The 57671-nt window shown below is 34.5% G+C and carries 43 protein-coding genes, 2 tRNA genes and 1 other RNA gene (2 of these 46 running past the window's edge); 19 read left to right on the forward strand and 27 right to left on the reverse strand.

Annotated features, from left to right (window positions below; all coding sequences use genetic code 11):
• Positions 1-275: the start of a serine/threonine transporter SstT gene (gene sstT / locus ACFQ02_RS03470; RefSeq protein ID WP_380819387.1), read on the reverse strand. 970 nt of this gene lie to the left of the window's left edge; 275 of the gene's 1245 nt are visible here — the first part of the coding sequence; the start codon lies at positions 273-275; the stop codon falls past the left edge of the window.
• Positions 276-556: 281 nt separating this feature from the next.
• On the opposite strand from sstT, the gene ACFQ02_RS03475 reads away from it, so the two are divergent.
• The gene (locus ACFQ02_RS03475) at positions 557-1009 is read left to right on the forward strand and encodes a LexA family protein (protein ID WP_380819390.1); all 453 of its coding nucleotides are present in this window, start codon (positions 557-559) and stop codon (positions 1007-1009) included.
• 100 nt (positions 1010-1109) lie between these two features.
• Here ACFQ02_RS03475 and ACFQ02_RS03480 read toward each other — a convergent pair whose 3' ends face one another.
• Positions 1110-2036 carry a LysR family transcriptional regulator gene (locus ACFQ02_RS03480; protein WP_380819392.1) on the reverse strand — a complete coding sequence of 309 codons (927 nt, stop codon included), beginning with the start codon at positions 2034-2036 and terminating at the stop codon, positions 1110-1112.
• 254 nt (positions 2037-2290) lie between these two features.
• Here ACFQ02_RS03480 and metE point away from each other — a divergent pair, with 254 nt between their 5' ends.
• Together metE and ACFQ02_RS03490 are read left to right on the forward strand one after the other, a co-directional pair.
• Complete coding sequence (gene metE, locus ACFQ02_RS03485; protein ID WP_380819395.1) at positions 2291-4564, forward strand: 5-methyltetrahydropteroyltriglutamate--homocysteine S-methyltransferase; 2274 nt, start codon at positions 2291-2293, stop codon at positions 4562-4564.
• A gap of 151 nt (positions 4565-4715) precedes the next feature.
• Positions 4716-7286: a TonB-dependent receptor domain-containing protein gene (locus tag ACFQ02_RS03490; RefSeq protein ID WP_380819398.1), complete on the forward strand. Its 2571-nt coding sequence runs from the start codon at positions 4716-4718 to the stop codon at positions 7284-7286.
• Between the two features lie 160 nt (positions 7287-7446).
• Here ACFQ02_RS03490 and ACFQ02_RS03495 read toward each other — a convergent pair whose 3' ends face one another.
• Together ACFQ02_RS03495 and pyk are read right to left on the reverse strand one after the other, a co-directional pair.
• Entirely contained in the window at positions 7447-7749 is a 303-nt protein-coding gene (locus ACFQ02_RS03495; protein WP_380819401.1) for a DUF4298 domain-containing protein, read from the reverse strand.
• A 97-nt stretch (positions 7750-7846) separates the two neighbouring features.
• A complete protein-coding gene (gene pyk, locus ACFQ02_RS03500; RefSeq protein ID WP_380819403.1) occupies positions 7847-9286 on the reverse strand; it encodes a pyruvate kinase in 1440 nt (479 codons plus the stop codon).
• A 242-nt stretch (positions 9287-9528) separates the two neighbouring features.
• On the opposite strand from pyk, the gene ACFQ02_RS03505 reads away from it, so the two are divergent.
• Positions 9529-9605 (forward strand) — tRNA-Val (locus ACFQ02_RS03505).
• 45 nt (positions 9606-9650) lie between these two features.
• Here the strand turns inward: ACFQ02_RS03505 and uvrB are convergent.
• On the reverse strand, positions 9651-11681 hold the full coding sequence (gene uvrB / locus ACFQ02_RS03510; protein WP_380819406.1) for an excinuclease ABC subunit UvrB: 2031 nt from the start codon (positions 11679-11681) through the stop codon (positions 9651-9653).
• Positions 11682-12086: 405 nt separating this feature from the next.
• Between uvrB and ACFQ02_RS03515 the strand changes: the two genes are divergently transcribed.
• A tRNA-Asn gene (locus tag ACFQ02_RS03515) sits at positions 12087-12162 on the forward strand.
• Positions 12163-12308: 146 nt separating this feature from the next.
• Here the strand turns inward: ACFQ02_RS03515 and zevB are convergent.
• The 6 genes from zevB to ACFQ02_RS03545 all read right to left on the reverse strand — a co-directional run bounded on the left by zevB (position 12309) and on the right by ACFQ02_RS03545 (position 17607).
• Entirely contained in the window at positions 12309-13319 is a 1011-nt protein-coding gene (gene zevB / locus ACFQ02_RS03520) for a zinc transporter permease subunit ZevB (protein WP_380819408.1), read from the reverse strand.
• A complete protein-coding gene (locus ACFQ02_RS03525) occupies positions 13310-13972 on the reverse strand; it encodes a DUF1007 family protein (protein WP_380819410.1) in 663 nt (220 codons plus the stop codon). Before ACFQ02_RS03525 ends, zevB begins: the two co-directional genes overlap by 10 nt.
• 294 nt (positions 13973-14266) lie before the next feature.
• Positions 14267-14632, reverse strand: a transfer-messenger RNA (tmRNA) gene (gene ssrA / locus ACFQ02_RS03530).
• Between the two features lie 128 nt (positions 14633-14760).
• Entirely contained in the window at positions 14761-15354 is a 594-nt protein-coding gene (locus ACFQ02_RS03535; protein ID WP_380819413.1) for a hypothetical protein, read from the reverse strand.
• Between the two features lie 227 nt (positions 15355-15581).
• Positions 15582-16298 carry a dethiobiotin synthase gene (gene bioD, locus ACFQ02_RS03540; RefSeq protein ID WP_380819415.1) on the reverse strand — a complete coding sequence of 239 codons (717 nt, stop codon included), beginning with the start codon at positions 16296-16298 and terminating at the stop codon, positions 15582-15584.
• A gap of 97 nt (positions 16299-16395) precedes the next feature.
• Positions 16396-17607, reverse strand: coding sequence for an ROK family protein (locus ACFQ02_RS03545; protein ID WP_380819417.1), 1212 nt, complete (start codon positions 17605-17607; stop codon positions 16396-16398).
• A gap of 207 nt (positions 17608-17814) precedes the next feature.
• On the opposite strand from ACFQ02_RS03545, the gene asnS reads away from it, so the two are divergent.
• Positions 17815-19218, forward strand: a complete 1404-nt coding sequence (gene asnS / locus ACFQ02_RS03550) for an asparagine--tRNA ligase (RefSeq protein WP_380819419.1) — start codon at positions 17815-17817, stop codon at positions 19216-19218.
• Positions 19219-19297: 79 nt separating this feature from the next.
• Here the strand turns inward: asnS and putP are convergent, their stop codons facing one another.
• The 7 genes from putP to rpmE form a co-directional block, all read right to left on the reverse strand.
• Entirely contained in the window at positions 19298-20797 is a 1500-nt protein-coding gene (gene putP / locus ACFQ02_RS03555) for a sodium/proline symporter PutP (RefSeq protein WP_380819421.1), read from the reverse strand.
• Between the two features lie 15 nt (positions 20798-20812).
• On the reverse strand, positions 20813-24268 hold the full coding sequence (gene putA / locus ACFQ02_RS03560) for a bifunctional proline dehydrogenase/L-glutamate gamma-semialdehyde dehydrogenase PutA (RefSeq protein ID WP_380819424.1): 3456 nt from the start codon (positions 24266-24268) through the stop codon (positions 20813-20815).
• Positions 24269-24533: 265 nt separating this feature from the next.
• A complete protein-coding gene (asnB, locus tag ACFQ02_RS03565; RefSeq protein ID WP_380819427.1) occupies positions 24534-26114 on the reverse strand; it encodes an asparagine synthase B in 1581 nt (526 codons plus the stop codon).
• Between the two features lie 188 nt (positions 26115-26302).
• Positions 26303-32653 carry a YadA-like family protein gene (locus ACFQ02_RS03570; protein ID WP_380819429.1) on the reverse strand — a complete coding sequence of 2117 codons (6351 nt, stop codon included), beginning with the start codon at positions 32651-32653 and terminating at the stop codon, positions 26303-26305.
• Positions 32654-33354: 701 nt separating this feature from the next.
• Positions 33355-34179: a bis(5'-nucleosyl)-tetraphosphatase (symmetrical) ApaH gene (apaH, locus tag ACFQ02_RS03575; RefSeq protein ID WP_380819432.1), complete on the reverse strand. Its 825-nt coding sequence runs from the start codon at positions 34177-34179 to the stop codon at positions 33355-33357.
• Between the two features lies 1 nt (position 34180).
• Positions 34181-35020 (reverse strand): 16S rRNA (adenine(1518)-N(6)/adenine(1519)-N(6))-dimethyltransferase RsmA, encoded by an 840-nt coding sequence (rsmA, locus tag ACFQ02_RS03580; RefSeq protein WP_380819434.1) that lies wholly within the window; start codon positions 35018-35020, stop codon positions 34181-34183.
• Between the two features lie 177 nt (positions 35021-35197).
• Positions 35198-35410 carry a 50S ribosomal protein L31 gene (gene rpmE, locus ACFQ02_RS03585; RefSeq protein WP_380819436.1) on the reverse strand — a complete coding sequence of 71 codons (213 nt, stop codon included), beginning with the start codon at positions 35408-35410 and terminating at the stop codon, positions 35198-35200.
• Positions 35411-35593: 183 nt separating this feature from the next.
• Here rpmE and priA point away from each other — a divergent pair, with 183 nt between their 5' ends.
• From priA to acrB, 7 genes are all read left to right on the forward strand, one after another.
• Entirely contained in the window at positions 35594-37822 is a 2229-nt protein-coding gene (priA, locus tag ACFQ02_RS03590; protein ID WP_380819438.1) for a primosomal protein N', read from the forward strand.
• An 80-nt stretch (positions 37823-37902) separates the two neighbouring features.
• Positions 37903-38652 (forward strand): cell division protein FtsN, encoded by a 750-nt coding sequence (gene ftsN, locus ACFQ02_RS03595; protein WP_380819440.1) that lies wholly within the window; start codon positions 37903-37905, stop codon positions 38650-38652.
• Positions 38653-38675: 23 nt separating this feature from the next.
• Positions 38676-39470 carry a hypothetical protein gene (locus ACFQ02_RS03600; protein WP_380819443.1) on the forward strand — a complete coding sequence of 265 codons (795 nt, stop codon included), beginning with the start codon at positions 38676-38678 and terminating at the stop codon, positions 39468-39470.
• The gene (locus tag ACFQ02_RS03605; protein ID WP_380819588.1) at positions 39437-40297 is read left to right on the forward strand and encodes a sulfatase-like hydrolase/transferase; all 861 of its coding nucleotides are present in this window, start codon (positions 39437-39439) and stop codon (positions 40295-40297) included. Before ACFQ02_RS03600 ends, ACFQ02_RS03605 begins: the two co-directional genes overlap by 34 nt.
• 158 nt (positions 40298-40455) lie before the next feature.
• On the forward strand, positions 40456-41031 hold the full coding sequence (locus ACFQ02_RS03610) for a TetR/AcrR family transcriptional regulator (RefSeq protein WP_380819445.1): 576 nt from the start codon (positions 40456-40458) through the stop codon (positions 41029-41031).
• Positions 41032-41069: 38 nt separating this feature from the next.
• A complete protein-coding gene (locus ACFQ02_RS03615) occupies positions 41070-42287 on the forward strand; it encodes an efflux RND transporter periplasmic adaptor subunit (protein ID WP_380819448.1) in 1218 nt (405 codons plus the stop codon).
• A gap of 21 nt (positions 42288-42308) precedes the next feature.
• Entirely contained in the window at positions 42309-45380 is a 3072-nt protein-coding gene (acrB, locus tag ACFQ02_RS03620; RefSeq protein ID WP_380819450.1) for a multidrug efflux RND transporter permease subunit AcrB, read from the forward strand.
• A gap of 131 nt (positions 45381-45511) precedes the next feature.
• On the opposite strand, the gene ACFQ02_RS03625 is transcribed toward acrB, so the two are convergent.
• From ACFQ02_RS03625 to mlaF, 8 genes are all read right to left on the reverse strand, one after another.
• Positions 45512-46891 carry an L-serine ammonia-lyase gene (locus tag ACFQ02_RS03625; RefSeq protein ID WP_380819453.1) on the reverse strand — a complete coding sequence of 460 codons (1380 nt, stop codon included), beginning with the start codon at positions 46889-46891 and terminating at the stop codon, positions 45512-45514.
• A gap of 352 nt (positions 46892-47243) precedes the next feature.
• A complete protein-coding gene (gene murA, locus ACFQ02_RS03630) occupies positions 47244-48527 on the reverse strand; it encodes a UDP-N-acetylglucosamine 1-carboxyvinyltransferase (RefSeq protein ID WP_380819455.1) in 1284 nt (427 codons plus the stop codon).
• 25 nt (positions 48528-48552) lie between these two features.
• Positions 48553-48804, reverse strand: coding sequence for a BolA family protein (locus ACFQ02_RS03635; RefSeq protein WP_380819457.1), 252 nt, complete (start codon positions 48802-48804; stop codon positions 48553-48555).
• Positions 48804-49160 (reverse strand): STAS domain-containing protein, encoded by a 357-nt coding sequence (locus tag ACFQ02_RS03640; protein WP_380819461.1) that lies wholly within the window; start codon positions 49158-49160, stop codon positions 48804-48806. Before ACFQ02_RS03640 ends, ACFQ02_RS03635 begins: the two co-directional genes overlap by 1 nt.
• Positions 49161-49163: 3 nt before the next feature.
• Positions 49164-49811 carry a phospholipid-binding protein MlaC gene (mlaC, locus tag ACFQ02_RS03645; RefSeq protein ID WP_380819463.1) on the reverse strand — a complete coding sequence of 216 codons (648 nt, stop codon included), beginning with the start codon at positions 49809-49811 and terminating at the stop codon, positions 49164-49166.
• Between the two features lie 41 nt (positions 49812-49852).
• Positions 49853-50350 carry an outer membrane lipid asymmetry maintenance protein MlaD gene (gene mlaD, locus ACFQ02_RS03650; RefSeq protein ID WP_380819465.1) on the reverse strand — a complete coding sequence of 166 codons (498 nt, stop codon included), beginning with the start codon at positions 50348-50350 and terminating at the stop codon, positions 49853-49855.
• A 35-nt stretch (positions 50351-50385) separates the two neighbouring features.
• Positions 50386-51171, reverse strand: a complete 786-nt coding sequence (gene mlaE, locus ACFQ02_RS03655; protein WP_380819467.1) for a lipid asymmetry maintenance ABC transporter permease subunit MlaE — start codon at positions 51169-51171, stop codon at positions 50386-50388.
• Entirely contained in the window at positions 51168-51962 is a 795-nt protein-coding gene (mlaF, locus tag ACFQ02_RS03660) for a phospholipid ABC transporter ATP-binding protein MlaF (RefSeq protein WP_380819469.1), read from the reverse strand. The genes mlaE and mlaF overlap by 4 nt, the downstream gene beginning before the upstream one ends.
• A 275-nt stretch (positions 51963-52237) precedes the next feature.
• Here mlaF and lptC point away from each other — a divergent pair, with 275 nt between their 5' ends.
• The 5 genes from lptC to rapZ all read left to right on the forward strand — a co-directional run bounded on the left by lptC (position 52238) and on the right by rapZ (position 55582).
• Positions 52238-52810, forward strand: a complete 573-nt coding sequence (lptC, locus tag ACFQ02_RS03665; RefSeq protein WP_380819472.1) for an LPS export ABC transporter periplasmic protein LptC — start codon at positions 52238-52240, stop codon at positions 52808-52810.
• Complete coding sequence (gene lptA, locus ACFQ02_RS03670) at positions 52797-53327, forward strand: lipopolysaccharide transport periplasmic protein LptA (RefSeq protein ID WP_380819474.1); 531 nt, start codon at positions 52797-52799, stop codon at positions 53325-53327. The genes lptC and lptA overlap by 14 nt, the downstream gene beginning before the upstream one ends.
• Before the next feature lie 12 nt (positions 53328-53339).
• Positions 53340-54065, forward strand: a complete 726-nt coding sequence (gene lptB, locus ACFQ02_RS03675; RefSeq protein ID WP_380819476.1) for an LPS export ABC transporter ATP-binding protein — start codon at positions 53340-53342, stop codon at positions 54063-54065.
• A gap of 15 nt (positions 54066-54080) precedes the next feature.
• Positions 54081-54641 carry a PTS IIA-like nitrogen regulatory protein PtsN gene (gene ptsN / locus ACFQ02_RS03680; RefSeq protein WP_380819478.1) on the forward strand — a complete coding sequence of 187 codons (561 nt, stop codon included), beginning with the start codon at positions 54081-54083 and terminating at the stop codon, positions 54639-54641.
• A gap of 83 nt (positions 54642-54724) precedes the next feature.
• Positions 54725-55582 (forward strand): RNase adapter RapZ, encoded by an 858-nt coding sequence (gene rapZ / locus ACFQ02_RS03685; protein WP_380819480.1) that lies wholly within the window; start codon positions 54725-54727, stop codon positions 55580-55582.
• A gap of 121 nt (positions 55583-55703) precedes the next feature.
• Here the strand turns inward: rapZ and ubiD are convergent, their stop codons facing one another.
• Positions 55704-57173 (reverse strand): 4-hydroxy-3-polyprenylbenzoate decarboxylase, encoded by a 1470-nt coding sequence (gene ubiD / locus ACFQ02_RS03690; protein WP_380819482.1) that lies wholly within the window; start codon positions 57171-57173, stop codon positions 55704-55706.
• 151 nt (positions 57174-57324) lie between these two features.
• Here ubiD and smpB point away from each other — a divergent pair, with 151 nt between their 5' ends.
• Positions 57325-57671, forward strand: partial view of an SsrA-binding protein SmpB gene (gene smpB / locus ACFQ02_RS03695; protein WP_380819484.1) — the 5' portion only. The gene runs 133 nt beyond the window's last position; only the first 347 of its 480 coding nucleotides appear in the window; its start codon is at positions 57325-57327; its stop codon lies off the right edge, out of view.

A 57671-nucleotide genomic window follows, 5' to 3' on the forward strand; every position in this document is an offset into this window, starting at 1 on the left:
AAAACAATAATGGATTTCATATTGCTTTTTGAACCAATTTGCTTATTGGCAATAGCAGCGATCACTAATAAAAATACCAAAATTGGAGCGACAGCACGTAATGAACGAACAAAAATAGTTCCTAGAAAACCTGCTTTTTCTGCAATATTGAAACCTAGTACTCCCTCAAAAAGTGGAGATATTAACGCTAGCACGACACCTAGAACCAAACCCATAGCAATACGCTTAACTAAATTGCCATGAAAAAATAACGAATATAAACGAGAAGAATTCATAATAATTATACAATGTTGTGTTAATCACTAGATCAAGAGATGACCCACCTAAATTAAGGTTATAAAGATAGCTTAATTTTTTATTAAAGAAAATAGAAAATATAATTTTTTTGTTTTTTACTAAATAAATTTTAAAATTTATTCATATCTTTAAAAATAATTATATTAATAAAAAAGTACTAATATTTTGTTGACTGCTGTATATAAAAACAGTATCATTTTTAACTGTATAAATAACCAGCTTAAGTTTAATCAATTTAAAAATTATAAAAGAGGATTTTATGATGAAACCAATAGCAAATATAGCAATGCAAAAAAAGCTACCCTTTTCTTATTGTCCAATCCCTTTTTATTCTGATAACGAACAGATAGCTAGTCCTTTTAGTAAAAAATTGGATTTAAATCTTTACTGTATTAAACATCCAACTAAAACTTGCTTCATTCAAGTAAAAAAACCTAATATGATCGCATGGGGAATTGAAGAGGGAGATATACTTATTGTTGAACAAAATGAACGATTATCAACTGGCGATTTAGTTGTAATAGCATCAAAACAAGGTTTTTCTGTCTACGAATTAATTAGTGATAAAGAAAGCGAGTTTATTTTCCTTCCACTTAATGCAAAAATGAATTCCATAAGGATCTCTGATAGTTCTCAATTACCGATTATAGGCGTTATTACTAATATTATTCATCAAATTAAATCTAATAAATTAATGAGATTAGTTGCATAGTTCTAATTATAATAGATAACACTATGATTAAATTAAAAACAATACTTATCTATTATTATATTGTAGGGTAAATAACTATAAGACAAAATCAAAAGCTTCGTTACGACAATACGGACAAACCAGGTAAAGTAGAAAAACTTTGTGACTTTACAGTTTCATAAAAATCTTCAACGAAGGCGGTATTTTGATCTGTTTCTCGAATTGCTGCATATAAATTACTATACAATTTTCGTTCTGTAATTCTTTTTGCTACTACATAACCACGCTCTAAATAAGGTTTAACTGCCCAAAAAGGTAATGCAGCAACACCCCGCTTACTAGCCACTAACTGAATAATCGCAATAGTCAATTCACTAGTACGTCGATTAGGATTAATCCCTTTTGGTTGCAACACTTTACGTAATAAATCCAACATGTCATCTGGTACAGGATAAGTAATTAAAGTTTGATCAATAAAATCTTCTGCACACCAAATGTCTTTTGTTGCTAAAGGATGATCTTTTGCACAAATACCAACCATTTCATAAGAAAACAGTGGTTTGTAAATTATCCCCTCTGTTTCCTCTATCTCTGATAGTATTGCCCAATCCGCTCTGTGTGATAGTAACAATCCAACTGCATCTGTATGAAATCCAGATACAATGTCTAATTCAACTAAAGGCCAGTGTTGGCGAAAGCTATCCATTGCAGGCATTAGCCAATCAAAACAAGTATGACATTCTACAGCAATACGTAACTCTCCAGCTTCGCCCTGCTTAACACGAGATAAATCTCGTTCTGCCTCAGCAACTTTCGGTAAAATCTCATTTGCTAAGTTAATCAAACGTTCGCCTGCCACTGTGAAATGTAACGGTTGAGTTTTACGTTCAAATAAAGGCAAACCAAATTGATCTTCCAATAATTTTATCTGATGTGATAATGCAGACTGAGTAAGATGTATTCGTTTTGCAGCCATCGACACACTTCCCGTCTCCTTCAGTGCTAACAGAGTTTTTAGGTGGCGTAGCTCAAGAAAAGTCATATTCATTAAATATATTCATAATTAAAGTGGAACTCCGCAAATTATAACGTAAAAAATACTACTCTTTCACTGTAAATCATCAAAAGTGCGGTTATTTTTTATCTTATTTTTTAATTTAATCAATATATATTAATTTTATTCATATAATTTGTGAAAATTATGATATTGCATGATGATCTTTATTTGGGCATTATAATTTCAATAAGACGTTTAGACGTCTATTTTATTCAAAATTTAATATAAATAATAAGGAGCTTAGCATGACAACATTTCATTTATCTGGTTTCCCACGTGTAGGAGCAAAACGTGAGCTTAAATTTGCACAAGAACGTTATTGGCGTGGAGATATCACTGAACAAGATTTACAAGATATTGCAAAGAGTTTACGCGAAATTAACTGGAGACACCAAGCAAATGCTAATGCTGATTATGTTTCTGTAGCTGATTTTACATTATATGATCATATCTTAGATTTACAAGTAGCAACAGGAGCAATTCCTACACGTTTTGGTTTCGATAGTCAGAAATTAAGTTTAGATCAATATTTTCAACTAGCTCGCGGAAATAAGGATCAATTCGCTATTGAAATGACTAAATGGTTTGATACAAACTATCATTATTTAGTGCCAGAATTTCAACTCAATACTGAATTTAAAGCAAACCCTACTCATTATATAAACCAAATCCGTGAAGCAAAAGCCTTGGGTTTTACAGTTAAACCTACTATTGTTGGTCCATTAACATTCCTTTTCTTGGGCAAAGAAAAAGGGCAATCTTTCAATCGCTTTGATTTATTAGATAAATTATTACCAGTTTATGTGGAAATTTTGAATGCTCTCAGTGCAGAAGGTGTTGAATGGATACAAATTGATGAACCAGCATTAGCGGTAGATCTACCATCACAATGGCTTGAAGCTTATAAAACAGTTTATCAATTACTCTCAGAAAAAGTACAAGCTAAATTATTACTCGCAACTTATTTCGGTTCAGTAGCAGAACATGCAGATTTATTAAAAAGTTTACCTGTAGAGGGATTACATATTGATTTAATACGTAGCCCAGAACAATTATCTGCTTTTACAGATTATAATAAAGTTTTATCTGTAGGAATAATTGATGGACGTAATATTTGGCGAGCAGATCTAAACGCTATATTGGATTTTGTTGAACCGCTCAAAGCAAAATTTGGTGATCGTTTATGGATTGCACCGAGTTGTTCATTATTGCATACACCTTATGATTTATCGGTAGAAACACAACTCCAAGCCAACAAGCCTGAATTGTACAATTGGTTAGCTTTTACTCTACAAAAAGTACAAGAATTATCTGTTATTAAAACCGCACTTGAGCAAGGTCGTGATGCAGTAAAAGCTGAGTTAATTGCGAGTCAAAATGCAGCTGAAACTAGAAAAAATAGTTCAGAAATTCATCGCACAGAAGTAGCACAGCGTTTAGCTAATCTTCCTGTAGGTGCTGATCGTCGAAAATCACCTTTCGCACAACGCATCGAAAAACAAAATGCATGGCTAAAATTACCGCTATTGCCAACTACAAATATTGGTTCTTTCCCACAAACTAGTGAAATTCGCCAAGCTCGAGCTGCTTTCAAGAAAGGAGCTTTAAGTGAGGCAGATTATGAAGCAGCGATGAAAAGAGAAATTGAATATGTAGTGCGTCGTCAAGAAGAACTTGATTTAGACGTTTTAGTTCACGGTGAAGCTGAACGCAATGATATGGTGGAATATTTTGGCGAGTTATTAGATGGTTTTGCTTTCACTAAATTCGGTTGGGTACAAAGTTATGGTTCACGTTGCGTTAAACCGCCTGTAATTTATGGTGATGTAGCTCGTCCTGAAGCGATGACTGTTCGCTGGTCAACCTATGCACAAAGCCTAACTCAGAAAGTAATGAAAGGCATGCTAACAGGACCTGTCACAATTTTACAGTGGTCTTTTGTTCGTAACGATATTCCTCGTTCTGTTGTTTGTAAACAAATTGGCGTTGCTCTCTCTGATGAAGTATTGGATCTAGAGAAAGCAGGAATTAAAGTAATTCAAATTGACGAGCCTGCAATTCGTGAAGGTCTACCGCTGAAACGTACAGATTGGGATGACTATTTACAGTGGGCAGGAGAAGCTTTCCGTTTGAGTTATATGGGAGTGCAAGATGACACTCAAATCCACACTCATATGTGTTATTCTGAATTTAACGATATTTTACCTGCAATTGCAGGATTGGACGCAGATGTAATTACTATTGAAACTTCTCGCTCAGATATGGAATTATTAACGGCGTTTGCTGATTTTAAATATCCAAATGATATTGGTCCTGGCGTTTACGATATTCACAGTCCACGTGTACCTAAACCAGAAGAAATTGAACATTTGCTACGTAAAGCATTAAAAGTTGTACCAAAAGAGCGTCTATGGGTAAATCCAGACTGCGGTCTTAAAACTCGTGGCTGGATAGAAACGATCGAGCAATTAAAAGTAATGGTTGAAGTTACTAAAAAATTGCGTGCTGAACTAGCCTAATTCATATTATAATTTCTTTGTAAAACTGACCGCTCTTTAAGATAAAGAGCGGTCTTTTTTTTACATTGAAACAAATAATTTGATGATCTTATAGTATTGAGTTGATATAATTCTCAACTAATTGTTTAATTTATAACCAAAGGTAAATAAAATGTCCAAACATTTAACTAGCATTAGTTTATTATTTTTAGCAAATGCTGCTTTTAGCATATCTTATGCTCAATCATCAACTCCATATAAATTAGATGAAATTATTGTTCGTTCATCAAATACTGTTTATGATGAGCATAATCTTAAAAGTTATGTAAAATCAGGATCTTATTCCTACTTAGATCAATCAGATATCAATAAATTTAGAGGTTCTTCTGTTGGAGATTTTTTAACTGGAGTACCTGGAGTAATTGCTGGTAATAAACGTAACAGCGGTGCATTATCTGTCAATATTCGAGGTATTGCTAACGAAGGACGCGTACCTGTTATTGTTGATAATGCTATGCAATCAGTACCATCTTGGCAAGGTTATGCTGGTTCATCAAGCCGTACTTATTTAGATCCCGATCTAATTAGCAATGTAGAAATTGAGAAAGGAGCTTCAATGGAAGCTGATGCTACAGGTGCGATAGGTGGTGTTATTCGAATGAAAACGATTGATTGGAAAGATATTATTCCTACAGATAAAGATTGGGGTATTCGTCTTCGATTAGGTACAATGGATAATACTGTTTCACCACCTGCTTATTATACAAAAGGTGGTTATCAAACTCGTTATATCGCAGATTGCGGCAAAAACGCTGCGGGTTTATGTGAAACTCAAACTTATTCACCTAATGCAAATTATTCGTCAAAGTCACCGCACTTTAACTCTTACAATTTCAGTGTTGCTTTTGCAAAAAAATGGGAACATGGTGACGTAGTATTAGCTTATGCAAAACGCAAGCAAGGGAATTATTTTGTTGGACGGCATGGTCAACTACCTGAAATCAAAGAACATCAGAAGACATCTGAAGATGAAAGTTTTAATTATGACGTTGCAGACGTTCTCAAAAAATTAGGCAAGAATTCATTATCTGAAATTACAGATCAAGAAAAAGAAGCGAATGGCATTACTGTTTATGATTATCCAACCTATAAATCCATAACTAAAGAAGGCATTACAGTAGGTAAAATTAAATTCAAAGAGAATCACAGCACGCTGTATCGTCCAGGAGAAGAAGCATTAAATACGTCACAAAACAACCGCTCTTTTTTAGCAAAAACAAACTTATACTATGGTAATCACCGTATTAGTTTAGGCTATAACCGCTATCACAGCGAATTTGGTGAAATTATGCCTTCAATTTTAAATTTCAGAGCCTTTGGTGCATTGCAAGGTGAAGGTACTGAAATTAAAGTCAATAGTTACAATTTTGGCTATCATTATAATCCTAACACTCCGTTTGTTGACTTTGATTTAAATACTTACTATACCCATGTAGATTCGTCAAACTTTACTCCGTTTTTAGAAGAATATGGCTATTCTCGTTCAAGTCGCCATGCCCATTTTTCTGATTTAAAACAATGGGGTCTAAATTTAAAAAACAGCACTGTATTTAATCTAAATTCAAAACCAATGAAATTAAATTACAGCTTTAGTTATAGTCATGAACTATTGGATTTACCAAAAGATGCTCAAGCAAGAGTGAAAGAAAAAGGCTACCCCGATGACGCTATCGCTCCTTTATATATTCGTAGAGGAAAACGCATTGAAAAAAGTCTCTTTATGAACGCACATTACCCTATTTTTTCTTTATTGAAAGCAGACATAGGATTACGTTATACGGATACAACTATTCAAGATTATCAACCATTAGTAAAATTTGGTGATCTCGATCCAACTACAGGGAAAAATAAAACAACTTTTGAATATCAGCAACCAATAAAAATAAACGGGTTTTCACCTATCGCAATGCTAAGTCTAGACTTGCCTCAAGGTATTCAATTCTATCTTAAACACGCTCGTGCAATTAAGGCCCCTAGCTTATTTCAAGGTACAAAAGGTTGGAGTATGCAAAATACGGAAAATAATTTAGATCAACTTAAACCAGAACGCACAAATAACTGGGAAGTCGGTTTAAATTTATTTTTTGAAAATATTGCTAATAGTGAAAATGTTGCTGGTTTCAAACTTAGTTATTTCCAAAATAATATTCGAGACTATCTAACTCGCACTAATACAGATAATGGCACGACACAAACTATCAATATTTATAGTGCAAAATTTTATGGTTTAGAAAGCTCAGCTTATTTTGATATGCAGAAATTCTATGCAAAACTTGCAACCACTTATTATACAAAAGTCAATTTCTGTTTAAATCAAACTGAATGTGTGACATCTATTCACCGTAGTAACTTGAATAATCAAGTACCACCAAAACTCACTACACACTTAACTTTAGGAACTAGATGGTTAGATAATAAATTAGACATTGGTGGTCGCTATAGCTATTATAGTAAACGCTTCGTACCCGTGCTATCTTCTATGCGTTTCCAAAATACTTCTAGTATTGAATGGAATCCTTATTCATTAGTAGATTTATATGCTAATTATCAAGTAACTAACAATCTAAAACTCAGTTTTAATATTGATAATTTATTTAATCGTTATTATTTAGACACTAATAATATGGGACTGAATACAGCGCCAGGAAGAACAATGCGACTAGGTTTAGATTACAAATTTTAACTTTACATGCCCCCTAAAATTATACATATTAAGTAAAAACAATAAATTTAGGGGGTAAACTATAAAGAAAAGCAATCAAGCAAGAATTAAAGCTTAAATTATTAAACATTCATGGCGGTCATAAAAAACGACAAAACTGACCGCACTTTCAATTGAAACATCAATCTAATTTAGCAACTATAGCTTTTAACCATTGCAAATCAAGCTCTCTTTTCTCATGAACCGCATTCCAAACTGCATCCTCTGATAGCACACTATAGTTGCCTTTAGTATCTATTTTATATTGATCTGCATTATCATGAAGATCTCTCCATTTATCACTAAAGTAAAATTTTCCTAATTGTTCGATTATATCTGTTGCTTTTTTCCACTGTTCAAAGCTTTTTTCTAATTCGGGTAATAACTCAACCCATTGATTATAAAGATCTTGTGCTTGTTGGATTTTCTCTAATTCTTTATTCATAATTGCTCCATTAATCGTAATAATTTTGTCACAGTCAACAGCTAATACTAATCAAAAAAAATCGCCTTAACATTGTAAGGCGAATTTATTTAATTTTTTATTCTACTACTAGAACACGACAAGTATTTGTAGGTCCAGAAGTAATAGCATCTCCCTGAGTCACTAATACTAAATCACCACTCATTAAATAACCTTTATCTTTCAATAAGCTAATCGCCACTCTTACACCTTCAATAGTACGACTTTCCTTATCGAAATGAACTGGCACAACACCACGATACAATGCACATAAATTCAATGTTTCTTGTTTACGTGATAGGGCAAAAATTGGCAATCCAGAACTAATACGAGACATCAATCTTGCAGTTCTACCTGAGTTAGTCATTGCAATAATCGCTGCTACGCCTTTCATATGATTAGCAGCAAACATTGCTGACATTGCAACTGTTTCTTCTGTCGTTTCAAAGATCTTATCTAAGCGATGACGAGAAACATTAATACTTGGCATTTTTTCTGCACCCAAACATACTTTCGCCATTGCAGCTACAGTTTCAGATGGATATTGTCCCGCTGCAGTTTCAGCAGATAACATCACTGCATCTGTACCATCTAATACAGCATTAGCAACATCCATCACTTCAGCACGAGTAGGCATTGGATTGCTTATCATCGATTCCATCATTTGAGTCGCTGTAATAACAACTCGATTTAATTGACGAGAACGACGAATTAGTTTTTTCTGTACACCAACTAACTCAGGATCGCCAATCTCAACACCTAGATCACCACGAGCAACCATGATTACATCAGATGCTAAAATAATATCATCCATTGCTTCGTCATCGATTACAGTTTCAGCACGCTCAACTTTTGCAACAATTTTTGCATTCAAACCTGCTTCTTCTGCTAATTGACGAGCATAATTTAAATCAGCACTTGAACGAGGGAAAGAAACAGCCAAATAATCAACACCAATACGTGCCGCTGTAATAATATCTGCTTTATCTTTTTCAGTTAACGCATCCGCAGATAAACCACCGCCTAATTTATTAATTCCTTTATTATTAGAAAGAGGACCACCTACTGTTACTTCAGTGAATACTTTTGAACCTTGAGTTTCTAAGACTTTAAGTTGAACACGTCCATCATCTAACAACAAAATATCACCAGGAACAACATCTTGTGGTAAAGTCTTATAATCTAATCCAACGGCTTCTTGTGTACCTTCGCCTTTTGGTAATTGAGCATCCAAAACAAATCTATCACCAATATTTAAGAAAATTTTACCTTCCTTGAAAGTAGAAACACGAATTTTAGGACCTTGCAAATCACCTAGAATGGCAACTGTTTTACCTAATTTTTTCGCAATTTCACGCACTCGCTCAGCACGATTAATATGATCTTCAGGCGTGCCGTGAGAAAAATTCATACGAACAACGTTTGCACCAGCAGCAATAATTTTTTCTAAATTATTGCCGCGATCCGTTGAAGGCCCCATAGTGCATACGATCTTGGTTCTTCTTAGTCTTCTAGACATTATGTACTCCATCAATTTCATGATTTAATTAAAAACATTTACTCAGGCCTAATAGCCAAAATCAGCCTATAATAAAACTGCTCTTATTATACGCCTAAAATAAAATATGATCGAGATCACAAAATAGAAAAAATTTATAAATGAAATAAACTACTGATTATTTTTCTAACAAATGAACTAAAAAATCAAAAAATGCCTTGTCGTTAAGCTTAAAACCTTATATTATTACGCCAATTCAAAATGCGACTATAGCTCAGTTGGTTAGAGCACCACCTTGACATGGTGGGGGGCACTGGTTCGAGTCCAGCTAGTCGCACCATCTAAATCTGTTCCATAACATATAATTAATATTTTAGTTTTATCCTTACTCTGAAATGAATTTTTCTTTCAGTTCATGCAATTGATCTCGGATGCTAGCTGCTTTTTCAAACTCCAAATCTTGAGCATATTTGTACATTTGTTGCTCCAATTTTTTAACTTGTTGTTGATATTCTTTCACATTTTTCGGTTGATAAAGTGCGGTCGGTTCTGCCACTTTTTGTAAACGTTGTTTATTTTTAGCCTTATAATTTGTACCTTGCCCCACATCGAGTAATTCACCTACTTTTTTGTTCAATGCTTGTGGCACTATACCTTTCTTCGCATTATATTCCATTTGTTTTTGGCGTCGGCGTTCTGTTTCACTGATCGCTTTTTGCATTGATTTAGTAATACTATCAGCATAAAGTATCGCTTTTCCATTTAAATTTCGAGCGGCCCGTCCAATAGTTTGGATAAGAGAACGTTCTGAACGCAAAAATCCTTCTTTATCAGCATCTAAAATCGCTACTAGTGATACTTCAGGAATATCTAATCCCTCACGCAGTAAGTTAATTCCTACTAAAACATCAAATTCACCTAGACGTAAATCGCGAATAATCTCAACTCGTTCTACTGTATCAATATCAGAATGTAAATAACGCACCCTGACTCCATGTTCTTCTAAATAATCAGTTAAATCTTCTGCCATTCGTTTAGTCAATGTTGTAACTAAAACTCGCTCATTTTTAACCGCTCTTTGCTTAGCTTCCGAAAGCAAATCGTCTACTTGAATTGTAACGGGGCGAATTTCAATTTCAGGATCAAGTAAACCCGTTGGGCGTACAACTTGATCAATAATCTCTGTACCTGATTTTTCTAATTCATAAGGGCCTGGTGTAGCCGATACATAAATCGTTTGGGGTGCAAGATGTTCAAACTCTTCAAAACGTAATGGACGATTATCTAGTGCGGAAGGTAATCTAAAACCATATTCCACTAAAGTTTCTTTTCTTGAGCGATCACCGCGATACATGCCTCCAATTTGTGGTACTGTTACATGAGACTCGTCAATAATTAATAGACCATCTGATGGAATATAATCAAATAGAGTTGGCGGTGGTTCACCTTCATTACGTCCTGATAAATAACGTGAATAATTTTCTATTCCAGAGCAATAGCCTAATTCATTCATCATTTCAATATCAAATAGAGTCCGCTGAGTCAGCCGTTGCTCTTCTAGTAATTTATTATTTGCTAACAAATCTCGTCGCCGTTGAGCCAACTCTAACTTTATTTTTTCAATCGCATCTAAAATTCGTTCTCTTGGTGTTACATAATGCGTTTTTGGATAAATAGTATAACGAGGTACAGCACCAAAATTTGTTCCAGTAAGTGGGTCAAACAAACTGAGTCGCTCAATTTCATTATCAAATAACTCTATACGTACAGCTCTATCATCAGACTCTGCAGGAAAAATATCAATAATTTCTCCCCGTACTCGAAACATACCACGCTGAAAAGACTGATCATTACGTGTATATTGTAACTCTGCTAATTTCGCCAAAATTTGACGTTGACTAATAATTGCTCCTGACTGTAAATGTAGCATCATTTTTAAATAGCTATCAGGATCACCTAACCCATAAATTGCTGAAACTGATGCAACTACTATCGTATCGCGTCGTTCTAAGAAAGACTTAGTAGCTGACAATCGCATTTGTTCAATTTGATCGTTAATCGAAGCGTCTTTTTCAATAAAAGTATCACTGCTTGGCACATAAGCTTCTGGTTGATAGTAATCATAATAAGATACAAAATACTCAACTGCATTTTCAGGGAAAAAGGCTTTCATTTCAGCATAAAGTTGTGCTGCTAGCGTTTTATTTGGAGCGAGTAACATCGCAGGCCGATTTAAAGTAGCAATCACATTAGCAATAGTAAAAGTTTTACCTGATCCTGTTACTCCTAATAAAGTTTGATGAGCTAATCCGTCATTTAAATTCTCCACTAATTTTTTAATAGCTTGTGGCTGATCACCTGATGGTGAAAAGTCTGAATGCAAAATGAAAGGTTTACTGTTGATTCTTTGTGCCATAATATTATCTCGAAATAAAGTGCGGTTATTTTATCATAATTTTTTGTTTACAATAGCAACTAAAAAATCAAGTTTTACACAGACTTATCTCTGTCAAGAGATTACAGCAATAAAACTAAAAAAAAATTTAAAAAATTTTACTAGATTTTTTATAACTAATTGAAAAATAAGAAAATGATATTTTGCAACCAATTTAGACTAGAATTGCAAAGAAGTCCTTTTTTATAAGGACTTAGATTATTTTCTAAAAAGAAATTAACAGAGTTATCCACAGCTTCTGTGGATATAAATTAAGATAAAATAAAAAAATAAATTTTAAAATTTTTTTAGTTTAACTATTGACAATACTATACAATGTCATTACTATAGCGAGCCTATTCCTTGTGATACAGGATACAGAATTCTTCCTCCTTAGTTCAGTCGGTAGAACGGTGGACTGTTAATCCATATGTCGCTGGTTCAAGTCCAGCAGGAGGAGCCAGTTTATTTTTATCTTTTGGATAGTTTTTATTTGTCTCCTTTTATAAAAGCTGATCAAACCAAAAGAATTTAAGCCCATACCCTCCTTGTGGGCTTTAATTTTTTTACTTCTTATATTCTCTAATTAATCAATAGTGTCGTTACTATTTAGTATCCTAATAATATTGTTCCGCCTTTTGTTGGTAGGATTGTACTATAAATTAATGTCACTGCAGTAAACGCCAAAATAAAGCCAATTACAATTTTAATTGTGATACTGATTAAAACTTGTTTTTTTGCTGATAAAGCATAAAATTGCCCCAATCGAATTGCACCCAAGCGAGCATACCTTACTAAAAGTGCAAACGCTGATAAAGTAATCCCCGTACCCACTGCCATTGCTAAAGCTGATAGCATTCCCCATGAATATAGTTTCAACATATAAGAAAGGAATAAAATAAAAATAGCCCCCGAGCAAGGACGCATGCCAATACTGCAAATCATTAAAAGTTGTGACTTAACGTTAGTAGCTTCTTCTAATTGTTGGCTACTCGGCAAATGCTGATGACCACAGCTACAATTTTGATGATAATCAATAATTTTATGTTTTTTTAAAACTGCACTTTGGTTATTTAACATAGGTTTAAGCTCATAAATTTTATTGATCATAGGCTTAGATAACTTATAAGTAAATTGACGCCATAGGTTTCTAACACCTTGATAAATCCAATATAATCCGAGTAAAAAAAGCAACCCAAATGCAATTCTTTCTAACCAAAGCTGACTTAATTTAAAATAGCTTGAAGATAAATGCATTAGTACAACTACTACTGAGGTACTCGCTATAGCTACTATCCCTTGCACTAGAGAAGCAAGAAAACTTAATTTCATACTAGCTGTTAATTTAGATTCATGGGTAGAAAGGTAACTGGCAATAATAAACTTTCCATGTCCTGGACCAACGGCATGAAATATACCATATAAAAAACTGATAGCGATCAATAAGCTACCTGCTCTTATCGGCGATTGTTCAATTTGATGCAAATAACCAGATATTAATCCATTAAACTCTCTTTGCCATAATAAAACTTGACTAAAAAAATAAGGAAAAAAATAAAGTGCGGTCAATAAAAGCAAAATAAAAACTATCACATAAAAAAACTGTTTTTTTAATTGCATGTAATTTCTACCTTTTGAGCAAATACTTGTCCTAAAGAATAATCTTCGTCTTTTTGATTAATATCTAAAGAAGATGCATATTTCCTAATTTTATCACTTACATTAGGTTCAATAACTTTTCCTCGACAATTTTTTGGTAATAGAGAAAAATCTACCGCACTTTTTGTAGGTTTCTCGTAATACATTGAAACAAAATAAGTGGGATCATAAGTCATCAATTGAAAAGTATCATTAATTAAATTTTTTGGTTTCGATAGCATAAAATCAAAAAAATACATAACTTCCGCACCATTTGATTTCATGCCATAATTTTTAGGCTTAGCACTGTATTTAATTTTATTTCCTTTTTTATCAAATAAATAGCTAAAATAATGTTCATTCACAACATTAGTCATAATATCATCTATTAACTTTTGTGTTTCTTTTTTGTTTCCCTGTGCTAGTGCTAAATCATACAATACTGAGGCTGAGCTGGCTTCATCTAAAATCCACTCTACAGAAAACCCTGTAAGCTGATTATTTTCGACTAAAATTTTATTTTTCATTTCAATAAAAGCATGAGGATGTGACACTGCATAATGCGGAATAATCAACACGGAAATAAAGAAGAAAATACGAAATAACTTTTTATTCAAATTTACAATCCAATTCATGTTTAATTTAACTAAGAACAACAGTTATAAAAATAGTTCCCTTTTTACTGTAAAAAACAGTGGAGTTATAACTACTAAATTTCATTACTAACCAAAATAGATTGTACTTTATATTATTACTAAAGTACTTAACAATAAGTCAATTATATCATCTAGAACGCTAAATTAAGGACTTAATTTATAAATATGCTTATTTAGATTGGACCGTATAGAATGCACAAAAGCAAAAAAGCCTTGAATACATTAATTTTCAAGGCTACTTCGTATCTGATAGAACTCTATCTAACTAAAATTTGGTGGAGCTGGGGGGAGTTGAACCCCCGTCCGAAATTACTCTACTGTCAGCACTACACGTTTAGTCTGGTCTTTAATTTCATTTATTCTCTGCGGACAGACACGCGAAAAATAAACTAGCTCTATTCAATTTAACGTTGCGATCCTATAGCTGCGGCTTCCACGCGATCCCGTTTTAGGTGACTTCTCTTATTTCCCGTCTTACGGGCGAAAGCTAGGGAGAGAAGGCTATGAGCAGGTTATTAAGCTGCTAAAGCAAATTGTTCGTCATTTGCGACTATTTTTTTGCGGTTTATTTACGAGGCCTACCGCACCTCGACGTGCACCTTGAGCTTCGCTAATCCCGTCGAATCCAAAATCAGCCCCAAGTTTTAATAATATTAACAAAAATTTATTAATAGTGAAATGAAAAAATTGCAATAAATAAAAGAGTGAGATAAAAACTCACTCTTATGTTGCATAATCTGAATATTATTCAAATAGAATTATTTAAATTATTCAGCGGATTTTTTTACACCCTCAACTTTATCGCTGATAGCTTCTTTTGCTTCCGTTATTTTTTTAGCAGCCGCATCTTTTACTTCTGTTGCTTTTTCAACTACAGCTTCTTTGATTTCTGTAGCTTTTTGAGCTGCTGCATCTTTCATTTCAACAGCGGCTTCTTTTGCTTCTGCCATTTTTGTTGCAGTTGCTTCTTTAGCCTCTGCTGCTTTTTCAACTGCCGCTTCTTTCATTTCTGTAGCCTTTTGAGCTGCTGCATCTTTCATTTCAACAGCGACTTCTTTTGCTTCTGCCATTTTTGTTGCAGTTGCTTCTTTAGCCTCTGCTGCTTTTTCAACTGCCGCTTCTTTCATTTCTGTAGCCTTTTGAGCTGCTGCATCTTTCATTTCAACAGCGGCTTCTTTTGCTTCTGCCATTTTTGTTGCTGTTGCTTCTTTGACCTCTGCTGCTTTTTCGACTACAGCTTCTTTTGCTTCTACTGCACTTGCTTTAGCATTTTCAATATGTTCATTAGCTTTATCTTTATCACAACTCGTTAATGCTAAAGTTGAACCCAATACTAATGCTGCTAATAGTGATTTTTTCATCATTCCTCCTTATTATGTCATTGATATGATGATTACTTCTTACAAACTTATGTTTGTCTTCGCATATTTTGTAATAATTTTTTTTGAAAATAAACTGTTATTTTTGTTTTTTTCATCGTTATGTGTTTAATATTGCTAATTAGTTAATTTATTGCACTTTATAACATACTCTGAATAGTGCAATAAAAAACATTAGCTTAAAAATAAGGATATTTTCTAGGCTAATTTTATTCAATCATTCTAACCAAATGTTCAATGCCTGTAATATATTGTCCTAACTCTTGTTCTTCTGGCTTGTGAATATAAGGAATTTTTCCTATTAATGGCGCATCAATTTTATCAGATAAAAATCGGATAATTTCAGAGTAATGACTTAATCCAGGATTAATACGATTGGCAATCCAACCTTGTAGCTGCAATCCTGATTGTCTAATAGCCTGTGCAGTTAATAGAGCATGATTAATACAACCTTGTTTAATCCCAACAACTAATATAACAGGCATACGATGACTTTCAGCCCAGCTAGCGAAGGTATATTCCTGGTTAATTGGAGTTAACCAACCATATGATCCTTCAACAACAACTGAACGATATTTTTTAAATAAGCACGCTAAATCATGATTTATCTTATCAATGTCAATACGTTGAACTTCTGTTGTAAGCATTGGCATAGTATTAGAAAAACTATAACTATTAACATCTTGATAAGTTACATTTTCTTTCGTAGAAGAAATTAATGTTAATACATCGGGATTATTCTCTGAACTATAGTCGCTTTCATTTTCTATTTTTACATCGGAATAAACAGGATCTTCAACTCCACATGCTACAGGTTTGTATCCCACAACTTGTACTTCCGCTTGCTGTAATGATTGAATTATGGCTCTACAAGCAATCGTCTTACCCACATTAGTATCGGTCCCTGTAATAAAAAAACAATTCATTTTTTCTCCTTTTCTAAATACATCTATTAGATTCTAAAGGATGATTCCATTATAAATTTTGAGATAACACAATTTTTTATTAAGTAATGGCAGAATTTTACATCAAGTGTATCAATAAACTACCATCATAGATTTTCTGTTTAATACCAGCGGTAATAACGACAGTATTGTTACGCTTATACTGCCCTGTTATAACTTCTGTTTTTCTTTCTGGTTCAATTAATTTTGCCAAACGTTCATTTAAATAAGGTAAAAATATATCTTTCGCAGTAAGAAGATCTGAACTCAACATTACTTTTTTAGACGAAAAAAGATTAATTAAGTTCATTAATAAGTAAGCAATCACATCTGCGAAATGTTGCAAAATTTCTACCGCACTTTTTTCCCCCTCAATCGCTTTTTGACACAAAAAGCGAATTTTATCTACAGGATTGTCAACTTTGTTATCTGGATAGATTTCATCAACTAGCTGACAAATTGCTTGGTGGCTAATCTGATTTATTGCTTGATAGCGTTGTATTTCTGGCAAATGTGCATTAATCTGCTTTTGAATAGGGTTAAAATGAGGAACAATCATTTTATCAATGTTCATTTTCTCTTTACTATTTGCACAAATAATATTTCCTTGAGAAAGTACACTTAAATTAATCACATCATCTATTTGTAGAAATAGTACATTATTACAACCAATAACTGTACCTAGAGTACTTTCCGCTAATAACCATGTTTCGAAATACTCTGTCACTAACACTGGAATATCAAAGTGCGGTTCAAATATTGCTTTAAGATCAAGCGATAATTCATATTGCCCTAAACGATACAATTTACCATTACTTTTATTCAACTGACCTGCAACAGCAATCGAGAAAACAAAAGGATGCGTTAACTTATGTTTTGCTTCAAGTAAAAAATTTTGCAAACATTTAATCAATACTTGTTCTAATTGAACTAAATTTGCTTTGTTAAGTGGGTAAACACGCTGAATAATTGGCGTACCATCTAACTCGCAAAGCAAAATATCGAAATGATTTTCTGCTAATACCGCACATAACGATTGCCAATAAAATGGCGAAACACACAGACCAACAGCAGGTCTTCCCCGTGCCTCTGTGTTTTGTACAGTTCTTTCAATGATCAGTTTTTTTTCTATTAATTCTCGAGTTAATGCTGTGATTGTTGCGGGAGCTAATCGAGATAATTTAGATAAGTCAATGCGTGAAATTTCTTCAAACTGTTCAATCAAACGATAAATTTTACCTAGTTGCTTTAAATGCAACGGAAGTTTATCCTCTTTTCTAATCTTAGACATGGTATTTTATAAATAATTTACTAATATTATTATATAGTTATACCATTTAAACTTTTAAATACAAGATTATTATCTAAATTCTGTGGACTACGTCACAAAACCTATTAAGAAAGATATGAAATTTTAATAGGGATAGATTTTGGTAATTTGATTGAGTTTGAGGTAAACTAGGCGGGTTTTTATTAAAATTTTTAAATTGAGGTTGATATGGCTAAAATTGCAACAATCGTTGATGTATTGCAAGGAAAAGTAAACATTGGCGAACAGGTAAAAGTGCAAGGTTGGATTCGCACTCGCCGTGATTCTAAAGCAGGATTGTCTTTTTTATCAGTTTATGATGGCTCTTGTTTTGATCCAATCCAAGTTATCGTAAATAACAACATTAATAATTATGAGAGTGAAATTTTACGTTTAACTACAGGTTGCTCTGTCTCTGTAATAGGAAAAGTAGTAGAATCTCCAGCACAGGGACAAGCTGTGGAACTACAAGCAGAAAATGTGCAAGTAGTCGGCTGGGTCGAAGATCCTGAAACCTATCCAATGTCAGCAAAGCGTCACAGTATTGAGTACTTACGTGAAGTAGCTCATTTGCGTCCACGTACTAATATCATTGGAGCAGTCGCTCGAGTACGTCATTGCTTAGCTCAAGCCATTCATCGTTTCTTTAATGAACAAGGTTTTTATTGGGTAGCTACTCCTCTAATTACAGCTTCTGATACTGAAGGAGCGGGGGAGATGTTCCGTGTTTCAACTTTGGATCTTGAAAATTTACCTCGTAATGACCAAGGTGCGGTTGATTTTTCACAAGATTTCTTCGGCAAAGAGTCTTTTTTGACAGTATCAGGACAATTAAATGGTGAAACCTATGCCTGTGCATTAAGTAAAATTTATACTTTCGGTCCTACTTTCCGTGCAGAAAACTCCAACACTACTCGCCATTTAGCAGAGTTTTGGATGGTAGAACCTGAAATTGCGTTCGCTGATTTAGCTGATAATGCAAAATTAGCTGAAGACATGCTGAAATATGTCTTCCGTGCCGTATTAAATGAACGTAAAGATGATTTAAAATTCTTTGAAAAACATGTAGATAAAAACGTAATCAATCGCTTAGAAGATTTTATTGCTTCAGACTTCGCACAAATCGACTACACTGATGCTATCGAAGTATTAATAAAATCAGGCAAAGAATTTGAGTTTCCTGTTTCTTGGGGAATTGATTTATCCTCTGAACATGAACGCTATTTAGCGGAAGAATACTTCAAATCGCCAGTAGTAGTTAAAAATTATCCTAAAGATATTAAGGCGTTCTATATGCGTCTAAACGATGATGGTAAAACAGTCGCTGCAATGGACGTATTAGCTCCTGGTATCGGTGAAATTATTGGTGGTTCACAACGTGAAGAGCGACTAGAAATTTTAGATAAACGAATGGTTGAAATGGGGTTAAATCCTGATGATTATTGGTGGTATCGTGATTTACGTCGTTATGGTACAGTTCCGCACGCAGGTTTCGGTTTAGGTTTTGAGCGTTTAATTGTTTACGTCACAGGTGTACAAAATATTCGTGATGTAATTCCATTCCCTCGTTCTCCAAGAAATGCGAATTTCTAACCGCACTTTAGTATAAAGTTAAATTAACAAACTCCGATTTTATAATTAAAATCGGAGTTTTTATTTAGCTTAACCAAACTTACCGTCTGCTTTCAAATTCCGCAAGTGCTTGATCAAATTTTTCTGCAACTTGTTGATTTACTGGTGTAAATATTGATGAAGTCAATGTAATGAATGAACACATTAAAAATCCAGGTATGATTTCATAAAGCTTTGATAAATCTTCCCAGCCCCAGTATTTCATCAACGGACTCCATGCAACTACTGTTACAGCTCCAGAGATCATACCCCATAATGCGGCCTTTGAACTAATATTGCGGTTAAACAATGAAAGTATGACAACTGGACCAAATGCAGCTCCAAAACCAGCCCAAGCATAGGATACTAATCCCATTACTTTAGAATTTGGATCTTGTGCAATAACAATCGCTATCACAGAAATTAATAGAACCATGAGTCGTCCAATCCAAACTAATTCTTTGCTTGAAGCTGTTTTACGAAAGAATCCTTTATAAAAGTCCTCAGTAATTGCAGCAGAACACATTAATAATTGAGCTGATAGCGTACTCATCACTGCAGCTAAAATTGCGGACAATACAACACCAACAATCCAAGGATTAAACATCACTTTAGAAAGTTCAATAAAAATTGATTCAGCATTAGATAAAGGTAAGTTGTGAGCTGAGAAATAAGCTAAGCCATAGTATCCTACTGCTACTGCACCACCTAAACATAAAATCATCCAACTAATCCCAATTCGTCGAGCATTATTCAACGATTGCACAGAGTCAGCTGCCATAAAACGAGCAAGAATGTGTGGCTGACCAAAATACCCTAATCCCCACGCCATAGCTGAAATAACGCCAATACCTGAAACATTGTGCAACCAGTTTGAGTAAGGAATACCTGTTATAGCTGTTTTACTTTCAATTGCTAAGGTGATTTCATCCCAACTTAGATGAAGTAATACCATTACAGGGGCAAGTAATAAAGCAAAAATCATTAAGGTTGCTTGAATACTGTCACTCCAAGATACTGCCAAATATCCACCGATAAAAGTGTAAACAATTGTCGATAACGCTCCAAGCCAAAGTGCGGTGCTATATTCCATACCTAACAAGCCTTGAAATAATTTTGCTCCTGCGACTACACCTGAAGCACAGTAAATAGTAAAAAAGAACAAAATAATTGCCGACGACATTATTTTTAACGCATTTTTTTGACGAGGAAAACGCTGAGCAAAAAACTCGGGTAACGTCAACGCATTATCATAATTTTCAGTGAATATTCTTAAACGCCCAGCCACTACACGGTAATTTAAATATGCACCTATAGTTAAGCCTACAGCAATCCAAGCCTCACTCATGCCAACTGCATAAATTGCACCTGGTAACCCCATAAGTAACCAACCTGACATATCAGAGGCACCAGCTGACATCGCAGTAACAAAGCTCCCCATTTTACGTCCACCTAAAATATAATCATCAAAGTTTTGGGTAGAACGATAAGCGTAGATTCCAATTCCTAAAATAATTACTAGATACAGACCAAAAGTAATGTAAATTTGGTAATTTTGCATAAATTTCTCCTATAATCATTGTTCTTGTGTTGCCATTAAAGAAGCATTACCTCCTGCGGCGGTCGTGTTTTCACTGCGAGAGAATTCATCATATAGTGGGATAAGATCTTGAGTTTTTTGCCAATCATAGCATTTAAAAATAGCATCACTATTTTCTGCAATCCATAACTTTTGCTCTGTTGAAAGTGCGGTTAAATAAACCCCTTTTTGACAATTTCCCAGCTCTTTTGCAGCTCGAACCCCTCTTTTATTTATTGTCGCTAATGGATGATTTGACGCAATTAATACGCTAAATCCATTCGCTAATAATTTATCGGCGGCTTTTTCAGACATTTCGACATCACCATTTAAGATAGCGATTTCGCAAGGTCGATAAGCAAGCGTATTTTCTTCACCTGTAATACTCTCTAAGAGCGGTTTATTTTTACCAAGAGTTTTTTCGTCACCGAATTGACTATAATATTGCTTAGTTTGAGTTAAACGCTGTAAATAAAACTCCCCACCAGCTTTTGGTCCTGTACCCGATAGACCATGCCCACCGAATGGTTGAACACCAACAACAGCACCGACAATATTTCGATTCACATAAAAATTACCACAGTTGAGATGTTTTTCCACAAAATCAATTTGTTTACGGATTCGGCTATGACATCCTCCCGTTAAAGCATAGCCTTTAGCATTAACTTCTTTTAACGTTTTTTCTAACTCTCCTTTTTGATAGGAAATAATATGTAGAATTGGACCAAACACTTCGCGTGTAATTTGTTGAAGATTAGTTAATTGATATACCGCAGGTGCAACAAAATAGCCCGTTGCAGGAGTATCTTTTTCTACGTAACGAGTGGCGATTTTACGCATTAAAACTTTGTGATTTTCTAAATTTAGTTTTGCTTCCTCATCAATCACAGGTCCAATATCTGTACATAAAAATTTTGGATTACCTACAGATAGTTCTTGCATAGCTTTTGTGATCATGTCATATAATTTGTCAACTACATCTTCTTGTACTAACAAAATTCGTAATGCTGAACAACGTTGTCCTGCAGAATCAAAAGCTGAATTTAAAACATCTGCTACTACTTGTTCTGAAAGAGCAGATGAATCTACTACTAGCACATTTTGTCCACCTGTTTCAGCAATTAATACTGGATCATTATCAGCTTTCGCAAGCTGCAAATTAATAGATTTTGCAACTTCTGTTGATCCAGTAAATAGTACTGCATCAAACGGTAAATTTACTAAAGCTGCACCCACATCACCCGCACCCAAGACTAATTGCAACGCATTACGTGGTAATCCTGCTTGATAGAAAAGTTTGACTGCTGCAAAAGCGATCAGTGAAGTTTGCTCTGCTGGTTTAGCAATAACTGCATTACCTGCGGCTAAAGCTCCTGCAATTTGACCAGTAAAAATAGCTAATGGAAAGTTCCAAGGAGAGATACAAAGTGCTTTTCCTCTAGCCTGACCAAGTTTATCAAGATGTTGAAGTGTTTCTACTTGAAGAGCGTAATAACGTAAAAAATCAACAGCTTCGCGTAATTCGGCAATAGCATTAGGTAAAGTTTTACCCGCTTCGATGACGGCTAATTTCATTAATAAACCGTAGTTTTGCTCATACAGATCCGCTGTCTTACGTAAAATATCTGCTTTTTGTACCGCACTTAATTGAGACCAATCAGTATTTTCACAAGCAGAAAAAACTGCTGGTAACTTTTCAGGATTAAAAAATGTAACTTGCCCAATATTATCCATCAAATTGGCTGGATTAACGACATTTTGTGCTGTTAACTCATAATTTTTTTCATCAATCGCAACTAAAGAGTGTGCATTTTCCACAGATGAATCATTCAAAGCTTTTTCTAATTTTTCTAAAACTAATTCATTAGTTAAATCAAAACCTTTTGAATTTTTACGATCTTTAAATAATTTCAATGGATGACGAACAGCACGATTCGCCTGTCCTTGAGATTTATCATAAAGTTTCCATGGTGGTGTAACTAATTCTTCTGCAGGGATATTTTCATCGACTAGTTGATGAACAAAAGATGAATTTGCCCCATTTTCTAATAAACGACGAACCAAATATGCTAGTAATGTTTCATGCGTCCCCACTGGTGCATAAACACGAACAAGACGATCTAAACTCTGTTTACCTACAATGTTTTCATATAAAGTTTCGCCCATACCATGCAAACATTGAAATTCATAATGTTTACCCTCACCTAATTCGTAAATAGTCGATAAAGTTTGTACATTATGAGTAGCAAATTGTGGATAAATTACATCTTGAGCTGCAAATAATTTTTTTGCACAAGCAATATAAGAAATATCTGAATGATTTTTACGAGTGTAAAGAGGAAAACCATCCAATCCCTCCGTTTGAGCCCATTTAATTTCACTGTCCCAATATGCTCCTTTCACTAAACGAATCATTAAATACCCTTGTTTCTCACGAGCAAGTGCGGTCAAATAATCAATTACTTTTGGACAGCGTTTAGAATAGGCTTGAACAACAAAACCTATTCCCTTATAACCTTTTAATTCAGGCTCATCAAGTAGTCGCTCAATCAAATCTAGAGATAACTCAAGACGACTAGCCTCTTCTGCATCAATATTAATACTAATATTATAAGATTTTGCTTTTAAAAATAATTCTTTAATTTTAGGATACAACTCTTTCATTACTCGATCATATTGCGATCGATTATAACGCTGATGAATTGCAGAAAGTTTCACTGAAATGCTGTTTGCACGGTAAATATCTTGTCCTTGTGCATGTTTCCCGACTGCTTCAATCGCATTTAAATAATCTTTAAAATAACGATCAGCGTCATCTTGAGTCATAGCTGCTTCACCTAGCATATCAAAAGAAAAACTAAATCCTTTTTCAAAACGTGGTTGAATGCGATTTAAAGCATCATCAATAGTCACGCCTGTTACAAATTGTTGACCTAATATTTTCATTGCTTGTACCATTGCCAATCGCATAATTGGAGCGGAAAGACGAGCAAAACTCTTTGTCAAGGCGTTAGATAAATCGTTTTCATCAAAAGTCTGACTCACTTTTTTCCCTAACATTAAACCATAACCAGCGGCATTAATAAAAAGAGATGAAGATTTGCCAACATGAGATTTCCAATCACCCTCTTTTAATTTGTCATAAATCAGTTCGTCACGTGTTTGATTATCGGGAATACGTAATAATGCTTCCGCCAAACACATCAATGCGATTCCTTCATCATCACCTAAAGAAAATTCTTGCATCAAGGCATCAACGCCATATTGATTTTTCTTCACTGTGCGAACTTTATTAATTAAATCTACCGCTCTTTTTTGAATACGTTCTTCTTGTTCTACAGTAAAATTAAGCGTTTGTTGCAATTCATCTACAGCTGTTTTTTCATCAATTCTATAATAAGATGTAATATCACGACGTAACTGATTATATTGTTTGGATAATTGAAATGACATAGATTCCTCTCAACGTTATTTTCATTTTGGTTAAAAAACTAATAAAAAATAGCAATAAATATATTACAAGTAAATAACATTTTTTATTTTGTGAGTTCTATCACAATTAAAAAGGTGAAAAGAAAGTTTTAGATAAGTTTTACAGTAAGTTAGTAGAAATATTTCAATATTTTAATGGCTAATTCTCTTATTTTATCTATTACTGTCCTGTCGGATTTTCCCCACCTCGTGGTGGGGATTTTTATATTAGGATAATAAGAAATTATTACTTTCCACTATCACCGTAATTGCCAAGTACTCTTGCACTTGGATCATTTACATTGCAGCCCTTCCATTGTTTATTTGGCATCCAAAAATCTTTAATCCAATGAGCTTGATTTGGATAAAACTTCTCAAAGATGTCTCGATAAAGTAAGGATTCTTTAGTAAATGGTGTGCCATAAGGATATTTTTGTTTTGCATTTTCTAAATCCGTATCCGAGTATTGACTTTCTACATAGGCTTTTAAATGATCTACCATTGAATGCCCTACCGCATCACTGAAAGCTGCTTTTTCACGATATAAAATACTATCAGGTAAATAACCTAATCCTTCAAATGCTCTACGTAACAAATATTTACCTTTGTTATATACATTCATTTTGCGTTCAGGATTAAGGCTCATCGCATAATTAACAAAATCAATATCACTAAACGGAACTCTAGCCTCTAAAGAATTAGCAGCTAAACAACGATCAGCACGTAATACATCATACATATAAAGTTCACGAATGCGTTTTTGAGCTTCTTGTTGAAAATCTGCCGCACTTGGTGCAAAATCTGTATATTTATAACCAAAGATTTCATCACTTACTTCGCCAGTTAATAACACTTTCAAATCTGTATGTTGATGAATATATTTACATACTAAATACATACCTAGACTAGCTCGAATCGTAGTTATATCCCAAGTTTCTAAATGCCAAATTACTTTTTCAAGACTAGCCAGGACTTCATCTTTTGTCATTATTACTTCAGTATGATCTGTACCTAAAAAGTCGGCTACTTCTCTAGCATATTTTAAATCAATAGGATCAGTATCCATTCCTACCGCAAAAGTTTTAATTGGTTTATCTAAATGCTTTTGAGCAATAGCACAAACTAAAGAAGAATCTAAGCCACCACTTAATAAGAATCCTAATGGTGCATCCGCACTTAGACGCTTAATCACGCTAGCTTCCAATTTTTCTCTTAAATTTTTCGCAATGGTTTCAATATCATGATCTACTACCGTTTTAGGATCCGCAATATCGTTATAGCAAATAAATTCGCCATTTTTATAATAATGTCCTGGAGGAAATGGCAAAATATCACGACAGAACCCCACTAACGCTTTTGCTTCTGATGCAAAAGCAATCCCTCCTTGTTGCTTATCATAACCATAGAACATTGGACGAATACCAATAGGATCCCTTGCTGCAAAAATTTCACCGCACTTAGTATCAACTAAAACAAAGGCAAATTCTGCATCAAGCATTTTTACCATAACATCTATACCAACTCGTTCATAAAGAGGGATCAATACTTCACAATCACTACCTGAATGAAATTCATAACTTGTTGTTAGCATCTGCTTTAATTTCGGATAGTTATAAATTTCACCATTACAAATTAATTCTATACCATTATGCTTAAAAGGTTGATTACCATTACTGGTTAAATCCATAATCGATAAACGATGAAACCCCCAAGTACCACCATTCTCTGTAGTAAAACTTTGATGATCTGGTCCACGATGAAAAAGGCTATCAAAGCAACTTTGAAAACTTTCTGTAGGTTGAGACGAAGAAAATATAAATCCACACATAATAAAAAACCACCAATATTTAATTTAAAAAATTAAGATTAATTTTAAATAAAAATTAAATAAAGTCAATATTAATTAAATTATAATTAACAAAAATCAAGTTATCTTATTTCAAATTAAGTTTAAATAAAAAATGACCGCACTTCGATAAAGTGCGGTCATTGTTAGTCAAGTTTAGTGTATGAAGACTACCACAAATATCCTACACCAACACCACCTCCAACATCACCTGCAGAGTTGCTATTACCATGAAGTTTTAATAGTACTTTACCACTGTCACTTACTCGAGAATAACCAACAGCAACTGCACTTTCACCTTTAAATGCCCCAGCAGATACAGCAATCAAAGATTTTCCTGCTATATAAACTTGTGGTAACGCTGCAGCGGCATTAGAACCAGCTACTCCAGCTCGCAATTCTCTATTTGCAGAGTTAAAGCGATTTGCTAATTCATCAGTACGATTTGCTAACTCACTGGATTTAGCATCCACATAGTTTTTATTCACCGCAACACTTCCGCTCGCATCTGGTTTAACATCAGGTAACGTAATTTCACCTCTTGCACCGTTGATTGCGATTTTACCGCCCTCACCAGTAACAGTTAAACCATTTTTATCTAATGTTGATGATGCTTTACCTGCTTTATCAGCTAACGTTATATTATTTGCAGACATAGTTGTTACATAGTCTTTATTTTGTAATTTAACGCCATCCAATTGATAATTTGCTGACTTATCAGCATTATCACCTTTACCAACAATATGAGTTCCTAATTGTGAAACTGTCGTTTCTCCATTTGGACCAACCACTTTTAATCCATTAGAATCTAAAGCAGATTTTTTACCGTTAATTTCACGGGTTTCAAAAGAAGTCATATTTTGTAAGCGATCAGACAATTTCACTTCTAAACCTTGTCCATCTTGTGAAGCTTCAACTTTAATATTTCCTTTTGCTGTTGTTTCACTATTAAACTCGCCTTCGCCTTTAATAGACACGCTTTCACCGATATTTTTATGCACTTTCACATCATCATTACCAGTAAAGTTCAAGCCTGCTTTTGCAACAGCTTGCAAATCTGCGATAGTTGCAGCATTAGTTAATTTAGCGTTTGAATTCTCACTCACTAAATCAGTAACGTTACTATTCGCTGATGCTAATGCAACGTTGTAAGCCTCATTCGCTTCTTTCAATCCCTCTTTAGCTTTTAATAAACCTTGTTTAGCTTTATCAAGTTCGGATTTCGCAGTCGCTAATTTAGCTTTTTCAGCTTCCAATGCCTCCTCTTTAGCTTTTAATGCAGCTTGTGCTTTAGTTTTATCTTCACCTTCAGGCAAGGCTGCAATGGCTAATTTTTCTGCATTAATTGCATCTTCTTTAGCATTAACTACATCTGATAGACTGCTTAATACATCAGCTTTAGCCGAAACAGCTTCCGCTTTCGTAGTCACATCACTCGCTTTCGCTTTTACAGCGTCAGCAAGAGCATTCATTTTTTGTTTTTCCTCAGCTGTAGATTTTTTTACGCCTAAACCACTAGCTACATTACCAAGCACAACTGTTTCATCAGCTTTACTGTCCTTGTCCTCAGCATTGACTAAAGAAAGTTGTGGATTTTCTACCGCACTTGTATCTAGTTTCGGTGTACCATTAGTTTCAACATCAGTTGTTTTATAGTATTTACCGTCATTGGCTTTCACTAAACGGTTACCTGCTTCATCAGTATAAACTAATGTGCCTGCTTCACCATTCAACGCTTTTCCAACTTTATTATCAACATAGTTTTTGTTGACTGCACTTGAACCATCCGCACTTTCATCAAGATCTTTCAATCCTATGATTGTACCAGTGCCGTTACCATCTTTATCTTTAGCGAATTCAAGTGTAGCAGCGTCTTTACCATTTTCATTTTTGGTGGTTAAACTAACCGCACTTTCGCCATTTTTACCGTTAATAGTAATTCCATCTTTTGCGTAAGTTGCACTAGTTTTATCTCCATTAGCTGCATCTTTATCACTGATAGTTAATCCTTCAGCTGTTAAATTTGCTTTATTGCCTTTTTTATCTACTAAAGCAATTTCATCACCTTGAACATCTACGGTGCCTTTCTCGTTTTCGAATTTCGCTGATTTCAACCCAGTTAACTCTTCATTTAAAGCAACCTCTAACTTACCGCTGGTATTGGTTACCGCAATATTACCGTCAGTACCTTTGAATTTTTCAACTTGCTCTTTTGTTAAACCTTTGCCCACAATTTCTAGTTTTTCGCCTAGATTTTTGTGAACATCTTTTCCGTCATTGCCTACAAAGTTCAAGCCTGATAATGCGATAGCTTTTAGATCCCCTACATTAACGGCTTTGTGAGTGTTAGTGTCAAATTTTCCAGCAACTAAATCTTTCACTAACTCAACCATTTTTCCTTGTTTAGCGGAATCTGGTTGACCTTGAATATCATCAATACCAAGACCTGAACGTAAGTTGTCAATTAATACAGGATTGTGTTTAGTGCCTTTACCGCCTAAAGTGATAGCATTTTTATTTTCATCGTCATACTTAACCGCTGTTTTATCGGCTTCTTCTTTCGATTTTTTCAGTGCATTGTCAACATAATTTTTGTTAGTTGCACTTGAGCCATCAGCATTTTCAGCGAGATCCGCTAAGCCTGTAATTTTGCCAGTGCCTGATTTATTATCATCGCCTTTAGCAAAAGCAAGTGTTGCTGCATCTTTACCATTTTCATTTTTAGTAGTTAAACTAACCGCACTTTTACCATCTTTGCCATTAATGGTAATTCCATCTTTCGCATAAGTGGTGTGAGTTTTATCACCATTGACAGCGTCTTTATCACCTACAGTTAACCCCTTAGCCGTTAAATTTGCTTTATCGCCGTCTTTATCGGTAAGTTTACTTTCTGTTGCTGTTGAAATATTTGTGTTGCCGTCTTGTTCTAACTTGCTTTCTCCAGCTGTTTGAACATTCGTTTTATTGCCATCGGTTAGCTTATTTTCACCCGCAGTTTGTACGTTAGTTTTCGCACCGTCTTTCACGGTTGAGCCAAGCAATCCGTAATGAGCTTCTTTATCGTTTAACTCAATTATTCCATCTTCATCTATGAAAGGACTAAGATGTAAACCTGCACCGTCTAGTTTACTTTTCGCATAAAGTTCTGGATTATCTCTCACTTTTTTCACTTTAGTTTCAAAAGAATCCATTGCTTTTAGTGATTCGCTAAGTGAAATTTCTAACTTACCATTGTCTGATTTCACTGCAATATTGCCATCAGTACCTTTGAATGTGCCGACTTGAACTTTTGTTAAACCTTTGCCCACAATTTCTAGTTTTTCGCCTAGATTTTTGTGTAGCTCAGTTTCGTCATTACCTGCAAAATTCAAGCCTGATAATGCAATCGCTTTTAAGTCACCAGCATTTACTGCTTTATGTAATGCCTCTTTGTCAGTATTTTTAAGCAAGTTTTTTACTGCTTCAGTGACTTTTTGCTTATTAGTATCTGCATTTCCTGTAATATCATCGTCAGCAAGTCCAAGACCTGATTTCAGATTTGTGATCGCAACAGGAGCTTTGCCTGAATCTTTTCCGCCTAACGTAATAGATGATTTAGTGTCATCATCATATTTAACCGCAGTTTTATCCGCATTTTCTTTTAATGTTTTCAGTGCATTGTCAACATATTTTTTGTTGGTTGCACTTGAATCATCAGAAGTATCTGTAAGATCCGCTAATCCAGTGATTTTACCATCGGCACCTTTAGCAAAATTTATTTCGCCTTTGCCGTCTTTATTTTTAATGGAAAGCACTTCTTTATCTTCGTTTTCTCCATTTCTAATAGAGATGCCATCCGCAGTTGTGGTAACCTGTTCATTTCCGTATTTTACTGTTGTGCCATGCTCGGTATCCATAGCAACTAATTTATCTCCATCTTTAAGCAGGACTTTATCCAGCTTGTACTCAGCAGTTTTTCCATTACGTTTGTTAACTCCACTATCTTCAATCTCTTTGATCGCAGTGCCTGTGCCGTCAATAGTAGTTTTCACTTTTTGTTTGACATTTCCGCCTCTCACAGAGTCTGAAATAAATTCAGCAGATTCAAGATTTTTTAGTTTGTTAGCAAGTTCAATGGTTAAAGTATCAGTGTTAGCTTCTACTCTAATATTTCCTTTTGCTACTGCAAATCCAGTAAAGTCTTTGTCTTCTCCAGCACCTTTAATGGTTACTTTTGCTCCAAGTTGGCGAGTAAATTCTACGCCTTTATTGTCTGCAAATTTTAGTCCTTTATTGATAGTTTCAATGTTTTTATCAATCGCATCTTTGAAAGTAGTCGCTGCTTCACCATCTTGTCCATTTGCATTTTTCAGTTTAGTGAACGTTACGTTATCAAATCCATTATTATTACGGTTTACAGTCGCTCCCAATATATTTTTACCTAATTGGTGTAATTGGTTACCTGTAGTTGCTTGATCTGAATTTTGTGCAATTTTGCCATCTTTTAAATTTGCAAATCGAATCGTTTCACCAATATTTGTAGTTGTTCTATTACCATCTTGAATTTGTTGTTCGTTATTGCCTTTTGCTCCAACTAACACTTTATCAGCGGCAATAGCTTGTCCTTTAATTGGTTGTCCATTTTCCGTATTTACTTTATAGAATTTTCCATCAGCATCTTTGGTCAGTTTTATTTTCTTACCATTTTCTTCCGTGTAGTAAACGACTAATCCTTCTTTATTAACGTATGCTAATGTTTTTAATTGTCCTACTGTTGCTACATCACTATCTAAAGCACCTGGTGCGACATTAACAATTCGTCTAAAGCCTACTTTGTTATTATCTTTTGACCATCCACCTACGGAAATTATTCCGTCAGTTGATTCACTTGAGAATGAATATGAAGAGCCTTCTGGTAAATATGATGGTAAATTGATAGCATCTGCTCCGCTTAATGTTGCGGTAGATTTATCACTATTGTTATAAAAATATTTTGTGGTGGATTTATAACCTAATGCAACAGAGTTATCTATATTTGCTGAAGTATCGTTACCGATAGCAATAGTATTATTACCGTTTCTATGAGCATTATTATTTTCATTTGATACACTTGCATTAATACCTATAGCAATAGATTTGTCGCCTTCAACTCTTGACAATCCTCCAATTGCGACTGACTCTACCCCCATTACTTTTGCACCATATCCCACCGCAAGGGTTTTTTCTGCTTTTGCATAAGCATATGGACCAATCGCTATAGACCGATCACCTTTGGAGTAAGCTTGTCTGCCTAGTGCTACTGCATTTTCCCCAGGAGCTGACACATAGTACCCTATAGCAATTGCCCCTGTTTTGGATTTATTTTCATTATTCTTTTCTGTTTCTACTTTGTATTCACCAAAACCATCTTGTTTTGTTAATTTACCCTTAAAATAATTTTCTAGATCTGCATCTAATTGACCTAATTCAGATACAATCGATTTACCGTCGTAATGATGCTCTTTTCCTTTAAACTCATTGGACATTTTCACATTTGCAAATGCACCTTGTCCCATTGCAATTGCCCCTTCCCCTCCTGCATATGAGTTATACCCATATACCATTGAGCCTTTATCTAGTGCTTGAACATTGTTTCCTACACCTACTGCATTATCTGCATAGACGTAAGTTTCATTTCCAAGAGCAATTGATGAATTTCCGAGTGCAAGTGTACCTGTCCCTACCGCAGTAGAAAGATTTCCTTTTGCAACAGCTAATGTCCCTAATGCAGTAGCACCATTTCCGTAAGCAATAGATCTTGAACCTAATGCAATAGCCGACTCCCCTCTTGCCCAAGTATGCGTTGTTGAAGCATCTTTTGTATTATCAACCATACGTGTATGAGCTAAATATTTTTGATACAACTGCTTGTATTGTTCTTCAGTTAGTGAATCATTTCCATTCGTTCTTTTAAATTGTTCTAATAATGCTTTAAATCCACGATCACTGCTATCTATCGCCGCATATTCGCTTGTGTAATTAAAATTTGCTCTATCATCAAAAAAGGCTTTCCACATTTCATAGCTTAATGCACTGTCTTTATAATGATCTAGTTTCGTATTATCTGAACCGATAGCTATTGCGGAATTTCCCCATGCAACAGCATCATTACCTAGTGCGGTAGCTTCGTTGCCCTGTGCAAACGTTCTATAACCAACTGCAGTTCCTTGTTCTGCTAAATCATCTGTATTATTTTTCCCTGCGATTGCTCGATAACCAATTACGGTAGAATTATTCCCACCGCCGACGGCTCTCGAACCAATCACTACTGTTTTATTAAAATTAGCATTGGTTTTTTGTGTATTACTTCCTGTTTTATTAATTGGACTTGATAAAATAATGGATTCTGTTTTTCTAGCATTTGGGGTTCCTTTCACATTAAAATTATCATTTTCATACCAAACTTCAGTACCTTCATTTAAGTTGCCACTTTGCTGCGAATCGCCGTTATTATCAAGCCATACATTAGCGGCATAAGCACAGGTAAAAATTCCCTCCAACATGAGTAGAGTAACGATTAAATTCTTTTTAAATTTGAATTTTTTATGAGCTTTATTTGCCTTTAAATCAATGCCTTAACGTTCATTAATTAAACTTAATCTGTTCACTTTCATCTCTTTTTGGGTTCCTTTGTTCATATCAATACCTAATAGATAGTAATTTTTTGCTTATTTTTTCATAAACTGATCAGTTTTTCAAAACATTATAGAATTATTTAAAAATTAAAAATAATTATTTTTAATTTTTAATTTTTAATTTTTAATTTTTAATTTTTAATTTTTAATTTTTAATTTTTAATTTTTAATTTTTAATTTTTAATTTTTAATTTTTAATTTTTAATTTTTAATTTTTAATTTTTAATTTTTAATTTTTAATTTTTAATTTTTAATTTTTAATTTTTAATTTTTAATTTTTAATTTTTAATTTTTAATTTTTAATTTTTAATTTTTAATTTTTAACAAAATTTTAATTATTTTTACACTTTGCTTGCCAGTGGTTGGCTCGTTTTTGTACTAGTCTGTTGTTTAATGGTGTTTCCGCTTGCCGTTAGATTTTTACTTTCTTTTTATACTAATGTTCTTTGAGCAAAAATTGCGGTTTACCGATACGGTTAACTATTTGAAATGTTCAATTGAATGGATAACCTCCAACAGTGCTAAAGTTGGAGGCAAGATGTCAGTAACCTTAAGCTTTTAATTGTTGTCTAAGTGCGGTAGTTTTTTACCGCAGATTGTGTGAAGTAAGTTTTATCGTCCCAGCGTAACATGGTCATATAATTTCCCCATACACATCCGCTATCTAACGCATAAATATTTGGCGGTGTAGTTGTTCCAACTAAACTTGCCCAATGACCAAAAACGATATTTTGTTGTTTGAATAGTGGGTTATCTAAATTAAACCATGCGGTTAACTCTGAAGGTGCATTATCAATAGGCGTTTTACAAGCAAAGTCTAAACGATGGTCAAAATAACAAAAACGCATGCGAGTAAATACATTAATAATATAACGTAAGCGTTCTATGCCTGTTAATTCAACGTTCCAGCAATCTGGTTTATCGTTATACATATTTTCCAGTAAGTAGTAATAATCGCCGTGTCGCAAAATATTTTCTACTTCCGTAGCACAAGATTTTGCTGTTGCAAGATCCCAATCAGGCGAAATTCCTGCATGAGTCATGATAAAACCCACAGTTTGATGATGAATAAGTAATGGTTGACAACGTAGCCAATCTATCAGCTCTTCAAAGTCAGGTGCGGTAAAAATATCCTCAACGCGATCCCTTGATTTGATTTTTTTGATACCAAGTGCGGTAGCAATTAAGTGTAAATCATGATTTCCCAACACAGTATGAGCAGCATTACCTAAAGACTTTACAAAGCGTAAACATTGTAAAGATTTATCACCTCTTGCAACTAAATCACCGACCAAATACAGCTGATCTTGCCTAGGATCAAACCGCACTTTGTCCAAAAGAAGCTGCAATTCATCGTAACAACCTTGCAGATCCCCAACTAAATAAATCGCCATTTTATTCCTTTAAATTGTCAGAAGCTTGATCAGCTAACCAATTTGCTAAACGAGCGTAATCGGCAATAGATAAATTTTCAGCTCTAGCATTTAAATCTATATTAAGTGCGGTCAAATTTTCCACAGAAAATAACGTCGACAACGCATTTCTCAACGTTTTACGCCGTTGATTAAATGCTTGAGTGCAAACTAAATTTAACCAATATAGATCTTTAACTGGATACGGTAATTGTTGATGTGGCACTAATCGTACTACGGCTGAATCTACTTTAGGTGCTGGTTTAAATGCACTAGGTGGCACTTCTAACACTGGGAAAACTTGGCAAAAATATTGTGCCATAATCGTCAACCGCCCGTATGCTTTACTATTCGGTGCAGCACAAAGACGTTTAACTACTTCTTTTTGCAACATAAAATGCATATCTTGAATTAGATGATGATATTTAAATAAATGGAACATTAAGGGCGTTGAAATATTGTAAGGTAGATTTCCAAACAACCGAAATTTTTGATTTTTTTCCGCTAAATTCTCGGATTGATAAAGTGTGCTAAAGTCAAATTGCATAGCATCTGCTTCAATAACGTTAAGTTTATGATGCAAAAACGGATGATGACGTAAACGATGAGCTAAATCTCGATCTAACTCAATGACAGTTAAATGATCAACTTGTTCTGCAACAGGCTCAGTTAATGCACCTAAACCTGGTCCAATTTCTAATAAAAATTGGTCATTTCGTGGTGCAATTGACATCACTATTTGTTGGATAATGTGATTATCATGCAAAAAATTTTGCCCAAAACGCTTACGTGCAGTATGTCCCAAATGTGTTTTTAAATTCATGCTATTGTTCCAATCAAGAAAAGTAGGGGTATTATAGAACAAAACAATTTATCTTAATACATGTGATGTGATATTAAGTGCGGTGAAAAATAGAAATAGAATGATAATAGAATTGAAAAATAAAAGGGCTTATGCCCTTTTATTTCTTGAATTGAACTTACAACAAGGTTCAAATCATTATTTTGTACCTGGAATACTGAAACGTTTGTTGAAACGTTCTACACGACCACCAGTATCAACAACACGTTGTTTACCTGTATAGAATGGATGGCATTTGCCACAAACGTCTAAGTTTAAATCTTTACCCACTGTTGAGCGTGTTTTAATTACGTTACCACATGAACAAGTTGCAGTAACTTCTTTATATTCAGGATGAATACCTTGTTTCATAGAAAACCTCAATTGAAGCCACTCCGCTCTCCGAAACTGAATTCGGTACCGAGTGTAGTTAATATTACGCTATAAAATAGCACCTTTGTGTGTAAGGTGGCAAATTATACCGAAAAAAAAGGATTATTCAAGCATTGCTATTATTTCGTTATAATAGTTCAAATTTTTCTGTTCGGATTATTTATGAAACTTGTTCGAATTGCTTTAGCTGTACCTTTATTCCAATTTTTCGACTATTTGTGTCCCCTAGAATTTACACCACAATTAGGCTGTCGGGTGATTGTGCCTTTTGGTCACCAACAACGAGTTGGTATTGTTGTCGATTTTCCTGAAAATTCAGATATTGATTCAAAACAACTTAAATTTATTACCGCACTTTTAGATGAAGAATCTATTTTCAATGACAAATTATGGAAATTATTAATTTGGGCTGCCAATTATTATCAAGCACCTTTAGGAGAAGTATTATTTCAAGCGTTGCCAGTTAAATTACGACAAGGGGAAAGCCCAATTGAAAAATCGAAAATTTTCTTTCAATTAACTTCATTAGGGCATGAAGCATTAAACATGAATCAAATGGGGGTTATTCATAACAACGCATTGAAATGTACTCAGAAGCAAATAGAGGTATTATCCACCCTTGCTAAAGAAGAAGTCGAAAAAGGGAATAATCGGTTAAGCCCTTCCATATTATCGACATTACAAAAAAAAGGTTATGTGGAAATAAAAGAAAAATATCCAAAACAATTGACTTGGCAACAACGGCTAGCGGACAAAAATGTTGCTCACTTTGAAGATCGTTTAAAACTGAATCAAGAACAAGCTCTAGCATTGAGTCAACTTGTATTTCAACAAGGATTTACATCATCGCTTATTGATGGCGTAACTGGTGCTGGCAAAACAGAAGTTTATTTACAATTTATTGAGCAAATATTAAATAAAGGGCGGCAAGTGCTAGTCTTAGTCCCTGAAATCGGACTCACTCCTCAAACAGTACAGCGATTTAATGCTCGATTTGCTGTAGAAATTGATGTATTGCATTCCAATTTAAATGAAAGTGAACGTTTAAAAGTATGGTATCGAGCAAAAACAGGACAAAGTGCGGTCGTAATTGGCACAAGATCTGCAATATTTACTCAATTTTATGACTTAGGCTTAATTGTTATCGATGAAGAGCATGATGCTTCTTTCAAACAACAAGACAATTGGCGGTATCACGCTAGAGACTTAGCAGTAATGTATGCAAAGCAACTTGATATTCCTATCTTATTAGGTTCTGCAACGCCTAGTTTAGAAAGTCTTCATAATGTTAAAAATGGAAAATACCAGCACATTGTATTATCAAAAAGAGCGATAAATAACACCGCACTTCGACATTTTATTATCGACATGAAACAGCAACGAGTTAAACAAGGATTATCTCGTGCTTTAATTGAGAGGATTCAAACACACTTAGAACAAGGTAATCAAGTATTATTGTTTTTAAATCGACGTGGCTTTGCTCCTGTATTGCTTTGTCATGAATGTGGATGGATCGCACAATGTCAACACTGTGAAAAGCCTTATACTTATCATCAAAAAAAACGTAGTTTACGATGCCATCATTGCTCATCGCAAAAACCAATTCCTCGTCAATGTGGCCATTGTGGCTCTACCCATTTAATTACAACAGGGCTTGGTACAGAACAGCTAGAGGAAGCACTAACAGAATGCTTTCCTCATCATCATGTAACAAGAATCGATCGGGATAGCACTACTCGTAAAGGGGTTTTAGAAAAACACTTACAAAATATTAGACAAGGTAAAAGTCAAATTTTAATTGGTACTCAAATGTTAGCAAAAGGGCATCATTTTCCTAATGTAACTTTAGTTGCTTTATTAAATATTGATAATTCTTTGTTTTCTTTAGATTTTAGAGCGGAAGAACGATTAGCTCAACTCTATGTTCAAGTTGCGGGAAGAGCAGGACGAGCAGAAAAATACGGAGAAGTAATTTTACAAACGCATTACCCTGAACATCCTTTATTACGTACTTTATTAAGTCAAGGTTATGCACAATTTGCGGAACAAGCCTTATTGTTACGTCAAAATATGGGATTACCACCTTTTTGTTCACAGGCATTATTTAAAGCACAAAGTAGATCTAGCGAACAGGCTGAAAATTTACTAAAACAATTACTAGATTATTTCAATCAATTAGTTCAACAAAAATCTATACTCGGATTACAAATATTAGGACCAATTCCAGCGCTTTTTGTTAAAAAAGCGGGATATTATCGCTGGCATTTACTACTACAACATCAATCTCGTCAACAATTACAGCAAATTTTAACTTACTTCCGTCAAGATGAACCGCTGAAAAAAGAAAAAGTGCGGTGGTTTTTAGATGTAGATCCTATAGATTTAAGTTAAGACTGGAAAATAAAAACGCTTTTCAGTAAAATTGAATTAAACTTTAATTGATTGATTATTGAATACAAATGGGATGAATTGTGGCACGACGGGATTATGTTGGCGTTAATAAAACGAAGAAACAAAAACAAGCAAAAAAAAGAAATAAATGGATATTAATTATCATTTCTTTGGCGTTAGTTGTGGCTTTTGCTAGCGGACTTTATATATTAAAAAGCAAGTCGCCGAATCATAATCATTCCATTGCTATAACAACTGAGAAAAAACATCCAAAAAGTCAGTTGCCTTCACCGCCAGAAGAAGTTTGGAGCTACATTAAAGCGTTAGAAACTCGCACTGTTTCTGTGGACGACAGCCCGCAATCTTTAGAGAAAAATATGCGTTTAACAGATGAACAGAAAAAAGTTTTATCACTTATGGAACAAGATCGAAAAGCAAACGAAAAAGCACGCTTAAAACAGGCAGAAGAAAATAAAACTATAAACACAGAAAAAAGTGAAATAAAACAAAAAACGACTGCACTTGATAACAAAAAAATAGCATTAAAAACAGAAGATAATAAAACGAGTAAGGAAACTGTAAAAAAAACTGAGACTACGTCAGCAAATCCAGCAGAAAAAAAATTCGGTTTACAATGTGGGGCATTTAAAAATAGACAACAAGCTGAGAAAATACAATCAAGAATCCTGTTATTAGGATTTGATGCTCGTATTAATAAAAATGCAGATTGGAATCGTGTCGTTGTTGGTCCGCTTGGCGATAGAAACACAGTAAATCAAGCTCAAGAACGAATTAAATCTATCGCTACTTGTGTGATTATTCGCATGTAAACTTTATTTATGGACATGATATTATGAAAAAATTTATTATCCTTTTGTTTTATTCTGTAGTACTTTTAACAAGTGAATATTTATATCGTCATCTTTTTCAAATTCCTCAGATTCCTATTAATCGATTATTAGAAAACTTAGGCTTTATTTTTATTTTGTTGTCTATTTTTTATTTCGCTAAATATCGATTAACAAAATGTATTATTTTTATTTTCTTTGCGATTTCAGTTATAGGTAATAATATTCATTATGAAATATATAAAAGCTGGTTAACTGGGCTTAATTATTATTTAGCATTTAAGGAATTTGATGAAGTAGCTATCGCTAGTGGTTCTCTGATCAGTAAATTAATTCCACATATCCTTTGGGGTGCGGTTGATTGTTTGATTTTTTTATCAATAGCCTTTTTTAAAAACAAAAGAGTTCATTACGCAGTAGATATTTTATTCATATTGTTACTGGTATTTACTTCAGTAAAGGGTATCAAAGCTCATCAAGAAGCCGTAGTTTCACCTAAAACTCAATATGGTCGAATAAAAGAACATTTTCTTTCTTTCGGTCATTTCATTGGCAAAGTCATTCCTCATGAAGTGTTTAATCTAAGTCATGTCGAAAATTATCACCACAGTAAACCAAATAAAATTTCACAGCCTAAAGTTAAAAATATTATATTTATTGTCGGTGAAAGTGAAACAGCTAGCCATGTTAGTGCTTTTGGTTATGAAAGAAAAACTACCCCATTTTTTGATAAATTTACGACATACGGCAATCAATCAATCAATCAATCAATCAATCAGATTACTCTAATACAGTATTAAAAGAAACTTACTCTGCAGGAGTATTAACTCTTTTATCATTACCCCCTTTATTTAACGCTATTCCTTATCCAAATGGACATAACCAAATGAATAGTGGCGATACAAATTTTTTCAGATTGTCAAAAGAACAAGGATACAACACTTATTTTTATTCTTCACAACCTGAAGATCAAATGGGTATGCTTAATTTACTTGGTAAACGTTGGATTGACGATGTACTCTTTCCGACAAATTTAGGTTTTAAGCAAAGTGAAAGTATGCCTGATGAAAAATTATTACCGCTCTTTTATAAAATTGATTTGAATAAAGGTCAAAATGTAGTCATTTTACATCAACGTGCCTCACACATGCCTTACGGAGAATTATTATCTGAGCAAGATTTTGTGTTTGGCAAAGAAAAATTACTAGATCGTTATGATAGTACTATTCATAAAAATGATCAGTTTATTGAACAAGTATTTACTTATTTAAATCAACGAAAACAAAATGACTGGATCCTAATTTATACTTCTGATCATGGGCAATATGTGACAGATAAAATTACCAATCAAGGAACTACTCAATTAGATAATTATTTAGTACCGTTGTTTATTTACACGCCAATTGATTCTTTAGGCAATCAAACTAAAGAGATATTTTCATATTGTCAAAGAGCAAATCACTACCAACTTGGGACTTATCTGATTTCTTTATTAGGATATGATCTATCTATCGGAGATTGTCAAAAAACGTATGTAAATTCCAATACGTTAAGTGGTGATCTTGGTTACTTAGAGATTCTTCAGCCTAGTGGTGAAACGAGATACATTAATCCTAATGAAAATTGATCATTAATTTTTCATAATAAAGTGCGGTTCAATTCGACCGCACTTTTTATTTATCTAAACTAAATATAATTTGTGGTAGCGTAAAAACCTTGTTAGAATAATGAATGAACATTCATTTATTGTTTTATTTATTACATTTTTTCTATTTGGTGAATAGCATGTATCAATCAGAAACAAAAATGACAAATCAAATTTTCAACGCAACTGAACGCCTCATGGCTTCGGAAGGATTGCATAGTTTATCTATGCACAAAATTGCAAAAGAAGCCAATATTTCACCTGGTACAATTTATATTTATTTTAAAAACAAAGATGAACTATTGCGTCGATTTGCTCGTCAAATATTTGTTCTTTTTTCTGAAACGCTGGGAAAAAATTATGATGAAAGCTTATCATTTTTTGAGCAATATCGACGAATGTGGTGGAACATTTGGCATTTGCTAAAAGAAAATCCCATAATTGTAGTGAACATGAGTCAATATAAATCACTACCCGCTTTCCATGAAACTTACATGGAGCATATAAAGCAAAGAGAAAAAGATTTTTGGGGACTATTTTGCCAAAGAGGTCATGAAGCAGGAGTATTATGTGATTTATCACCTGAGCTTTTGTTTTCCTTAGGCTTAAAAAGTGCCATAAATTTAGCATTGCAACAGCTTATGTTTAATCAAACATTATCTGATCAAGTTTTAGAAACTGTAATTGAAAGAACATGGCGTTCTATTCAAAAATAGTTTTAAGTTTATTTATCTAGTCATCACGGAGTTTTTTTATGAGTATCGATACTCAACTTTCTAAGTCTAAACACTCTCATATTTTTTGGATGAAAATAGTCTTAGCAGTAATTGTGCTATGCTTTGTTAGTATGATTGTTGCAAATATTATGAAAGGAATTGCCACAGGTAAATACATAGCAGGTTTACCTGAAACAGCTCAACCAGTTACGGCAATGAAAATTGAAGGTACAGCGTGGACACCTGTAATTAAAACTACTGGATTAGTTCGTCCCAATCAAGGAGCTATGCTAAGCTCGCAAATGCCTGGCACAGTAGCAAAAATCTTAGTTCAATCTGGACAAATGGTAAAAAAAGGTGATGTCTTAGTTGAATTAGATAATTCAGTTGAAATGGCAAACTTAGAATCAGCACAAGCAAGATTACCGTCAGTCAAACAAGCTTATCAACGCTATCAAGCATTGTATAAAACTAAGAGCATTTCTCGTCAAGAATTGGATAATGCAAAGGCTACTTATGATACGCTAACTGCAAATATTGATTCATTAAAAGCTCAAATAAAACGTCGCCAAATTATTGCTCCTTTCGATGGTATGGCAGGGATTGTAAAAGTGAATATTGGACAATATGTCACCGTAGGAACTGAAATTGTGCGAGTAGAAGATAGAACTCAAATGAAAATTGATTTCTCTTTATCACAAAATCTACTAGAAAAGTTACATATTGGTCAAACTATCATTGCAACAATCGATGCAAATAAAAGCGAAACATTTAACGCAAAAATCACTGCAATAGAACCTGCAATCAATGTCACAACAGGATTAGTTGACTTACAAGCAACTTTTGAAGGCTCCGCTGCACAACAACTTTTATCTGGCATGTTTACACGTTTAAATATTGCTCTTCCCACTGAAAACAATCAAATTGTTGTCCCTCAAGTAGCAATAAGTTATAACATGTATGGTGAAATTGCTTATGTGCTAACCGCACTTTCCTCAGAAGAAAAAGAAACTTTGTTGAATAACGATCATTTTCCTCATAAAGAACATATTGATAATGTGTATCGTGCAAATCAAATTACTGTATTTACTAAAGATCGACAAGGTATCTATGCTCAATTGCAACCAAAAGGAATTAAATTAGGAGATTTAATTGTAACTGGGGGACAACAAAATTTAAGTAATGGTAGTCTAGTGATTGTTACCGATAAACAAGGCGTAGGCACAACAACACCAAAATTAAAATCAAACCTTTAATTTGAATTAGGAATAATACGAATGAAATTTACAGATTTATTTATTCGTCGCCCTGTATTAGCTGTTTCTATTAGCTTGTTAATTATTATTTTAGGATTGCAAGCAATTACAAAACTAACAGTGCGTGAATATCCTAAAATGACAACAACTGTAATCAATGTTTCAACAGTTTATCCTGGTGCAGATGCAAATCTCATTCAGGCTTTTGTAACCTCTAAATTAGAAGAAGCTATTGCACAGGCTGATAATATTGATTACATGTCTTCTTCCAGTGTACCGAACCTATCACGAATCACTGTCAAAATGAAATTAAATACTGATCCAAGTGCAGCTTTATCTGATATTTTGGCAAAAGTGAATTCTGTTCGTTCTGCGTTACCAAAAGGCATTGAGGATCCTTCAATTACTTCCTCAACGGGAGGAACAGGGATCATGTTTATCAGTTTTCGTTCTAACCAATTAGACTCGAGTCAAGTCACTGACTACATTGAGAGAGTCGTTAAGCCTCAATTTTTTACTATTGAAGGAGTTGCAAAAGTCAATGTTTATGGTGATCAATATGCGATGAGAATTTGGTTAGATCCTCAGAAAATGGCATCACAAAATTTATCTGCTCCTGAAGTGATGGCGGCATTGGCTTCTAATAATGTGCAGACAGCAGCTGGAAACGTAAATGGTTATTTTACGGTGTATAAAAACAAAGTTGAAACAACAACAAATACCGTTGAAGATTTAAAAAATTTAGTTGTTTACTCTAAAAATGGTAAATTAGTACGCCTACGTGATATTGCTGAGGTAGAATTAAATAAACAATCTGATGGTGTTCGTGCTGTTGCAAATGGTTCTGAGTCTGTTGTATTAGCTATTGATCCAGCATCAACAGCAAACCCTTTAACTGTAGTCAAAAATATTCTACCTTTATATGAAAATATTAAGAAAAACTTACCAAGTAGCATTGAAACTAGTATTTTATATGACCGCACTATCGCAATTAATAATTCAATTCAAGAAGTAGTTAAAACAATTTTAGAAGCAACAGTAATCGTACTGGTTGTAATAACGTTATTTATTGGTTCATTAAGAGCAATTTTAATCCCTGTAATTACTATTCCAATTTCATTAATTGGAGTCATTATGATATTACAGTTATTTGATTTTTCTATAAATTTAATGACGTTACTAGCGTTAATATTAGCAATTGGTTTGGTGGTTGATGATGCTATCGTAGTGTTAGAAAATGTTGACCGCCATATTAAATTAGGCGAATCACCTTTCCGTGCTGCAATTATTGGTACTCGTGAAATTGCAATACCTGTTATTTCAATGACTATCTCATTAGTGGCTGTTTATTCTCCTATGGCATTAATGAGCGGGATTACAGGCTCATTATTTAAAGAATTTGCTCTCACTTTAGCTGGTGCAGTTTTTATCTCAGGTATTGTAGCATTAACACTTTCACCAATGATGAGCAGTAAATTATTAAAAGCTCATACAAATCCATCTAAATTAGAAGAATATATTGAGCGTGGTTTAAATAAACTTAACAATATTTATGAATATATTCTTAAATTAGTTATGCTAAATCGAAAATGTCTATTAGCATTTTCCATCGTTATTTTTGCTAGTTTACCTCTTTTATTCTATTCTTTACCTAGCGAGCTAACCCCTATAGAAGACAAAGGCGGCTTTATTGCTATTGGTACATCGCCTTCAAGCACAAATGTGGATTATGTACAAAGTGCGGTGAAAAATTATGAGAAAATTTTAACTGACACAGAAGAGGTTGAATTTTCACTCATCATTTCAGGCGTGCCATCTCCAAATAAAGCATTAAGCATTATTACATTGAAAGATTGGAATAAACGAACACGTAGTCAAAGCGAAATTATAGCCCATTTAAATGCTCAAGCTAAGGCTATTCCTGAAATTACAGTGACTGCTTTTTCTTTCCCTGAAATTGAAACTGGAGAACAAGGGCCCCCAATTGGTTTTGTAATAAATACTGCCAATAGCTACTCTGATTTAGCTAATGTAGCGGGAAGCTTTTTGCAAGAAATGAAAAAATCGGGAAAATTCGTGTTTTCATCTTTAGACTTAAAATTTGACACAGCTCAAATGAAAATTACTGTTGATAAAGAAAAAGCTGGAACTTATGGCATTTCTATGCAACAAATTAGCAGAACATTAGGTAGCTATCTTTCTGCTGCAACAGTTACAAGAGTAGACATTGATGGCCGAGCTTATAAAGTAATTGCACAAGTTAAACGAGGAGATCGTTTAAGTCCTGAAAGCTTTGAAGGCTACTACTTAAAAGCAGCAAATGGACAATCTGTACCTCTCAGTAGTTTATTAACTGTAACCTTGGAATCTCAACCAAATGCATTACCACGTTTTAGCCAATTAAACTCAGCTGTAATCAGTGCGGTACCTTCACCAACAATTAGTATCGGCGAAGCTGTTCAATGGTTGAAAGAAACTGCAAATGCTAAATTTCCACAAGGTTATAATTACGATTTCAAAGGTGAAGCTCGTCAGCTAGAACAAGAAGGCAATTCTTTATCTATGACTTTTGCATTAGCAGTAATCATTATTTTCTTAGTATTAGCTATTCAATTTGAATCTATTCGTGATCCTATTGTCATTATGATTTCTGTTCCGTTAGCCGTAAGCGGTGCGTTATTAACTTTAAATTTCTTTGGATTCTTTGGTATAGCTGGTACAACCTTAAATATCTATTCACAGGTCGGTTTAATTACTTTAATTGGATTAATCACTAAACATGGAATTCTAATGTGTGAAGTGGCTAAAGAAGAACAATTACATAAGGGTAAAAATCGTATTGATGCGATTATGACAGCAGCAAAAGTGCGGTTACGTCCAATTCTAATGACGACAGCAGCAATGATCGCGGGGCTTATTCCATTATTATATGCTTCGGGAGCAGGAGCTGTCTCTCGCTTTAGTATTGGTATCGTGATTATTTCAGGACTAGCAATTGGCACACTATTCACATTATTTGTACTGCCAGTGATTTATTCTTATATTGCTAGTGAACACAAACCTCTACAAGAATTTGATGAAAACATAAAATAGCATTTTATCTACTCATACTTTATCCACGACCTTCGGGACGTGGATATAAGGAATGAGATAAGACAGATCGCTTTTTCACTATCCAATATTTGTTTTCAGTAAATTTACTATTTATTTAACCATTAAAATAATCAATCACAAGGAACAATTTTTATTGCCAATCCACCTGTAGATGTTTCACGATACTTTGCGTTCATGTCTTTACCTGTTTCTAACATTGTTTCAATTACTTTATCAAGTGTGACTCGAGGCGAGCTAGTACGCAATAAGCTAATTCTACTAGCATTAATCGCTTTTACAGCAGCAATAGCATTTCGTTCGATGCAAGGAACTTGAACTTGTCCGCCCACAGGATCACAAGTTAACCCTAAATTATGTTCCATTGCAATTTCTGCGGCAATGCAAACTTGTAATGGTGTTCCTCCCATAATTTCTGTTAATCCAGCTGCTGCCATAGAACAAGCAACACCTATTTCACCTTGACACCCGACTTCTGCACCTGAAATAGAAGCATTCATTTTATAAAGCGATCCTATGACGCTAGTAACTAATAAGTAGCGCTCTACAATATCTACCGTCAATTCACCAATAAACTTACCATAGTAAGCTAATACTGCTGGAACAATACCGCATGCACCGTTAGTTGGGGCAGTCACTACTCTCCCACCCGCAGCATTTTCTTCATTTACAGCAAACGCATACATATTAACCCAATCAATCACTCTCATGGGATCTGTAGTCAAATTAATTTGTGATTCTAAACGACGACGAAGAGCGGCTGCTCGGCGAACTACTTTTAATGGACCTTGTAATAATCCCTCCGTCTGTAGTCCTCTCTCAATACAAGTTTCCATTGTATGCCAAACTTTTGCAAGATAGTCGGAAATTTCTTGTTTAGAATGTAAAGCTAATTCATTTTTCCAAACAATCGAAGAAAGAGGAAGCCCTTGTTCTTCACAATGTTTAACTAAATCTGCCGCATTTTTATAAGGATATGGTACTGAATTATCGCTTTCTCCAGTTTGGTCAAAGTGTTCTTCATCAACGATGAATCCTCCTCCAATGGAATAATAAGTTTTTTTCAACAATTCAATACCATTTTCAAAGGCACGAAAAGTCAGTCCATTTTCATGGAGAGGTAAAAATGTTTTATGAAAACGCATATGTAAGTTAATATTAAAGTCTATTGTTTTACTATGCTCTGGGCTTGCTTCTGCAAGAACAATCTTACGATCACGTTTGATTTTTTCAATAATTGATTCAATTCGCTCAATATCCACATTATCAGGTAAATATCCCATTACCCCCATAATACAAGCAATATCTGTATTATGCCCATGTCCAGTGAGAGAAAGAGAACCATAAATATCGATTACTAATCGATTTGTTTTGATCAAAAAATTACTATCGACTAATTCATCAATAAAAGTTTTACCAGCTTTCATTGGACCAACTGTATGTGAGCTAGATGGACCAATGCCCACTTTAAACATATCAAATATACTAATCATATTTTCTTCAAATTCTTAAAAAAAGTGCGGTCAATTTAAAACAAATATTCTCAAAAAAAGAGTTATTATACGCGGTAAAATTTAATTTTAAATGAGGAAATTGCTACGCTAAAACTTTATTGAAAATAAAATGAGAACAACCGCAAAATAGTTTAATTTCACGGAAGTTGTTCATCATTTAGTCTGATTTCAAATTTAAAGGCTTTGCGTACTAGCATTACACAAAGCTAGACTAGTTACATTTGAAATGGCTCTATACTTATACCTTATATCTCAGTTAGTTAGAGCGTAAATAAATAAGACTCGAAAAAATTAACCGTTTTTGACCGCACTTTTAATGAGAAGCAACATTTTATGCTATTGTCTCATTTTCATTACTAGAAAAACGCTCAATCCTTGCTCCTAAACAACGCAATTTTTCTTCAATATGTTCATAACCTCGATCAATATGATAAATACGATCAACAATTGTTTCACCGCTGGCAACACAGCCCGCTAGAACCAAGCTAATAGAAGCCCGTAGATCTGTTGCCATCACTTCTGCCCCGCTTAAAGATTCTACCCCTTGACAAACAGCAGTGTTACCTTCAACCTCTGCTTTTCCTCCCATACGAATAAGCTCTGGAATATGCATAAAACGATTTTCAAAAATTGTTTCTGTAATAATTCCTGTTCCCTGTGCTACCATATTAAGTAAAGTAAACTGTGCTTGCATATCTGTAGGAAACCCTGGGTAAGGCGAAGTCCGAATGTTGACTGCTTTTGGTCTACGCCCAAACATATTCAACGTAATACTATCTTCTGTAACGTCAATTTGAGCCCCCGCTTCTCGTAGCTTGTCAATCACGGCATCAAGTGTATCTGCTTTAGTATTTTTACAACAAATACAACCACCAGAAATAGCTCCAGCAACTAAAAAAGTACCTGTTTCAATTCGATCTGCTACAATGCGATGTTCTCCACCACCGAGTTTTTCTACACCTTCTATACTGATAGAGTCTGTTCCTGCACCAGAAATTTTCGCACCCAATGTATTAAGAAAAACCGCTGTATCAACAACCTCAGGTTCTCTCGCAGCATTTTCAATTACCGTTGTACCTTTAGCCAAAGTTGCCGCAATCATAATAGATAAAGTTGCTCCTACGCTTACTTTTTCCATTACGATTCGAGTCCCTTTCAATCGTCCATCAACTGTTGCTTTGACATATCCATCTGCTAAACTAATTCTCGCTCCCAAACGCTCTAAACCACTAATGTGCATATCCACTGGTCTTGCTCCAATAGAACAACCACCAGGTAAAGAAACTTGTCCTTGATTAAAACGAGCAACCAAAGGTGCTAATGCCCAAATTGATGCACGCATAGTTTTCACCAATTCATAAGGGGCAATAAAATGATCGACGTTTGAAGCATCTAAATGAACAGCACCTTGTTCATCACGTTCCACTATTACGCCTAAACGACGTAAAATTTCAAAAGCTGTATCAATATCTTTAAGTTCTGGCACATTTGTTAATGTAACAGGTTTTTCTGCTAAAATTGCAGCAAATAAAATAGGTAATGCCGCATTTTTTGCTCCTGAAATATTTACTGTACCATCTAAGCGAGATTGTCCATAAACACGAAATTTTTGCATAATTTAATTGTCCACAACTTAATAATTACAGGTTAAACAAGCGTTCTCGCTTCCATTTTTCTTTAGTAAAAGTTTTAATAGTGAGAGCATGAATTTCTCCACTTGCGAAATAATCCATCAAAGGAGCATACACAGTTTGTTGTTGTTTCAATCTTGACAGTGCAGCTATCTCATCACTGACGACAATCACGCCGAAGTGCGAATTCTCACCTTGCACATAAACTTCATCAAGATTTAAAGATTGTTTCAAAATTTGTTCAATTTTTTCGGTATCCATTAATAATCTGTTCCGTTATGTTGTAAAAAAGGGCTTAACCAACAAGATAAGCCAAAAAGATCTGCCAACGTAAGTAGTTGAGAGGGGGCATTAATTATTTTTTGTCCATAGATGTGCTGGTTTTGACAATAGTGAATGAAATCACATAATAATGCAAAACCTACACTATCGATACGCTCTAGTGCAGCTAGATCCCAACTGATTTGACGATTTGCAATATTCTGCACTGACAAAAGTTCAGAACGCTGTTGCCATAGGAGCAGTAATCTTGCAACTGATAACTGCCCTTTGAGACGAATGATGATTTTATCATCATTTTGCTCCAAATCCCATGCTAACTTTTGCTCCTGATACATCGATTATTTACCTAAAGTCACGGCTACATCTGCTGCTTTTTTCACTTGTTTAGTCAAGGCTTCAATTCCATCTTTACGTAAAATACCGCTCCATTCTTGCTTTTTAGTTTCAACCATACTTACGCCCTCTGCAGCCATATCATAAACTTGCCATTGACCAGTTTTGCTATTCTTACGCCAGAAAAAATTTAAATTAATTGGTGCTGTATTTTTTCCCGCTAAAACTTTGACCCGAATACTCACTTGATTATCAGCAACATTTTTCGGATTTTCAATTTGAATTTGTTGATTTTTATAAAGCGTCAATGCCTGTGCATAAGATTGCTCAATAAACCGTTCAAACTCAACAAAAAAAGCTTGTCTTTGTTGTGGTGTAGTACTTTTAAAGTACTGTCCTAAAACTAGCGATCCCGCGTAATTTACATGTACATAAGGCATTAAATGTTGCTTAACTAATGTTTTTAAAAAATTTGGATCTTGTTGAATTTTGCTTTGATGAACAGCGATATCACCAAACAATCGATCTGATGCTTGTTGCATTAATACATATGGATTATCTTGAGCAAAGGCCTGAACAGCAAAAAGTGCGGTAATAACCGCTATTATTTTTGCTAATCCGTTAGTTAATTTTGACTTGATATTTTCCAACATAATTTACTCCTATTGTTGAATTTATTTAATTTCTACCGCACTTATTCTGCGACATCATTTTTTTCACTTTTATTTTTATCACCATATAAAAACTGCCCAACCAAGTCTTCTAAAACCATTGCAGGCTTCGTATCCACAACTTTACTTCCCTCTTTGAGCATTTGTGTTGTTTCTCCGTCATCAAAACCAACGCTAAGGGAAATATATTGTTCCCCCAATAAACCTGAGGTTTTAATTGATAATGAACTATTATCTGGTAATTGATTATATCGCTTATCTATAGCTATTTTAACTTCTGGTAAATAAGTTTGTGGATCAAGCTCAATCGCAGTTACTCGTCCAATTACAACACCTCCTATCTTTAAAGGAGCCCGTACTTTTAGACCACCGATGTTATCAAAAGTAGCTCTAATCTCATAAGATTCAGATTTACTTAGTCCTTGTACATTCGCAACTTGTAATCCTAAAAAAATACAAGCCACAATAGAAGTTAGTAAGAATAATCCCACCCAAAATTCGTATTTTACTGTTTTTCGCATAAATTACCTTATATCTATACTTTTATATTTCTAATTTAGTGACCGCCAAACATCAACGCAGTCAGTATAAAATCTAATCCAAGTACAGCTAATGACGCATGTACTACTGTTTTTGTTGTAGCTTTGCTAATGCCTTCTGAAGTTGGAATACAATCATAACCATTAAATAAAGCGATCCAGACAACTACAACAGCAAAACACAGACTTTTAATAAAGCCATTAAATAAATCATATCCCCAGCGTACTGCATTTTGCATCACAGACCAAAAACTACCAGCGTCTACTCCTTTCCAGTCAACGCCAATTAACGAACTACCCCAAATGCCAATTGCCGTAAAAATAATAGCCAATAGTGGCATAGCGATCACACCAGCCCAAAAACGAGGGGAAATAATTCGCCTTAATGGATCAACTGCCATCATCTCAAGACTAGAAAGCTGCTCTGTCGCTTTCATTAAGCCAATTTCTGCCGTCAACGCTGAACCTGCTCTTCCAGCAAATAAAAGTGCGGTAACAACTGGACCTAATTCTCGTAACAATGACAACGCAACTAATTGTCCTAAACTAGTTTCAGCGGCAAAATCCACTAACACTACATAACCTTGCAATCCTAACACCATGCCAATAAATAACCCTGATAGCATAATGATAAGCATTGATTGCACGCCTAAAACATAAAGTTGTTTAATTAACAAAGGAAAATGCTTTCTTATTTGAGGCTTACCAATCAGAGCATGCCACAACATAAAACCAGCTCTACCTAAAGTGAGACAAAATTTAACCGCACTTTGTCCTACTCTAGAAATAAAATTCACAATCATGCAAATAACTCCTGCATATAATCCTGAGCGGGGTAATGAAAATGCACAGGTCCATCAGCTTCCCCTTGAATAAACTGTACCACTCGTGGATCTCGACTTGCAATAAGTTCTGATGGCGTACCTTTTGCAATCACTTTTTTATCTGCAATAATATAAGCATAATCTGCAATACTAAAAACTTCTTGTACATCGTGAGTCACTACAATAGAGGTAAGCTGCAAAGCTTCATTCAATCTTTTTATTAAACTCACAATTACGCCCATACTAATTGGATCTTGTCCCGTAAAGGGTTCGTCATACATAATAAGTTCAGGATCTAAAGCTATTGTTCTCGCTAAAGCCGCTCTTCTTGCCATACCTCCAGATAATTCCGACGGCATTAATGATGCAGCACCTCGTAATCCAACAGCTTCTAATTTCATCAAAACTGTTTTACGAATTAACGCTTCAGGTAAATTTGTATGTTCTCTCAATGGAAAAGCAACATTGTCGAAAGTCGTCATATCAGTAAACAATGCACCAGATTGAAACAACATGCCAATTCGTTTTCGAGCTTGATACAATTGTGAACGAGACATTTTGCAAATATCTTGTCCATCAAATAAAATCTGCCCTTGCTCAGGAAGTAGTTGCCCACCGATTAACTTCAGCAACGTCGTTTTACCAATTCCTGATGGTCCCATTATCGCTGTAATCTTACCCTGTTCAACTTGCAAATTAAGATTATCGTAAATAATTCGTTCGCCACGTTTAAATGTAAGGTTCTTGACTTCAATCAAGTAGCTACTCATAAAATCTTCTTACTTACTGTTTTGCTTAGCATAAAATGAATGTGTGATTCTTTCATGAATGCCTAAACAATGTCAAATTATATCCATTGAATATTGCATAATATTTTCTTTACTCAACAACTATAACTCTCTGACCATATTTTACTGCAAATGTTCAAAATCGTCTTTTTCATGCTAATTTCTCACCGCACTTTCATTTTTGCAATTCCTGAACATACAAATTTTTTATGTTATAATGCTTGCCAATTTTTATTGAAAAAAACGATTTTAGGTCTATGAACATCCGTTTGAACATCATTTTATTACTTGTTGTGCTAGTACTATCCACTTGGTTTTACCAGCTCAATAAAAAAGATGATAAAAACTTAAGCTATTTGATCAAATCTCAAGATGCTCCCGAATACGTTGGACAACGTATGAAAACGCTAATTTATTCACCTACTGGGAAAAAACAGTATGCAGCTCAAGCAGATAAAGTCGCCTATTTCCATTCAGATAAACACACTGAGTTTACTTATCCTGTAGTGTACCTTTTTGACTTAGAAGACGAAAAACTTGGCAATCAAAGTTGGAAAATTAGTGCAGATAAGGCTAAAATCACACAAAACGACATGCTGTACTTAGAAGGGAATGTAGTGGCAGAAAATCTTTTACCTCATTCTCGCCTACAGAAATTGGCAACTCAAAGTGCGGTAGTAAATTTAAAAACACAAGATATTAGCTCAGATACTACGGCAACTATCAGTGGATTAAATTTCAACTCAACTGGCTCAAAACTAGTCGGTAACCTACAAAAACAGATTGCTACACTGAAAGAACAAGTGAAAACACATTATGAAATTAAATAGACTATTATTACTCTCCACATTGATTAGCTTGTCATTTTCTGCAAACGCACTAAAAAATGATACTCAGCAACCAATTAATATTGAATCAGACAAACAGTCATTAGATATTGAACACAATCGTGTTATGTTCAATGATAATGTTGTGATTACACAAGGTTCTATTTTAATTAAAGCAGATAAAGTAATCATTATTCGCCCATCTGAAAATTCAACAAACCAAAAAAAGAATAATCAGAAAGAAACTGTAGAAGCTTTCGGCAAACCTGTTGTTTTTTCTCAATTATTAGATAATGGCAAACCTGTAGAAGGTAGAGCAAATAAAGTTCATTATAATTTAGGAACTGAATTTCTCACTTTAACTGGAAATGCACAACTTAAACAAGCTGATAGCAAAATTAGTGCTAACGTCATTACTTATGATGTAAAAAAACAACAACTTAAAGCAACTAGCAATGGAAAATCTCGAGTAAAAACTGTGCTTATTCCAAGTCAATTAAATAATCATAACAAAAAATAGGATTGCTCATTTATGTCTATTTTATATGCTGAAAATCTAGCCAAAAGTTATAAAAATCGTCAAGTGGTTTCAGATGTAAGCCTACAAGTCAACGCCAATGAAATTGTAGGTTTACTTGGTCCAAATGGAGCTGGAAAAACTACAACTTTCTATATGGTTGTCGGCTTAGTACGTCACGATCAAGGAAAAATTCGCATTGATGATGAAGACATTAGCTTATTACCTATGCACAAACGAGCTCAACGTGGAATTGGTTATTTACCACAAGAAGCTTCCATTTTTAGACGCCTAACTGTTTATGATAATTTAATGGCAGTATTAGAAATTCGCAAAGATCTAAATCATCGACAACGATGTGAAAAAGCGGATCAATTAATCGAAGAATTCAATATTGAGCATATTCGAAATAATCTAGGGCAATCTTTATCTGGTGGAGAAAGACGCCGTGTTGAAATCGCTCGAGCTTTAGCAGCCAATCCAAAATTTATTTTACTTGATGAACCTTTTGCTGGTGTTGATCCTATTTCAGTGATCGACATCAAAAAAATCATCATGGATCTACGAGATAGAGGGCTGGGAGTACTTATCACTGATCATAACGTACGTGAAACGCTAGATGTATGCCAGCGTGCTTATATAGTAAGTTCAGGCAAAATGATTGCTAGTGGTACACCATTAGAGGTGATGAATAATCAACAAGTAAAACAAGTTTATCTAGGCGAACAATTTAAGCTATAACCAATAGATATTGTGATGAAATTTACCGAACTACTGACACTTGAAAATATCCGTCAAGGATTGATTTGCTCCAGTAAAAAACATGTTTTTGAAGTAATTGGACGAATTATTGCACCTGAATTAGAAGATCAAGAATTAGACTGCGAATGTTGCTTCCATTCTTTATTTAGCCGTGAAAAATTGGGCAATTCAGGTTTAGGAAACGGAATAGCAATGCCAAAAGGCAGGTTAATTGATGGTGACAGCCCTATAGCTGTTTTTTTACAATTGAGTAATCCTGTCGATTATGATGCGGCTGATAAACGAGAAGTTGATCTTGTGTTCGCTTTATTAGTTCCTAGTGAAGTTTGTACAACTTTTTCGCAATCTGTACTTCCTCAATTAGCAGAAAAATTAACAGATAAAACACTCTGCAAACAACTTAGAGCAGCACAAAGTGCGGAGGAAATTTGGCAAATTTTTGAATATGCTGATTTGCATAATCAAAGCGAGGAAGAAAGTGAAGTCAAAAACGAAAAAGAAGAAGAAGTACTAGAGCAATCAGAAGAAATCGCAGAATTAAAATTGACTGAATAGCAAATAGCACTTAACAATAAAACGACAGTTCTTCTCTGATTTTTAATTACTCATAAAAAATAACCATAATTAAAGGAGCAACTATGGAGATTATCATTATCAGCGGACGTTCAGGAGCAGGTAAGTCTGTAGCATTACGAGCCTTAGAAGATATTGGTTATTATTGTGTAGATAATTTACCCATTGATTTACTACCGCACTTTGCTGATATATTAGCACCGAATCAATCTTCTGTTGCAATTAGTATTGATATTCGTAATCTTCCCAATAATCCTGCTGTTTTAGAATCATTGCTTGCCCAACTTCGTCAACAACATCAGATTAAAATTATTTTCCTAGACACTGATAGCACCACCTTAATCAGACGCTATAGTGATTCTCGACGCTTACACCCTCTTTCAATGCAGAATCTATCCTTAGAGGAAGCGATTAAAGCAGAAAGCAACTACTTAGAACCTCTTGTTCAACATGCTGACCTCACTATAGATACCACTCAATTATCCACACATGAACTCGCTGAATCTCTTCGCCGTTTTCTACTTGGTCAAGGAAAAAAAGAACTAAATATCGTAATTCAATCTTTTGGTTTCAAACATGGACTGCCGCTTGATGCAGACTATGTCTTTGATGTGCGTTTTCTGCCAAATCCTCATTGGGTGCCAAACTTACGTCCACTAACAGGATTAGATCAGCCCGTCGCCGATTTTCTTAGCAAATATCCCGAAGTTAATCATTTTATTTATCTAACACGCCATTACATCGAAACATGGTTACCCATGCTTGAACAAAATAATCGCAGTTATCTGACGATTGCAATTGGTTGCACAGGTGGAAAACACCGCTCTGTTTACATTGCTCGCCAACTTGGTGAATATTTTCAGGCAAAAGGCAAAAAAATAAAAATACAACATAAGTCATTAAAACAAGTTAATCAAGCCTAATCACCACGTTAAGCAACTTAAAAGTGCGGTAAGTTTTTAACAAATTTGTGATTACTAAAATAGCAAATAATAAAAATTCTATAAAAAACTTACCGCACTTTATTCATTTGGTGATTTTTATTTAATCAAAAATCCCCAAACTTTGCCAAATTTCATCAATCCTTTTCACTACTTTCGGATCTTTTTTAATTGGCACACCCCATTCTCGTTGCGTTTCTCCTTGCCATTTATTGGTAGCGTCGATCCCCATTTTTGAACCTAAACCTGCAACAGGCGAGGCAAAATCTAAGTAATCAATTGGGGTGTTTTCAATAATAGTACAATCTCTGGCGGGATCACTACGAGTGGTAATTGCCCAAATTACGTCTTGCCAATCTCGTGCATTAATATCATCATCACACACAATGACAAACTTAGTGTACATAAATTGACGCAAAAACGACCACACGCCCATCATTACTCGTTTAGCATGCCCTGCATATTGTTTTTTAATTGTGACCACAGCTAAACGGTAAGAACAGCCTTCAGGCGGTAAATAAAAATCGACAATTTCAGGAAATTGTTTTTGCAAAATAGGAATAAAAACTTCATTTAACGCTTCACCTAATACAGCTGGTTCATCAGGCGGTCTGCCTGTATAAGTAGAATGATAAATCGGCTCTTTTCGCATTGTTATATGAGTAACCGTAAATACAGGAAAATACTCTTGCTCATTATAATAGCCTGTATGATCCCCATAAGGTCCTTCGAGTGCGGTCTCATTAGGATCAATATAGCCTTCCAACACAATTTCTGCCCCTGCTGGAACATCTAAATCATTACTAATCGATTTCACAACCTCTGATTTGTGTCCCCTCAGCAACCCTGCAAAAGCGTATTCCGACAAACTATCGGGAATAGGAGTTACCGCAGCTAAAATCGTAGCAGGATCTGCACCTAATGCTACAGATACAGGAAAAGGTTGATCTGGATTTTGTTGCTTCCATTCTTGAAAATCTAATGCACCACCACGATGCGATAACCACCGCATAATTAATTTATTTTTAGCAATTAATTGTTGCCGATAAATGCCTAAATTTTGCCGTTTTTTATGTGGTCCTTTTGTAATAGTCAATCCCCAAGTCACTAACGGTGCAACATCGCCTTGCCAGCAATGCATAATAGGTAATTTGTATAAATCAACTTCATCTCCTTGCCACAACACTTGTTGACAATCGGCTTTACTTAACACTTTAGTTGGCATATTTAGCACTTGCTTAAACTGAGGTAATGTTGACCATAAATCTTTAAAGCCTTTTGGCGGTTCTGGTTCTTTCAAAAAAGCAAGCAATTTACCCACTTCTCGCAAGGCAGATACATCATGCTGCCCCATTCCCATCGCAACTCGTTTTGGTGTGCCGAATAAATTGCATAACACAGGAATATCAAAACCTTTTGGATTCTCAAATAACAACGCAGGTCCACCTAATCGCAAAGTGCGGTCGGCAATTTCCGTCATTTCCAAATAAGGATCAATTTGCTGAGAAATTCGCTTTAACTCGCCTTGTTGTTCTAATAAGTTCAAAAACTCTCGCAAATTTTTATATTTCATCTTATTCCAACCTAAATTTCAGAAAAACTTACCGCACATTTTGAGCAACAACAATGATAAAGGCAAGAAGTTTTATTGATTTTGTCGTTTTGCTATCTATATCGATATTGAGTAAAATAGACGGAACTCCAGCAACATTCTAAGATTATTTATGGCAAAGAAAAAATTAAAACCTACATCAAATACTATCGCTTTAAACAAACGAGCAAGACATGACTATTTTATCGAAGAAGAAATTGAAGCAGGTCTTTCATTGCAAGGTTGGGAAGTAAAATCCATGCGAGCAGGTAAAGCAAACATCAGCGATAGCTATATTATTTTCAAGCAAGGGGAAGCCTATTTATTCGGTGCAACTATCCAACCTTTAAGCGTTGCTTCTACTCACATTATTTGTGACCCCACTCGCACTCGTAAATTGCTATTAAACCAAAAAGAATTGTCTTCTTTATTCGGCAAAGCTAACCGCGACGGCTACACTATTGTAGCACTTTCTCTGTA

The sequence above is a fragment of the Seminibacterium arietis genome (genome assembly GCF_042675725.1).
GTDB classification, from domain to species: Bacteria; Pseudomonadota; Gammaproteobacteria; order Enterobacterales; family Pasteurellaceae; genus Seminibacterium; species Seminibacterium arietis.

Bases quoted from the DNA above. Each gene is read 5' to 3' on its own strand.
- ACFQ02_RS03475 (WP_380819390.1), top strand. From the start codon at position 557: ATGATGAAACCAATAGCAAATATAGCAATGCAAAAAAAGCTACCCTTT.
- ACFQ02_RS03480 (WP_380819392.1), bottom strand. From the start codon at position 2,036: ATGAATATGACTTTTCTTGAGCTACGCCACCTAAAAACTCTGTTAGCA.
- metE (WP_380819395.1), top strand. From the start codon at position 2,291: ATGACAACATTTCATTTATCTGGTTTCCCACGTGTAGGAGCAAAACGT.
- ACFQ02_RS03490 (WP_380819398.1), top strand. From the start codon at position 4,716: ATGTCCAAACATTTAACTAGCATTAGTTTATTATTTTTAGCAAATGCT.
- ACFQ02_RS03495 (WP_380819401.1), bottom strand. From the start codon at position 7,749: ATGAATAAAGAATTAGAGAAAATCCAACAAGCACAAGATCTTTATAAT.
- pyk (WP_380819403.1), bottom strand. From the start codon at position 9,286: ATGTCTAGAAGACTAAGAAGAACCAAGATCGTATGCACTATGGGGCCT.
- uvrB (WP_380819406.1), bottom strand. From the start codon at position 11,681: ATGGCACAAAGAATCAACAGTAAACCTTTCATTTTGCATTCAGACTTT.
- zevB (WP_380819408.1), bottom strand. From the start codon at position 13,319: ATGCAATTAAAAAAACAGTTTTTTTATGTGATAGTTTTTATTTTGCTT.
- ACFQ02_RS03525 (WP_380819410.1), bottom strand. From the start codon at position 13,972: ATGAATTGGATTGTAAATTTGAATAAAAAGTTATTTCGTATTTTCTTC.
- ACFQ02_RS03535 (WP_380819413.1), bottom strand. From the start codon at position 15,354: ATGAAAAAATCACTATTAGCAGCATTAGTATTGGGTTCAACTTTAGCA.
- bioD (WP_380819415.1), bottom strand. From the start codon at position 16,298: ATGAATTGTTTTTTTATTACAGGGACCGATACTAATGTGGGTAAGACG.
- ACFQ02_RS03545 (WP_380819417.1), bottom strand. From the start codon at position 17,607: ATGTCTAAGATTAGAAAAGAGGATAAACTTCCGTTGCATTTAAAGCAA.
- asnS (WP_380819419.1), top strand. From the start codon at position 17,815: ATGGCTAAAATTGCAACAATCGTTGATGTATTGCAAGGAAAAGTAAAC.
- putP (WP_380819421.1), bottom strand. From the start codon at position 20,797: ATGCAAAATTACCAAATTTACATTACTTTTGGTCTGTATCTAGTAATT.
- putA (WP_380819424.1), bottom strand. From the start codon at position 24,268: ATGTCATTTCAATTATCCAAACAATATAATCAGTTACGTCGTGATATT.
- asnB (WP_380819427.1), bottom strand. From the start codon at position 26,114: ATGTGTGGATTTATATTTTCTTCGTCTCAACCTACAGAAAGTTTTCAA.
- ACFQ02_RS03570 (WP_380819429.1), bottom strand. From the start codon at position 32,653: ATGTTGGAGGGAATTTTTACCTGTGCTTATGCCGCTAATGTATGGCTT.
- apaH (WP_380819432.1), bottom strand. From the start codon at position 34,179: ATGGCGATTTATTTAGTTGGGGATCTGCAAGGTTGTTACGATGAATTG.
- rsmA (WP_380819434.1), bottom strand. From the start codon at position 35,020: ATGAATTTAAAAACACATTTGGGACATACTGCACGTAAGCGTTTTGGG.
- rpmE (WP_380819436.1), bottom strand. From the start codon at position 35,410: ATGAAACAAGGTATTCATCCTGAATATAAAGAAGTTACTGCAACTTGT.
- priA (WP_380819438.1), top strand. From the start codon at position 35,594: ATGAAACTTGTTCGAATTGCTTTAGCTGTACCTTTATTCCAATTTTTC.
- ACFQ02_RS03600 (WP_380819443.1), top strand. From the start codon at position 38,676: ATGAAAAAATTTATTATCCTTTTGTTTTATTCTGTAGTACTTTTAACA.
- ACFQ02_RS03610 (WP_380819445.1), top strand. From the start codon at position 40,456: ATGTATCAATCAGAAACAAAAATGACAAATCAAATTTTCAACGCAACT.
- ACFQ02_RS03615 (WP_380819448.1), top strand. From the start codon at position 41,070: ATGAGTATCGATACTCAACTTTCTAAGTCTAAACACTCTCATATTTTT.
- acrB (WP_380819450.1), top strand. From the start codon at position 42,309: ATGAAATTTACAGATTTATTTATTCGTCGCCCTGTATTAGCTGTTTCT.
- ACFQ02_RS03625 (WP_380819453.1), bottom strand. From the start codon at position 46,891: ATGATTAGTATATTTGATATGTTTAAAGTGGGCATTGGTCCATCTAGC.
- murA (WP_380819455.1), bottom strand. From the start codon at position 48,527: ATGCAAAAATTTCGTGTTTATGGACAATCTCGCTTAGATGGTACAGTA.
- ACFQ02_RS03635 (WP_380819457.1), bottom strand. From the start codon at position 48,804: ATGGATACCGAAAAAATTGAACAAATTTTGAAACAATCTTTAAATCTT.
- ACFQ02_RS03640 (WP_380819461.1), bottom strand. From the start codon at position 49,160: ATGTATCAGGAGCAAAAGTTAGCATGGGATTTGGAGCAAAATGATGAT.
- mlaC (WP_380819463.1), bottom strand. From the start codon at position 49,811: ATGTTGGAAAATATCAAGTCAAAATTAACTAACGGATTAGCAAAAATA.
- mlaD (WP_380819465.1), bottom strand. From the start codon at position 50,350: ATGCGAAAAACAGTAAAATACGAATTTTGGGTGGGATTATTCTTACTA.
- mlaE (WP_380819467.1), bottom strand. From the start codon at position 51,171: ATGATTGTGAATTTTATTTCTAGAGTAGGACAAAGTGCGGTTAAATTT.
- mlaF (WP_380819469.1), bottom strand. From the start codon at position 51,962: ATGAGTAGCTACTTGATTGAAGTCAAGAACCTTACATTTAAACGTGGC.
- lptC (WP_380819472.1), top strand. From the start codon at position 52,238: ATGAACATCCGTTTGAACATCATTTTATTACTTGTTGTGCTAGTACTA.
- lptA (WP_380819474.1), top strand. From the start codon at position 52,797: ATGAAATTAAATAGACTATTATTACTCTCCACATTGATTAGCTTGTCA.
- lptB (WP_380819476.1), top strand. From the start codon at position 53,340: ATGTCTATTTTATATGCTGAAAATCTAGCCAAAAGTTATAAAAATCGT.
- ptsN (WP_380819478.1), top strand. From the start codon at position 54,081: ATGAAATTTACCGAACTACTGACACTTGAAAATATCCGTCAAGGATTG.
- rapZ (WP_380819480.1), top strand. From the start codon at position 54,725: ATGGAGATTATCATTATCAGCGGACGTTCAGGAGCAGGTAAGTCTGTA.
- ubiD (WP_380819482.1), bottom strand. From the start codon at position 57,173: ATGAAATATAAAAATTTGCGAGAGTTTTTGAACTTATTAGAACAACAA.